The sequence below is a fragment of the Streptomyces sp. NPDC048481 genome (genome assembly GCF_043200075.1).
Classification (GTDB): domain Bacteria; phylum Actinomycetota; class Actinomycetes; order Streptomycetales; family Streptomycetaceae; genus Streptomyces.
In genome coordinates this window covers 1,030,063-1,086,633 of record NZ_JBICXC010000001.1, presented here as the reverse complement: position 1 = coordinate 1,086,633, position 56,571 = coordinate 1,030,063, and the positions used below count along the sequence as shown (strand labels likewise).

Here is a 56,571-nt window from a genome sequence, read left to right as displayed (position 1 = left end):
GGACCAGCGCGAGCTTGCCGAACTCGCTGGGCTGGATCTGGAAGGAGCCGCCGAGCGAGATCCAGTTCTGGTTGCCGTTGACCGACATCCCTATCCCCGGCACCTGCACCAGCGCCATGAGGAAGACGGCGCCCGCGAGGATCGGGTAGGCGAGCCCGCGGTGCAGCTTGACCGGCATCCGCGACGCGACGAGCAGCAGCACGGCGCCGATGGAGGCGGCCAGGAACTGCTTGCGGAAGAAGAACGAGCCGGGCAGCGACATCTGCAACGCGGTGATCTGGGAGGCCGAGTAGACCATCACGAGGCCCAGCACGGTGATCAGCAGGCTGCCGCCGAAGATCAGGTAGTAGGCCGTCAGCGGCCGGTCCCAGGCCTTCCTGAGGCGCGTGTGGAGCCGTCGCAGGGGGTTGTCGCGGCCGGACCGGGAGGGGGCGGCGGGTCGGCGGACGGTCCGCTGGACGGGCGGACGCCCGGTTCGGCTACCGGGCATCTTCCGCTCCGTACCCGCCGAGCCGTCCGCTGTACGTCGGCCGTGACGTTCCCACGCGTCCCTCCCAAGGTCGCCCGGCAGGCGGCCGGGTCAGGCGCCGAGTTCGCGGACGGCCTGTGCGAACGCGTCACCGCGCTGGTTGTAGTTGACGAACATGTCCATCGAGGCGCAGGCCGGGGCGAGGAGCACCGTGTCGCCTGCGACGGCGAGGCGGCGGGCCTCCCGGACAGCCGCGAGCATCGCCCCAGTGTCGGTCCGGTCGAGGTCGACGACGGGTACTTCCGGGGCGTGTCGCGCCAGGGCTTCGCGGATCAGGGCGCGGTCGGCGCCCATGAGGACGACGGCGCGCAGGCGCGGGGCGGACTCGGCGACGAGTTCGTCGAAGGTCGCGCCCTTGGCGAGTCCGCCGGCGATCCAGACGATCGACGGGTAGGACGCCAACGAGGCCTGCGCGGCGTGGGTGTTGGTGGCCTTGGAGTCGTCGACGTAGGCGACGCCGTCCACGTCGGCCACGTGGGCGATGCGGTGGGCGTCCGGGGTGAAGGCCCGCAGGCCGTCCCGGACGGCCTTGGCGGGCACCCCGAAGGCGCGCGCGAGGGCCGCCGCGGCGAGGGCGTTGGCGATGTTGTGCGGGGCGGGCGGGTCGACGTCCTTGACCTCGGCGAGTTCCTGGGCGTTCTTCTGCCGGTTCTCGACGAAGGCGCGGTCGACCAGGATGCCGTCCACCACGCCGAGTTGGGACGGGGCGGGCGCGCCCAGGGTGAAGCCGACGGCCCGGCAGCCCTCCTCGACATCCGCCTCGCGCACCAGGTCCTCGGTGGCCCGGTCGGCGACGTTGTAGACGCAGGCGACCTGATTGCCCTCGTAGACGCGCCCCTTGTCCTTGGCGTACGCCTCCATCGAGCCGTGCCAGTCGAGGTGGTCGGGGGCGAGGTTGAGGACGGCGGCGGAGTGGGCGCGCAGCGAGGGCGCCCAGTGCAGCTGGTAGCTGGAGAGTTCGACGGCGAGGACGTCGTACTGCTCGTCGCCGGTCACCGCGTCCAGCAGGGAGACGCCGATGTTGCCGACGGCGGCCGTGCGCAGTCCGGCGGCCTCCAGGATGCAGGCCAGCATCCGGGTGGTGGTGGTCTTGCCGTTGGTGCCGGTGACGCAGAGCCAGGGGGCGGCCGGCCTGCCGTCCAGCCCCCTGATCCGCCAGGCGAGTTCGACGTCGCCCCAGACCGGAACGCCGGCCTCGCGCGCCGCCGTGAACAGCGGCTTGTCCGGCTTCCAGCCGGGTGCGGTGACGACGAGTTCGGCGCCGTCGGGCAGGGTGTCCCCGTCACCGAGGCGCACGGTCACGCCCAGCGCCCGGAGTTCGGCGGCCTGCTCCCGCGCGCGGGCGTCGTCGCCGTCGTTGACGACGGTGACGTGTGCGCCGAGCCCGTGCAGCACCTTGGCCGCCGGTACGCCGGAGACGCCGAGTCCCGCGACGGTGACGTTCTTCCCCTGCCAGTCGGTCACTTGTCCGCTGCCCATCCCGCGTAGAAGAGGCCCAGTCCGACGATCACACAGATGCCCTGGATGATCCAGAAACGGACCACGACCAGGACCTCGGACCAGCCCTTGAGTTCGAAGTGGTGCTGAAGTGGCGCCATGCGGAAGACCCGCTTGCCGGTGAGCTTGAAGGAGCCGACCTGGATGACCACCGACATGGTGATCAGCACGAACAGGCCGCCCAGGAGGGCGATCAGCAGCTCGGTGCGGGAGCAGATCGCCAGACCGGCGAGCACGCCGCCGAGCGCCAGCGAACCGGTGTCGCCCATGAAGATCTTGGCCGGCGAGGTGTTCCACCACAGGAAGCCCAGGCAGGCGCCCATCAGCGCCGAGGCGATGACCGCGAGGTCCAGCGGATCGCGCACCTCGTAGCAGGCGCTGGGGTTGGTCAGCGTCTCGCCGTTGGCGCAGGACTCCTGGAACTGCCAGACGCCGATGAAGGTGTAGGCGCCGAAGACCAGGACGGAGGCGCCGGTGGCGAGGCCGTCCAGGCCGTCCGTCAGGTTCACGCCGTTGGACATCGCGAGGATCATGAACAGCGCCCAGACCACGAACAGCACGGGGCCGATCGTCCAGCCGAAGTCCGTGATGAACGACAGCTTGGTGGAGGCGGGCGTGTTGCCCCGGTTGTCGGAGAACTGCAGCGACAGCACCGCGAAGGCGATGCCGACGATCAGCTGGCCGGCCATCTTCGCCTTGGCCCGCAGACCCAGCGAACGACGCTTGACGATCTTGATGTAGTCGTCGAGGAAGCCGACCAGGCCCATGCCGCACATCAGGCCCAGCACCAGCAGACCGGAGTAGGTCGGCGGCTTGCCGGTGATCACCTTGGACAGGAAGTACGCGGCGACCGTCGCGAGGATGAAGGCGATGCCGCCCATGGTCGGCGTACCGCGCTTGCTGGCGTGCTCGCGCGGGCCGTCGTCGCGGATGTACTGGCCGTAGCCCTTGCGCGCCAGCAGCTTGATCAGCAGCGGCGTTCCGACCAGCGTCAGGAAGAGGCCGATCACACCCGCGAACAGGATCTGATTCATCATCGGGCGGCGACCTCACCCTCGGTGCCGGTCGCGAGCAGCGCCTGCGCGACGCTCTCGAGGCCGACCGAACGGGACGCCTTCACGAGCACGACGTCCCCCGGGCGCAACTCGCTGCGCAACAGGTCGACAGCCGCCTGTGCGTCGGACACGTGCACCGACTCCTCACCCCACGAACCCTCGTTGTATGCGCCCAGTTGCAGCCAGGCGGCTTCCCTGCCCCCGACCGCGACGAGCTTGCCGACATTGAGCCGGACGGCGAGCCGTCCGACCGCGTCGTGCTCGGCGAGCGCCTCGTCCCCGAGCTCGGCCATCTTGCCGAGCACCGCCCAGGTCCGGCCCCCCGTCGCCTGTGAGGCTTTGCCCATTGCCGCGAGCGCGCGCAGGGCGGCTCGCATGGACTCGGGGTTCGCGTTGTAGGCGTCGTTGACGATCGTCACGCCGTCCGGGCGCTCGGTGACCTCCATACGCCAACGGGAGAGGGAGCCCGCCTCGGAGAGCGCGGTGGCGATCTCTTGCGCGGACATGCCCAGCTCATGGGCGACGGCGGCCGCGGCGAGCGCGTTCGACACGTGATGCTCACCGTACAGGCGCATGGTCACATCGCTGCACCCGGAGGGTGTGCGAAGACTGAAGGCGGGCTGTCCGCTGTCCGTGAGTCGCACGTTCTCGGCCCGAACGTCCGCTTCGCCGGACTCTCCGAAAAGGACCACCTTCGCCTGTGTACGGGAGGCCATGGCGCGGACCGCGGGGTCGTCGGCGTTGAGGACCGCGACGCCGCCCTCGCTCGCCGGCGGAAGGGACTCGACCAGTTCGCCCTTTGCCTGTGCGATCTGTTCGCGGCCGCCGAACTCGCCGATGTGGGCGGTGCCGACGTTGAGCACGAGGCCGATCCGCGGGGGCGTCAGTCCGGTGAGGTAGCGGATGTGCCCGATGCCGCGGGCCCCCATCTCCAGCACGAGGAAGCGGGTCTCCTCGGTGGCCGACAGCGCCGTAAGCGGCAGTCCGATCTCGTTGTTGAGCGAGCCGGGCGTGAACACGGTCGGCGCCTTGCGCCGGAGCACCTGGGCGATGAGGTCCTTGGTGCTGGTCTTGCCGGCCGAGCCGGTGAGACCGACGAGGGTCGCGCCGAGCGTGTGCACGACGTGCCGGGCGAGGGCGCCGAGCGCGGCCTGGACGTCGTCCACGACGATCGCGGGGACGCCGACGGGCCGCGAGGCCAGCACGGCCGCCGCGCCCGCCTCGACGACCTGGGCCGCGTAGTCGTGGCCGTCCACGCGTTCGCCGACGAAGGCGACGAAGAGGCTGCCGGGCTCCACTTCACGGGAGTCCCGGACGACCGGTCCGGTGATCCGCACGGACGGATCCGGTATGTCGTGCGTCTGCCCGCCGACGACTGCTGCGATCTCGGCGAGGGAGAGGGCGATCACAAGTTCATCCCTGGGTCTGCTGGATAGCTTCGCGAAGCACCTGGCGGTCGTCGAACGGTCGGACGACGCCGGCGATGTCCTGGCCCTGCTCATGGCCCTTGCCCGCGACCAGCACGGTGTCCCCGGCGTGCGCGCGGGCCACGACCGCGGCGATGGCGGCGGCCCGGTCCTCGAACAGCAGGACCTCGCCGCGTTCGTGGGCGGGCACGGACGCCGCGCCTTCGAGCATGGTCGCGAGGATCGCGAGCGGATCCTCGGAGCGGGGGTTGTCGGAGGTCAGCACGGCGGTGTCGGCGAGCCGGGCGGCGGCGGCGCCCATCGGGCCCCGCTTGGTGCGGTCCCGGTCCCCGCCGCAGCCGAGGACGACGTGCAGGCGCCCCTTGGTGACCTTGCGCAGCGCCCGCAGCACCGACTCCACCGCGTCCGTCTTGTGGGCGTAGTCGACGACCGCCAGGTAGGGCTGTCCGGCGTCCACCCGCTCCAGCCGGCCCGGCACGCCCGGCACAGCGGCGACGCCGTCGGCGGCGGTCTGCGGGTCGATGCCCGCGGCGGCGAGGGAGACGATCGCGGCGAGGGTGTTCGCCACATTGAAGGAGCCGGGCAGCGGCGACCTGGCGGACGCCCGCGCCCCGCCCGGGCCCACCACGGCGAACGTCGAGTCCATCGGGCCGATCTCGACGTCGACCGCGCGCCAGTCGGCGTCCGGGTGGCCCTCGGCGGAGAAGGTGACGACCGGGACCTCCGCCTCCTCGATCAGCCGGCGGCCGTACGCGTCGTCGAAGTTGACCACGCCGAGTTTGCTGCGTTTCCGGGTGAACAGCTGCGCCTTGGCCCGGAAGTAGTCCTCCATGCCGGAGTGGAACTCCATGTGCTCCGGGCTGAGGTTGTTGAAGACGGCGATGTCGAAGACGCAGCCGTCGACCCGGCCGAGCACCAGGGCGTGGCTGGACACCTCCATGGCGACGGCCTCCACGCCGCGCTCGCGCATGACGGCGAACAGGGCCTGAAGGTCGGTGGCCTCGGGGGTGGTGCGCTCGGACTTGATGCGCTCGTCGCCGATGCGCATCTCCACGGTGCCGATGAGCCCGGTGGACCTGACCGATTTCAGGCCGCCCTCGACGAGGTACGCGGTGGTCGTCTTGCCCGAGGTGCCGGTGATGCCGATCTGGAGCAGGCCGCGGCCGGGACGCCCGTAGATCGTGGCCGCCAGCTCGCCCATCGACCCGCGCGGGTCGTCGACGACCAGGGCGGGCAGCCCGGTGGCGACGACGCGTTCGGCGCCGGCCGGATCGGTCAGCACGGCGGCCGCGCCCAGGCTCGCGGCCTGGGTGGCGAAGTCGGCGCCGTGCAGGCGGGCCCCCGGGAGGGCGGCGTACAGGTCGCCGGGACGGACCGCGCGCGAGTCATGGGTGATGCCCGTGATCTCGACGGCGGCGTTCTCCGGCTGCGCGGCGCCCAGCTGATCGGCGAGGTCCGCTAGGGGTGTGGCGGAGACCTGGGCCGGTCGCGGCGGTCCCGGATATGTCACGGAAGCGGCCTTCTGGGTGGTTTGGGACTGATCAGCGTGTGGCACGGCGGTGAGCGTACCGGGCGCACCCGCCCGGGGGCGAAGCGAGGGCGCGGCGGGGGACTCGGGCGGTGCGGGTTTCCCGGGGTCGGGAGTGATCATGGTCACGGGCTCGGTTCCTGGCTTGTTCGGCGCTGAACAGTGGCGGGCGGTGGTCGTGGGCGGGCGGGGGGCGGGGCGGGGGGCGCGTCCCGGGCGGCCCGCGGCGGGCGGCCCGGGACCGGCGCGGTCCGGTCAGGGAGTGAAGGAGACCGGGAGGTTCGCGGCCTTCGCCCCGGTCGGCGGGACCTGGAGGGTCTTCAGGGCGAACTCCATGACCTGCTTGAAGACGGGACCGCAGATCTGGCCGCCGAAGTAGCTGCCCTCGGTGGCGTTCTGGATCGCGCAGTACACGGTGATCCGGGGGTTGTCGGCGGGCGCGAACCCGGCGAACGACGAGGTGTACCCCTTGTAGGTGCCGGTGGCCGGATCCACGCGGTTGGCGGTGCCCGTCTTGCCCGCGACGCGGTAGCCGGGGATGCGCGCCTTGGCACCCGTTCCCTGCTCGTCGTCCACGACCGACTCCAGCATCTGGGCGAGGGTCTTCGCCGTCTTCTGGCTGACGACCCGGGACTTGGCGGGCGTCCGGGCGGGAGTGAAGCGACCGTCCGGCCCCCTCGCGCCGCGCACCAGGGTGGGCTCGACGCGGACCCCGCCGTTGGCGATCGTCGAGTACACCGAGGCCGCCTGGAGCGCGCTGAGCGACATGCCCTGGCCGAACGGGATCGTGTACTGCTGCGACGTCGACCACTTGCCGGGCGCGGCGAGGATGCCCCTGGTCTCGCCGGGGAAGCCGAGCCCGGTGGGGCCGCCGATCCCGAACTTGCGCAGGTAGGAGTACAGGACCCGGTTGGCCTGGGCCTGGGTCTTGCCGAGCTGGCCGGTGGCCAGGATGGTGCCGATGTTGCTGGACTTGGCGAGCACGCCGTTGAGCGTGAGGTACCAGGTGGCGTGGTCGACGTCGTCCTGGAACAGGCGGTCGCCGCGGTGCAGCCGGTTGGGCACGGTGACGTGGGTCAGCGGGGTGGCGGCGTTCTCCTCCAGCACCGCGGCCATCGACATCACCTTGGCGGTGGAGCCGGGCTCGAAGGCGTCCTGGACGGACGGGTTGCCGAGGTCGGCGGCGCGGGCCTTGGAGAGGTCGTTGGGGTCGAAGCCGGGCGAGTTGGCCATCGCGAGGATCTCGCCGGTGCGCGTGTCCTGCACTATCACGTAGCCGCGGTCCGCCTTCGACTGCTCGACCTGGTCGGCGATGGCGTTCTGCGCGGCCCACTGGATGTCGCGGTCGATCGTCAGCTCGACGTCGGAGCCCGGCACCGCCGGGGTCTCGGTGGAGCCCGCGGTGGGCACCTGGCGGCCGCCGGACTGGGCGTAGCGGATCTTGCCGTCCTTGCCGGCCAGGGTGGCGTTCAGCTGCTGCTCGATGCCGCCGCCGCCCCTGCCGTCGGCGTTGACCCAGCCCAGTATCCCGGCGGCCAGGTCGCCGTTGGGGTACACCCGCTTGCTGCTGGGCACGGAGAACACCCCGCCCAGGACGTTGACCGTGCCAGGGTCCGTCGCCGACTTGGCGGAGAGCGCGGACCTCAGGTCCCTGATCTGCTTCCAGACCTGCGGGGTCTGCCGGCCGGCGAGCTTGACGTAGCGCAGGTCGGGGTTCTTGGGCCGCAGTTTCCTGACCAGCGCGGCCTGGTCCTGGCCGAGGATGGGCGAGAGGAGGGCGGCGGCCTGCTCGGGGCCGTCGTCGACCTTGAGCTTCTCGCGGGCGAACATCGTGGGGTCGGCCGTGATGTCGTAGGCGTCCTCACTGGTCGCGAAGGCCACACCGGCGCGGTCGGTGATCTCGCCGCGCTCGGCGGCCAGCACCTGGCCGACGTACCGGTTCTGCTCGGCCTTGGCGGTGTAGCTGCTCGCGTCGACGGCCTGCACCTGCAGAAGGCGGAAGACGAAGGCGAGGAGCACCAGCGTCAGCGCGAGGCCGACCATGCGCAGCCGGGGCCGGGGGCTGCCGAGCCGGATGACGCGCGGGGCCGCGGGGCGGGCGGCGGCCGGGCGGCGGACCGGACGGCCGCCGGGACCCGGGCGCCGCTGGGCGGACGCGGGGCGGGAGGGCCGGGCGGGGCCGGGCACCCGCCGGCGCGGCGGTTCCCTGTCGGACACTTCCGTCACCTGCCGGGGGTCTCGGGGGTGGTTGCGGTCGGCTCGGGGGCCGCGCCCCGCGCCGGCGCAGCGAGCGGGGCGCCGCTCGGGGCCGGCGAGGGCGGCGACCCGATCGTCTGGGACGACAGCAGGGCCTCGGGGGGCCGGACGGCGGGGGCCTCCTGCGCGGACTGCCGGTCCGCGGGCGAGGGGACGCCCTTCACGGTGCCGTCGGGGTTGAGGAAGGCCGGGTCGCCGCCCGGGACCATGCCCAGTTCGCGTGCCCGGCGCTGGAGGGCGTCCGGGGCGGAGTAGGAGTCGATGTCGCGCTGGAGCGCTTGCTCCTCGTCGGTGAGGCTCTTGGTGTCCTTGCGCAGGTCGTCCATCTTGAACGAGCCCTCGCTGAGCGCGGAGTTCAGCACGAGCAGTCCGATGAGGCCGCCGCCGAGGAGCAGCACGACGAGGAGGACGAACGGGGTGCGGGCCGCCTGGCGCGGGCCTGCCGGGAGGAGCCGGGCCAACCGGGCGGCCTTCCCCTTCAGTTCGGGTCTCCCGCTCACTCGCCCTCCCCCGGGTGGAACGCGCCACCCTCGGCTCACGCCCGTCATTCGATGGACTCCCTGATCCGCTCCGCCCCGCGCAGCCGCGCCGGTGCGGCGCGCCGGTTCTCGGCGATCTCTTCCTCGGTGGGAAGTTCGGCACCACGGGTGAGCAGCTTGAGCCTCGGCTGGTAGCGCTCGGGCACGACGGGCAGTCCCGGCGGGGCGGTGTTGGCGGCTCCGGCCGCGAACACCTGCTTGACCAGCCGGTCTTCGAGGGAGTGGTACGACAGGACGGCGATCCTTCCGCCCACGGCGAGCGTCTCGACGGCCGCCGGGATCGCGCGTTCCAGGACGGAGAGTTCGCCGTTGACCTCGATGCGCAGCGCCTGGAAGGTGCGCTTGGCGGGGTTGCCGCCGGTGCGCTTGGCGGCCTGCGGAAGGGCGCCCCGGATCAGCTCGACGAGCCGGGCGCTGTTGGTGAACGGCTCCTTGTCGCGCTCGCGCACGACGGCGGAGACGATCCGCTTGGCCTGCTTCTCCTCGCCGTACGCCCGCAGGATCCGCACGAGTTCGCCGGGAGGGTAGGTGTTGAGGACCTCGGCGGCGCTGACGCCGGTCGTCTGGTCCATGCGCATGTCGAGCGGGGCGTCCTGGGCGTAGGCGAAGCCGCGGTCGGCCTCGTCGAGTTGCATGGAGGAGACGCCGAGGTCGAACAGGACGCCCTGCACGCGCGTGTGCCCGAGCCGGTCCAGCACCTCGGGCAGCTCGTCGTATACGGCGTGCACGAGGGTGGCGCGGTCGCCGAAGGGGGCGAGGCGTTCGCCGGACAGGCGCAGTGCCTCCTTGTCGCGGTCCAGGGCGACGAGCCGGGCCTCGGGGAACCGCGTCAGCAGGGCCTCGCTGTGGCCGCCGAGGCCGAGCGTGCAGTCGACGACCACCGCTCCGGGCTCCCCCAGGGCGGGGGCCAACAGGTCCAGGCACCGCTGGAGCATCACCGGGACATGTCGACTGTGGCTCAAGGGGCCCTCTCAGATGCGGCGGGTGGTACGCACCGCCGGGTCCCCGCCCCCTGGTGAAGGGAAGGCCCTCCGGCGCCGCGGGGAGATCTCCGGCGGCCGGGCCGGGGTCTCTCGGGGTTCAGTCCAGCAGGGAGATCGTCGCCTCCCGCTTCGCGTCACTTTAGTCCACGGTGTCTCGCGGTCAATCAACCGGCCTGCGCGGCGCGGCCCAGGGCCGCGCACCACGTCCGGGCGGCTGTGGCGTACCTCACAAAAGGGGCGTGATGACGCTCTTTTTCCGTACCCACAGCGAGACCGGAAGAGCCGTGACCAGTACCGTCATGAGTATGACGACTTCCGCATCCGTACCCGTCGAATCCGAAGGCGCCATACACGGCGGCGCTGTGACCGACCGCCTCGTGGCGGCGAACGAGAGGTACGCCGCGGCCTTCACCGACCCCGGCATGGACGCCCGCCCCGTTCTGGAGGTCGCGGTCGTGGCCTGCATGGACGCCCGCCTCGACCTGCACGCGGCGCTCGGCCTGGAGCTCGGCGACTGCCACACGATCCGCAACGCCGGCGGCGTGGTCACCGACGACGTGATCCGTTCGCTCACCATCAGCCAGCGCAAGCTGGGCACGCGCAGCATCGTCCTGATCCACCACACGGGCTGTGGCCTGGAGGCGATCACCGAGGACTTCCGCACCGAGCTGGAGATGGAGGTCGGGCAGCGTCCGGCCTGGGCGGTGGAGGCCTTCCGCGACGTCGACCAGGACGTCCGCCAGTCGATGCAGCGGGTGCGCACCTCCCCGTTCCTGCTGCACACCGACGACGTGCGCGGCTTCGTGTTCGACGTGCGGACGGGCTCGCTGCGCGAGATCGCCCCCGCCTGACCTCCTGCGCCCGGCCTCCTCCGCCGCTCGCCGATGCCCGTGCGACCTGTCACGGGCTCGGCCGTTCACTGTCGTTTCGCTGTTGATCCGCGCCTCCAGGGCACCCGGATCCCCATAAAACCGACATATCGCGGACAGTTGTCCACAGGCGAGTGACACGAATCGGTAACGGCAGCAAGAATGCGAGGGTGACGCCGCGCTGAGCACTTTCGCGGCGGCGTCCGTGATTCGGGGTGGGCCGGTTTGCCGCACAGTGCGTCGGCCCGGAGAAAGTTTGGGCCGAGGAGGGCCGGGTGACGACCTATGACGAGCGAGCGAGCCTCACAGATCTGACCGCCACTGTGGAGCGTGTCCGCAGTTCGGTGGAGGGAGTGATCGAGGGCAAGCCCGAGGTCGTACGGCTTTCGCTGACCGTGCTCCTCGCCGAGGGGCATCTGCTGATCGAGGACGTACCGGGCGTCGGCAAGACGATGCTGGCGAAGGCGCTGGCGAAGTCCATCGACTGCTCGGTACGCCGGATCCAGTTCACCCCCGACCTGCTGCCCTCGGACATCACGGGCGTCTCCATCTGGGACCAGCAGCGCCGCGACTTCGAGTTCAAGCCGGGCGCGATCTTCTCGCAGATCGTGATCGGCGACGAGATCAACCGCGCCTCGCCCAAGACCCAGTCGGCGCTGCTGGAATCGCTGGAGGAACGCCAGGTCACCATCGACGGGCAGACCTACGAGCTGCCCAGTCCGTTCATGGTGGTCGCCACGCAGAACCCGGTCGAGATGGAGGGCACCTACCCGCTGCCCGAGGCCCAGCGCGACCGCTTCATGGCCCGCGTCTCGATCGGTTACCCGAGCCCCGAGGCCGAGCTTCAGATGCTCGACGTGCACGGCGGCGTCAACCCGCTGGACGACCTCCAGCCGGTCGCCCACGCCCACGAGATCGTGAAGCTCATCGACGCCGTACGCGGTGTCCACGTCGCCGACGCGGTGCGGCGCTACGCGGTCGACCTGGTCACCGCCACGCGCAGCCACCCGGACCTCAGACTCGGCGCGTCGCCGCGCGCGACGCTGCACCTGGTGCGCGCGGCCAGGGCGACCGCGGCCCTCAGCGGCCGGGACTACGCGCTGCCGGACGACGTGCAGAGCCTCGCCGTGGCCGTCCTGGCCCACCGCCTGCTGCCGACCGCGCAGGCCCAGCTCAACCGCCGCACGGCGGAGCAGGTCGTCGAGGAGATCATCCAGCGCACCCCCGTGCCCGCCACCCCGCAGCAGCACGGATACGGGCTCGGGCGGGACCCGCAGGCGTACGGCCAGCAGTCACGGAGGCTGTGATGGCCGCCGGGGGCTCCGAACAGCCGCCGACCGGCCGAGCGAAAGGCGACAAGGGCGGCGTGCGCACGGCGCTGGCCGGGCTGACCACCCGGGGCCGGTCCTTCCTGGCCGCCGGCATCGCGGCCGCCGTGTGCGCCTACGTGCTGGGCCAGCCCGATCTGCTGCGCGTCGGGCTGCTGCTCGCCGCACTCCCGCTGATCTGCGCGGCCGTCGTCCACCGCACCCGCTACCGGGTGGCCGGCAGCCGCAGGCTCTCCCCCGCGCGCGTCCCGGCCGGCAGCGAGGCCCGCGTCCACCTGCGGATGGACAACGTCTCACGGCTGCCCACCGGCCTGCTCATGCTCCAGGACCGGGTGCCGTACGTGCTCGGCCCGCGCCCTCGCTTCGTCCTGGACCGCGTCGAGGCGGGCGGCCGCCGCGAGGTCTCCTACCGGGTCCGCTCCGACCTGCGCGGCCGCTACCCCCTCGGTCCGCTCCAGCTGCGGCTGAACGACCCGTTCGGGATGTGCGAGCTCACCCGCTCCTTCTCCGCCCACGACACGCTCACGGTCATACCGCGCGTCGAGCCGCTGCCCCCGGTCCGCCTCAGCGGCGAGGCCAAGGGGTACGGCGAGGGACGCCAGCGCTCCCTGGCGCTGGCCGGCGAGGACGACGTGATCCCGCGCGGCTACCGCTACGGCGACGACCTGCGCCGCGTGCACTGGCGCCTCACCGCCCGCTACGGCGAGCTGATGGTGCGCCGCGAGGAGCAGCCCCAGCGCTCGCGCTGCACGGTGCTGCTCGACACCCGGGGTCCGGCCTACCAGGGCGCGGGCCCCGACTCGGCCTTCGAATGGGCGGTCTCCGGCGCCGCGTCCGTGCTGGTGCACATGCTGGAGCGGGGCTTCTCCGTGCGGCTGCTGACCGACACCGGGAACTCGGTGCCGGGCGAGGGGGCCGACGGGTTCGCCGGGGCCAACCAGGAGTCGGCCGACGCGGCCGGACTGATGATGGACACCCTCGCCGTGGTGGACCACTCCGACGGCGCGGGCCTGTCCCGTGCCTACGACGTGCTGCGCGGCGGCAACGAGGGCCTGCTGGTGGCGTTCTTCGGCGATCTCGACGACGAAGAGGCGGCGGTGGCCGCGAAGATGCGCCAGCGCAGCGGGGGTGCGGTCGCCTTCCTGCTGGACGGCGACCACTGGGCGCGTGAACCGAACGGCGTCCCCGATCCGATGAACAGGCAGGAGGAGCGGCTGCGGATGCTGCGCGAGGCGGGCTGGACGGCTCTGAGCGTGCCGCGGGGCGCTTCGCTGAACGAGCTGTGGCGCCAGGCGGACCGCGACCGGGCGGGCGTGACGACGGCGGGCGCGGCGAACGGCGGGGAGGGATGGTCATGAGCGGGCGTGCCCGGCTGACGCTGTGCTCGGCGGCGGCCACCCTGATGGCGTCGTGCGCCCTGCTGCCGCTGCTCGACCCGGCGACCTGGCTGGTGCAGGCGGCCTTCATGCTGGCGGTCCAGTCGGGAGCGGGCGCCGCCGCCCGCCGCGTCCCGCTGGCCCGGCCGCTGACCGTGGCGGCGCAGGCACTGGTCACGCTCGTGATGCTGACCCTGGTCTTCGCCCGCGAGCAGGCGCTCGCCGGTCTGGTCCCCGGCCCGGAGGCGTTCCGCCACTTCGGCGACCTGCTCCGGTCGGGCGCCGACGACGTGGGGCGGTACGCGATCCCGGCCCCGCTGTCCGACGGCATCCGGCTGATGGTGATCGGCGCGGTGCTGGTGATCGGCCTGGTGGTGGACACCCTCGCGGTCACCTTCCGCAACGCGGCTCCGGCCGGTCTGCCGCTGCTGGCGCTGTACTCGGTCGCCGCGGGCCTGTCCGACGGGGCGGCCGACTGGCTGTGGTTCCTGGTGGCCGCCGCCGGGTATCTCCTGCTGCTGCTCGCCGAGGGCCGCGAGCGGCTCTCGCAGTGGGGGCGGGTCTTCGGCGGGTCCGGACGCGGGCCGGGCGGGCAGCCCGGTACGGTCGCGCCGGTACGCACCGGTCGGCGCATCGGGATGGCCGCGCTGGGCGTCGCCCTCGTGGTGCCGCTGCTGCCGCTGCCGGCGATACAGGGCGGTCTGCTCGGCGCGACGGGCGCCGGCGTGGGCGCGGGCAGCGGTGGCGGGGGCACGATCTCCGCGGTGAACCCGCTGGTGTCGCTGCGCGACAGCCTCAACGTGGACGAGGACCGGACGGTCCTGACGCTGCGCACCAACACCAGCGATCTCTCCGACATGTATCTGCGGATCGTGTCGCTGGACGACTTCGACGGCACGACGTGGCGGCCGGCCAAGCGCCACATCGTCGCCGTGCCCGACGACTTCCCCGCGCCCACCGGGCTGGGCCCCGACGTCAAGCGCACGGAGATCACCACCCGGATCGCGGCCGTCGACGACTACGCCCAGGACTGGCTGCCGATGCCGTACCCGCCGAGCGGTGTGCAGATCAAGGGCAACTGGCGCTACGAGCCGGTCGGCATGACGCTCGTCGGCGACCACGGCCAGAACACCAGCGGCAAGTCCTACCAGGTCAAGAGCCTGGACGTGGAGCCGACGGCGCAGCAGCTGGCCGCGGCGCCGCAGGCGCCCGACTCCGTCCGGCGCGACTACACCAAGGTGCCGGACTCCCTGCCGGCGGTGGTGGCGAAGCAGGCCCGCCAGATCACCAGGGGCGCCGACAACGACTACGAGAGGGCGGTCGCGCTCCAGGACTACTTCGCGGTGACGGGCGGCTTCGAGTACGACACCCAGGTCGAGGTCGGCAACGGTCCGAACGCGATCGCCCGCTTCCTGCGGGACAAGCAGGGCTTCTGCGTGCACTTCTCGTTCGCCATGGCGTCGATGGCCCGCACCCTGGGCATACCGGCGCGGGTCGCGGTGGGCTTCGCGCCGGGCTCCCCGCAGGCGGACGGTTCGGTGGCGGTGGGCTTGAAGGACGCGCACGCCTGGCCGGAGCTGTACTTCGAGGGCGTGGGCTGGACCCGCTTCGAGCCGACCCCGACCCGCGGCACCACGCCCACCTACACCGTTCCCGACGCGCCGGGCGCGGCGCTTCCCGAGCTGCCGCAGGCCTCGCGCTCGGCGGACGCGGCGCCGTCGACCGCGCCCTCGGCCCGGTCCGGCTGCTCGGCCCGGGAGAAGAAGCTGGAGGACTGCGCCAACGCGCTGCCGGTGGACCAGCCGGGGCAGGGCGGCGGCGGCACCCCGTGGTACCGGATAGCCACCTGGACGCTGCTGGGGGGCGCGGCGCTCGTGCTGCCGCTGCTGCCGATGCTGTGGCGGCTGAGAAGACGTTCGGCGCGGCTGGCGTCCGCCCAGCACTCCGCGGCGGCCTCCGGGGCTCCGCCGGGCCGGCGGGACAGGGCGGGCGCGGGCGGCGAGGCCGCGAACGGCTCCGGGCCGGCGGTCCTGCTGGACGAGCCGGGGGACGAGGCCGCGGCCGCCGCCGTCGGCCATGTCCTGGCGGTGTGGCGCGAGCTCACCGACACGGCGTGGGACTTCGGCATCGAACCGGACGACGCGCTGACCCCCCGCCGGGCGGCGGCGCGGATCGTGCGGACCGGAGGGCTGGACGAGGCGGCCGGCCGCTCGGTGCACCGGGTCGCGGGGGCGGTGGAGCAGGTGCTGTACGCCCCGGAGCCGAGGGCCGAGGCCGGACTCGCCGACGAGGTGCGGTCGGTGCGGGCGGCACTGCAGGAGAAGGCCGACTGGACGACGCGGGTGCGGGCGGTCGTGGCGCCGCGTTCGGCCGTGCGCGCGCTCTGGGACGTGGCGGACCGCTGGACGGCCCTCAGGTCGTCCTGGACGGCCCGGCTGACGGCCCTGGTGCACCGGCCGTCCGGCCAGCAAAGCGGCTGACCGGCCCGCCCTCGGAGGGGGACCGGCCAGTTGTGTCCTCCAGCGGGCGGCCGCACCTTCCAGCGGGGGGCCGCCCGTCCGGCCGCTCGCCGTACCGGCCCGGCCCGCTCCTTACGTGCGGCCGGCCGGTACGGCGAGCTGACGGACCAGCCGCTGCGGGCGGCCGGTCGGCCGAGCAGGTCGGCTGACCGGCGAATCGGCTGACCGGCCCGCCCCCAGGGGCGGCCGGCCGGTCAGGGCCGTCCGGGTGGCCGGGGCGGTCGTGGAGTGGCCCGGCCCGGTGGAAGAGGCAGCGCGGACATGGTTGAGGGGCGACCACCCGACTAGGTGGTCGCCCCTCAACCATGTCTCTTCGCGAACCAGGAGCAGATTCGGTTCTGCGGCGTTCCGGTTCTGCGGCGGTGTCAGTGACCGCCCTGCTCGTCTCGGCGGCGCTGCCAGCGCTGCTCGATCCGGTCCATCATCGAGCGCTTCTGCCTGACCTGACCGCGGGCGTGCGGGGCGCCTGCGGCTCCGGCCGCGGGCTGTTCACCCGGCTTGGGGGCCTTGCGCCAGCCGGTGACGGCGAGCACCGCGCAGCCGAGCATCACGAGGAAGCCGACCACGCTCAGCCACACCTGCTTGGCGACCATTCCTGCCATGAGGAGCGCGATTCCCACGAGGAAGCCAGCGACCGCCTGGTAGACCCGCCGCCGGGTGTACGTACGCAGCCCGCTTCCCTCGAGCGCTGACGCGAACTTGGGATCTTCGGCGTACAGCGCTCGCTCCATCTGCTCGAGCATGCGCTGCTCGTGCTCCGAGAGCGGCACGGAGTCCTCCTCATCGTGCAGTCGCCGGGGCGACCCGGGGGGTCCCTTCAGGATAGGCGGGGAATCGCCCCCGTGAAACCCGCCCCTCTACGCCAATTGGCCAACCGACGCCCGTCATGGACGTCCGGCTCGCTGAGGTTTCCTTTCCCCGGCGGCCGGCCCGTCATGCCGGGCGGTCTCCCTCGATCATACGGCGCACCGCGGCCGAACGGGGGGCCTGTGGCGTACTCCATGTGCAGCCAAGTCCCTGATCAGCGGTGCGTCCCGGGGAACGCTCAGCTCCCGTCGGCCGCCCGCGCCTCACCCAGCACGTGCAACTGGGTGGCGACGGAGTGGAAGGCGGGGCGTTCGGCCGCCGCCTCCTCCAGCTTCAGCAGGGCCTCCAGCGCTCCGGGCTCGGTGTCCACGAGGACGCCGGGCACCAGGTCGGCGAAGACCCGCACCCCGTGCACGGCCCCCACCCTCAGGCCCGCGCCCTCGACGAGTCCGGTGAGCTGCTCGGCGGTGAAGCGGCGCGGCACGGGGTCGCCCTCGCCCCAGCGGCCGTCGGGCGCGGTGAGCGCCTGCCGGGCCTCCTTGAAGTGGCCCGCGAGGGCGCGCGCGAGGACGGCCCCGCCGAGGCCCGCGGCGAGGAGACTGAGGAAGCCCTCGGCGCGCAGCGCGGCGACCGCGTTGCGGACGCCCTCGGCCGGGTCGTCGACGTACTCCAGGACCCCGTGGCACAGGACGGCGTCGTAGCCGCCGCGCCCGACCACGTCGAACAGCCCGTGGACGTCGCCCTGGACGCCCTGCACGCGGTCGGCCACGCCGGCCTCGGCGGTGCGCCGCTCCAGGGCGAACAGGGCGTTGGGGCTGGGGTCGACGACGGTGACCCGGTGCCCGAGGAGAGCCACGGGCACCGCGAAGTTGCCGCTGCCGCCCCCGGTGTCGAGGACGTCCAGCGACTCGCGGCCGGTCGCCTTGACCCGGTCCTCGAGGGCGTCGCGCAGGACCTCCCAGACCACGGCGGTGCGCAGCGAGGCACGGGACCGGGAAGGGCCGGAGCGTGCCGGCGTCGGCTGGGGACCGGGGTGGGAGACGGGCGGGCGCATCGGGTCCGACACGGCAGTTGACTCCTCGGCGCGGCACCGCCTCTTGCGCGGCGGAGCGAACGGGCTGCCCTCTCCGGCCGGTCCGGACCGGCGCGCGGACGGACGGACGCGGGGAAGGCTTCAGGCGCCTTCCACCCTATTGCCTCCGGCGTCCCGTCCGGTGACGGCCACCGCCTCCGCGTCCCGTCCGAACGAGCGATGCCCGACGTCACGCTCGCCGCCTCAGCGTCCCGTCCGCTCAGGCGGCCGGGCCGGACCGCGCCACCCCCGCCCGGCCGTCCGCCCCGGCCCGGTCGCCCCGGCCCGGTCGCCCGAGGTGAGCCCTGACGTGTGCGCGGCGCATGCACGCCGGCAGTGAGCGGCGGACCCGGGTTGCGGGCGGCGACGTCCGCGCCGACGTGCGCGCGGCGCGGGGCGCGACGCCGTGCCGCCCGCACCGCGACGCCTTGCCGGCCCCGGCCCCGACCCGTGACGCCGTGTCAGCCCGCGTCCGGGAGACCGTGGTCCGTCGCCGGGTCGCCGGCGTCCTCCTCCTGGCGTGGCTGCGGCAGGACCGGCTGGAGCACCAGCATGCGCTCGACGAGACGGAGGAACATCGCCACGTCGCGTATCAGGTCGTCGGCGTCCCGGCGGGTGGCCGCGCCCTGGATGCCGGCCTCGGCCCGGGCGCGGCGCCGGGCCCCGGAGGCGAACAGCGCGCTCCACTCGGCGAGTTCGGGCGCTATCTCGGGGAGGACTTCCCAGGCGCTGCGGATGCGGGCCCGGCGGCGGGGCGAGGGCTCCGGGCGGCCCCGGGCGGCGAGCACGGCGGCCGCGGTGCGCAGGGCCGCCAGATGGGCGATGGCGTAACGCTCGTTGGGGGTTTCCAGGACGGCCGCCTCGTCCAGCCCGGCGCGGGCCTGGGCGAGCAGGTCGAGGGCGGCGGGCGGGGCCGTGGTGCGGCGCAGCACGGGGTGAACGTCGCTCGCGGGACCGGTCAGTGAGGGTGCAGGGCCGGTGGCGCGGCGCCGGTGTGCGGCGGCTGCGTGGTAGGTGGCCATGACGAACCTCCTGTCGTCTGTGTGACGGCACGTCCGATACGGGCTGCCGTATGACCCCATCGTGCGGTATGCCACTGACAATCCGTTCTGACCTGGCCTTTTGCTTCGATCGAGAGTTCGGGCTAGTTTTTGCACTGACCAGTCAGTTCAAAAACACGGATTCCAGGGGGGACCTGTGGACGCAGTCGCCGTCACAGCCGACGGCCTCGGGCTCCGAGGCCCGCGCGGCTGGGCGTTCCGGGACGTCGCCGTCGAGGCGGATCCCGGCTCGCTGATCGCGGTCGAAGGGCCCTCGGGCTCCGGCCGCACCAGCCTGCTGCTCGCCCTCACGGGGCGCATGAAGACCACCGAGGGGACGGCGACCGTGGGCGGTGCGCGCCTGCCCAAGCAGCTGGCGGCCGTGCGTCGCGTCGCCGCCCTCGCCCACGTACCCGGCGTGACGGATCTCGAACCGGCGCTGACCGTCGGCGAGCACGTGCGCGAACGGGCGCTGCTGCAACGGCGGTTCGGCGGCTCCCTGCGCGACCTGCTGCGTTCGCGCGCGGACCGGGCGGCCGAGGCGGAGCTGCGGATCGATGCCGCGCTCGACGCCGCCGGACTCGACCGCGAGGCGCTCCCCAAGGGCTCGCGGACCGCCGTGCGGGACCTGGAGCGCGTCGAGGCGCTGCGGCTGTCGGTGGCGCTGGCGCTCGTCGGCCGGCCCCGGCTGCTCGGCGTCGACGACGTCGACCTGAAGCTGTCGACGGCCGAGCGGGCGGAGGTCTGGGCGCTGCTGCGGTCCATCGCCGAAGCGGGGACGACCGTGCTGGCGGTGTGCGCCGAGGCGCCCGAGAACGCGGTCGTGGTCCGCTCCGGCGCGGACGCCGGCCGTCGTCCCACCCCGCGGGAGGCCGGTCCACCCGGGCCGCGGGACGAACCGGGGACCGCGACGCCGCAGGACCCGCCGGAGACCGCGGCACCGCAGGACGAGCCGGACACCGGCCCGCGGGACGTACCGGGAGCCGGACCGCAGGACGGGCACCGGGCCGGCCCGAAGGACCGGTCCCAGGACGATCACGAAGCCGCGCCGCGGGCAGAGGCGGAGGCTGCGCCGAAGGGAGAGGCGGCCGAGGCCGAGGCGGAGGCGGCCGACGTGTCGCAGGCCGGCCCGAAGGAACAGGATGAGGAGGAGTCCGATGCGCTCGCCCAGACTCGCCGCGCTTGAGCTGAGGCGCTTCGGCCGGGGCAGGCTCCCGCGGGCCGCCCTCGTCGCGCTCCTGCTGCTGCCCCTGCTGTACGGCGCGCTGTACCTGTGGTCCTTCTGGGACCCCTACGGCCGGCTCGACCGCATTCCGGTCGCGCTGGTCAACGACGACCGGGGGGCCACCGCCGGGGGCGAGAAGATCACCGCCGGGGCCGACATCACCGCGAAGCTGCGCGACAGCAAGGTCTTCGACTGGCACGAGGTGAGCGCCGCCGAGGCACGCGCGGGCGTGGAGGACGGCAGGTACTACCTGTCGCTGACCATGCCGGCCGACTTCAGCCGTCGGATCGCGTCCAGCTCGGGCGACTCTCCCGAGACGAGCGCCCTCCAGGTGCGCACGAACGACGCGAACAACTACATCGTCGGCCAGATCTCTCGGACCGTCTTCAGCGAGGTGCGCAGGGCCGCGTCCACGAAGGCCTCGCGGTCCTTCCTCGACAAGATCTTCGTCTCCTTCTCCGACATCCACGGCGCGACCGCGAAGGCCGCCGACGGCGCCGACGACCTCAACGGCGGCATCGGGAAGGCCGAGCGGGGCTCCAAGGACCTCGCGGACGGTCTCGGCGACGCCAAGGACGGCAGCGGCAAGCTGACGAAGGGGCTGAAGAAGCTCGACACGGGCGCCGACACCCTCCAGGAGGGGTCCCAGAAGGTCGCGGACGGCACCCAGAAGCTCGCCGACAAGGTCAACGGGATCGCCGGCGCCCTGGGGCCGTTCGTCAAGTCGAACGAGAAGACCATCGGCGACACCGCCCGACTCGTCGCGGACTCCTCGAAGGTGGTCCACGACAACCTGGAGACCCTGGTGAAGGCCGCCCCGGTGGCCGCCACCGGCGCGCACACGGCCTCGGACACACTCGCCGAGGTGTACAAGGCGCGCTGCGAGACGCCGGTGCTGCCCGATCCCGCGTGCGCGGACCTGAAGAAGGCCAAGGACACGGCCGCCGACGTGGCGACGGTCGCCGACGACGTCAACACGCTGGTCGCCGATCAGGACGGCGACCTGAAGACGCTCCGCACGAACCTCACCGCTCTGCGCAAGCAGGCCCAGTCCCTCGCGGACGACGCCCCGCACCTCTCCGAGGACCTGGACAACGCCGTGTCCCAGGTCAACGCGTTGAACACCGGGGCGGCGAAGGTGGCCAAGGGCGCCAAGAAGATCAACACCGGGATCGGCAGGGCCACGACCGGATCCGTGAACCTGGACGCGGGCGTCGGCAGGCTGAAGACGGGCGCACAGGACCTCAACGGCGGCATGTTCAAGCTCTCCGACGGCTCCGGCAAGCTCGCCGACGGCCTGCACGAGGGCGTCGGACGGATCCCCGACTACGACGCCCGGCAGCGCGACGCACGCACCGCCGTCATGGCCGACCCGGTCCAGCTCGCCTCCCACGACCGGCACAAGGCGCCCAACTACGGCACCGGTTTCGCCCCGTACTTCATCCCGTTGTCGCTCTGGGTGGGCGCGATGGTGGCGTACATGCTGATCGCGCCGATGAACCGGCGCGCGCTGGCGGCGGGCGCCCCCGCGTGGCGGATCGCGCTGGCCGGCTGGCTGCCGGTGGTCGCGGTCGGCGTGCTCCAGACGACGGCGCTGATGGCCGTGCTGCACTGGGCGATCGGCCTGGAGATGGTCCGCGCGGCCGGCACCGTGGGCTTCCTGTTCCTGGTGGCGGCGTGCTTCGCGGCCCTCGTGCAGTGGCTGAACGCGCGCTTCGGGGCGGCGGGCCGGATCCTCGTCCTGGCGCTGCTGATGCTTCAGCTGACGTCCGCGGGCGGCACCTATCCGGTGCAGACCAGCCCCGGCTTCTTCAACGCCGTCCACCCGTACCTGCCGATGAGTTACGTCGTCGACGCGCTCAGAAGGCTCATCAGCGGCGGCGGCCTCGGACCGGTGTGGCAGGCCTGCGCGGTGCTCGTCGCGTTCACCGCGGGCGCCCTGGCGCTGACCGCCCTGTCGGCGCGCCGCCGCCAGGTGTGGACCCTGGACCGGCTGCACCCGGAGCTGAGCCTGTGACGATCGGGCGCCCGGGAGGCCGCGTTCCTGTGACAATCAGGACCATGGACAGCAGCACCACCCCGGGCGGCCGCACCCGCCGCGAGGCCACCCGGCAGAAGCTCTACGAGGCGGCCGTCACCCTCATCGCCGAACAGGGCTTCTCCGCCACCACCGTGGACGAGATCGCCGAACGCGCAGGCGTGGCCAAGGGCACGGTCTACTACAACTTCGCCAGCAAGTCGGTCCTCTTCGAGGAGTTGCTGCGGCACGGCGTGGGCCTGCTCACCGCCTCGCTGCGCGAGGCCGCCGAGGACACCGCGCGCACCGGCGGGAGCAGGGTCGACGCCCTGGACGCGATGGTCCGCGCCGGCCTGGTCTTCATCGACCGCTACCCGTCCTTCACGCAGTTGTACGTGGCCGAGCTGTGGCGCACCAACCGGGCCTGGCAGTCCACGCTCATGGTCGTGCGCCAGGAGGCGGTGGCCGTCGTCGAGGGGGTGCTGCGCGAGGGCGTGGACAACGGCGAGTTCAGCGACGAGATCGACGTGCAGCTGACGGCGGCCGCGCTGGTCGGCATGGTGCTGGTGGCCGCCCTGGACTGGCAGGCCTTCCAGCCCGAGCGCTCCCTGGACGACGTGCACGCGGCGCTGTCCCGGCTGCTCCAGGGGCGGGTGAGCGGGGGCCGCTAGGTCTCGTCGGAGCTCCTCCACGGTACGACCGCACGTGGGGAGGGGAGCGCCCTCTCCGCGCGCGTGCACGCACAGGCGCCGGTCCGTTGCGGCCACGTCCCCCGTGGGCCGCCGCGAACCGGCGCCTGCGCGTGCTCCCCCGTTCCCCCGTTCCTCCCCCGTCGTACCCCCGTACGGTCGTTCCCCGGGGCTCCCCCCGTGTCTCGCTCCCGCCGAGCCGGTCGGCCGGCGGAAGGAGCGGGTCGAGGGCCGCTCCGTTCCGGCGCCCCGTGTCGCCGGTGCCGGAGCCGCGCCCCTTCTCCGTGCCTCCACTCTGTCGTCCGGGCAGGTCGCAGCCCATCCGCGCGCGTACTCAACTCCACCCCTAGGTACGGGTACTCAGCTTCGCGCGCTCATCCCCAGGACGCCGGGCGGCCCACTGGCTACGATCGCGTCCGTGTCCGTACTCCCCCTTGTGTTCACCAGCGGCTGGGCCAGCGGCGTCAACGCGTACGCGGTGGTGCTCCTGCTCGGCGTCTTCGGCGCCACCGGTGTGAGCGACGACGTCCCGCAGACGTTGCAGCGACCCGAGGTGCTGGCCGTCGCGGCCGTCCTCTTCCTGTGCGAGGCGGTCGCCGACAAGATCCCGTACGTGGACTCGGCGTGGGACATGGCCCACACCGTGATCCGGCCGGTGGCCGGGGCCTGGGTCGGCGCGCTGCTCGCCGGGCAGAGCGGTTCGCTCTCCGACGCGGCGGCCGCGGCGCTCGGCGGTTCGACCGCGCTGGCCAGCCACGCCGTGAAGGCGGGCGCCCGGATGGCGGTCAACAGCTCCCCCGAACCGTTCAGCAACATCGCGGTGAGCCTGGCGGAGGATCTCGGGGTCGCCGGGATCGTCACCTTCGCGATCTTCCACCCGGTGGCGGCCTCCGTCGTCGCGGGGGCCCTGCTGCTGACCGGGCTGCTGGTCCTGTACTTCCTCGTCTCACGGATCCGCCGGTTCCTGCGGCGCCGGGCGCAACGGCGCGAGGAACGCCGGCTCGGCGCGCCCCCGTGGCCGCCGTCCCCGGGCTGATCACGTCACTGTCGGTGGCGGCCGATACAGTCACGGGCATGGCAGGGATTGCGGTGATCGGCGCCGGGATGGGCGCGCTGACGGCGGCCGCCCGGCTGGCCGTGGCGGGCCACCGGGTGACGGTGTACGAGCGGACGGGGACGTACGGCGGAGCGGTGCGCCGCTTCGAGCGGGATGGGTTCGCGTTCGACACCGGCCCCACGCTGCTCCCCCTGCCCGCCGTCTACCGCGACCTGTTCGTCAAGACCGGCAAGGAGCCGCTGGAGTCCTGCGTCGAGCTGGTCCAGGTCGACCCGTCCGCGCGGCACGTGTTCGCGGACGGCGCCGAGGTGTCCCTGCCGAACGCCTCGCGCGCGGGCGTCGTCTCCGCGCTGGACGAGGCGCTCGGCGGGCGGGCCGGGCAGCGCTGGGGGGACTTCCTGGTGCGCGCGCGTGAGGCCTGGGACCGCACCCGGCGCCCGCTCCTGGAGGAGCCGCTGTGGCCGAACTGGTCGGTCCTCGCCGACCGCGAGCCCTATCCGGCGGTCCCCCACAAACGTCTGCTGCGCACCAGGAAGGCGGCCACCCTGGCCGAGATCGGCGCCTGGGAGCTGCGCGATCCCCGGCTCGCCGCGCTGCTGGAGGGCCACGCGCTCGCGTACGGCCTGGATCCCCGGTCCACCCCGGCGAGCGCGGCGGTCCTGCCGTACATGGAGCACGCCTTCGGCACGTGGTACGTGCGCGGAGGCATGCGGGAGCTGGCCCGCGCGGTGTACGAGCGCTGTGTGGCGCGCCGGGTCGCGTTCGTCTTCGACGCCGAGGTCGCGCGGATCGTGGACGAGGACGGCAGGGCGGCGGGCGTAGAACTCGCCGACGGCACGGTGGCGGAGGCGGACTTCGTCCTGGCGCCGGGCGGCTTCCGCGGCCTTCCCGCCCGGGGCGGGGACGAGGTCGCGCCCCAGCGGGCGCTGCCGAGCCGGCTGACCGTGCTGCTGGCGCTGCGCGGCCCCCGGCCGCAGGGCGCAGCGCACCGGACGGTGGTCCACGCCCCGGACCGGGACGCGGAGTTGGAGAGCCTGTTCGGCGCGGCGCCGTCGGTGCCCGCGGGGCCGACGGTCACGGTGCTGCGGCCCGACGACGCCCGGCTGGCGCCGGACGGCGACCACGAGCCGGTCACGATCGGCGCCGTGGTGCCCGCCGGCGCGCAGGTGTCCGACGCGCACGTGGACGCGCTGCTCGGCATGGCCGAGCGGGCCGTTCCCGGGCTGCGCGAGCGCGTCCTGTGGCGTGAGGTGCGCACCCCGGCCGACGTCGCGCGCGAGACCGGCGCGGAAGGCGGGGCCGTCCCCGCGCCCGCGCTGGCCGCGGCCGGGGGCCGGCTGCTGCATCCCGCCAACTCCACCGGGCTGCGAGGGCTGTTCACGGTCGGCGGCTGGTCGCATCCGGGCGGCGGCCTGCCTCACGCGGGCATGTCGGGCACGCTGGTGTCCGGACTGATCGTGGAGGGGCCGGAGTTCCGCGGCTCGCGGTGAGGCCGTGACGGCCCGCCGCGCACGGGGGCGAAGGGGCGGGCGGGGTGGCGGACGCGGCCGTCAGAACCGGTACTGCTCGTCGTAGCCGTTGCCCTGGCCCGGCTGCTGCCCGTCGCCCTGGTACGGGTACTGCTGCTGGTCGGGCGGGAGTTCGCCGCCCAGCGGGTCGTCGGTGTTGCGCTGCTGCGGGACCCAGACCCCGCCGGCCGGGGTCTCCCCGCCGTGGCCGCCGGCGCCGTACTGCTCCTGGCCGTAGCCCTGCTGCGCGTACTGCTGCTGGCCGTAGCCGGCGTCGTAGGAGCCCCCGCCGTAGGTCTGGGTGCCGATGTACGGGTCGGAGTAGGCGGCGTACTGCTGCTCGCCCGTGGCGTCGTAGCCGTACTGCTGCTGGGGGTACCCGGCGTAGCCGTAGCCGTAGTTCTGGTCCGTGCCCTGGCCGGCCGTGGCGTACTGGTCCTGGCCCTGGCCCTGGGACTGTCCCTGGCCGGTCGCGCCCGCGTAGGCGGCGTCGCTGTAGACGCCGTAGGAGCCGGTGTCGTCGGGCAGCGGCTGCGGCTCGTAGACGGAGGCGGCCGCCGGGTCGAAGGAGCGGGGCGCGGGGGTGAAGACGTCGTCGCGGTCGTCGCCGTCGAAGTCGTCGTCGCCGTAGGCGCTCCCGGCGCCGAAGGCGTGCTCGTCCCGGCCGCCGAACGCCGTGCCGTCACCGTGGGGCGCGCCGGAGTCCGGGCCGGCCCCGTCCGGCTCCGGGCCGGAGACCTCCAGGGTCGGGTCCTGGCGCTCGGCCTTGCCGCGGCGGCGCTTGGTGAGGACGGTGCCGTCGCTCTCCGTGTCCGAGCGGCGGAAGGCCCAGCCCTCGGCGAAGCCCCGGCGGAACGACAGGGTGACGTAGGTCTGGCCGACCGCGAACGCGGCCGCGCCCAGGGCGATGACGACGACCGACGGGATCAGGACGCCGAGGACGACGCCCAGGAAGCCGACGAAGGCCAGCAGCCGCCAGCGCAGCCGGGCCTTGTACTGCAGCAGAACCTCGCCGAGCAGCCACAGCGCGACAATGCCGAACGCGATGTAGAGGACCGTCCAGCCCATGTACGCCCCTCTCCCAGTGGCCGCTACGCAGTGTGTCGTATGTGGGTGCGACCGGTCTAGGCCTGCGGCGGATGGTGCAGGCCCAGGTTCTCGTAGATTTCCAGCGTCGCCGTGGAGTTGTTGAGCGTGATGAAGTGCAGTCCGGGCACTCCCTCGGCCAGCAGCCGTGCGCAGAACTCCGTGGCGAAGTCGATGCCAATGGAGCGTACAGCGGCCGGATCGTCTTTGGCTGTGAGGATCCGCTCTTTCAGGGCGGCCGGGAAGCGGGCGTTGCTGAGCTGCGGCAGGCGTTCCAGCATCCGCACACTGGTCACCGGAAGGACCTCGGGGATGACGGGAGTCACACATCCGGCCGCCGCGACCCGGTCGCGCAGCCGCAGGTACGAGTCGGGCTCGAAGAACATCTGGGTGATCGCGTAGTCGGCGCCGGCCCGGCACTTGTCCACGAAGTGCGACACGTCCAGGTCCCACTCGTCGGAGCGCGGGTGCATCTCGGGGAAGGCGGCGACGCCCACGCAGAAGTCCCCGGACTCCTTGATGAGACGGACCAGTTCGGCGGCGTACGTGAGGCCCTGCGGATGCGGCACCCAGGGGCCCATAGGGTCGCCGGGCGGGTCGCCGCGCACGGCCAGCATGTTGCGGATGCCGGCGTCGGCGTACTGCCCGATGATGTTGCGCAGCTCGGCGACGGAGTGGTCCACGGCGGTGAGGTGCGCGACCGGCGTGAGGGTGGTGTCGACGACGATCTGCTGGGTCTCCTTGACCGTGGTGGCCCGGGTGGATCCGCCGGCGCCGTAGGTCACCGAGACGAAGTCGGGGGCGACCGCCTCGACCCTGCGCAGGGCGTCCCACAGGCTCCGCTCACCCTTCGGCGTCTTCGGCGCGTAGAACTCGAACGAGTACGTCGTCTTGCCGGTCGCCAGGATGTCGCGCACGGTGCGCGCGCGGTCCGTCCTGGTGGATGCGGTTCCCAGTGCCATACCGGCAGGTTAGCCAGGGGTGGACGGTCACCCAACCGGATGCGGGAAATTTGCCCGGATTGTCGAGTTGTTGTCCACCCCTTGGACAATCGTACGAGGGCGGCGCCGCCGGACGGCCGGGCCGGGGGCCGCGGGCCGGGACACGGGCGCTACCCCTCGCTCAGCCGCTCGGCGAACTCGGCCGCCGCGGCGCCCGGGTCGTCCGCCTGGGTGATCGCCCGCACCACCACGACCCGGCGGGCGCCCGCCGCGAGCACCTCGTCGAGGTTGCCGAGGTCGATGCCGCCGATGGCGAACCAGGGGCGGTCCGTGCCGAGGGACGCGGTGTGCCGCACCAGGTCCAGGCCCGGCGCGTGGCGGCCGGGCTTGGTGGGGGTGGGCCAGCACGGACCGGTGCAGAAGTAGTCCACGCCCTCCTGGACGGCGGCGGCCTCGGCCTCCGCCGCCGCATGCGTGGAGCGGCCGACGAGCACGCCCTCGCCGAGGATGGCGCGGGCGGCGGGGACGGGCAGGTCGCCCTGTCCGAGGTGGAGCACGGCGGCGCCGGCCGCGTGCGCGACGTCGGCGCGGTCGTTGACCGCGAGCAGCTTGCCGTGCCGGGCGCAGGCGTCGGCGAACACCTTCAGGTGCTCCAGCTCCTCGGCTGCCTCCATGCCCTTGTCCCGCAGCTGGACGATGTCGACGCCGCCCGCGAGCACGGCGTCGAGGAACTCCGGGAGGTCGCCCTGCCGGGTACGGGCGTCCGTGCACAGGTACAGCCGTGCCTCGGACAGGGACGGGCGGGCGGTGTCGGGCATACGAGGTCCCCCCAGGGTGGCGGCGTACGGGGGCCGGGTGCGCTCCCGTACGCCGGGTGTCGGTGCGAGATCCGCGGGTCAGACGGCGAGCGCCTGGGCGCGGCGCTTCACCTCCGTGCCGCGGTTCTCACTCAGGGCCTGGGCCGGCGTGCCGGGCAGGCTCGAATCCGGGGTGAAGAGCCACTCCAGCATCTCCTCGTCCGTGAAGCCGTCGTCCCGCAGCAGGGTCAGGGTTCCGACCAGGCCCTTCACCACCTTGTCCCCGTCGATGAAGGCGGCCGGGACGTGCAGCGCGCGGTTCTCACCCCGGCGCACGGCGATGAGCTGGCCGTCCTTGATCAGCTGCCGGACGCGGATCACGTCCACGTCGAGCATCTCCGCGATGTCCGGCACGGTGAGCCAGGCGGGGACGAGGGCATCGGTCTTTGCGTCAATCTCGGTCACGGGAACAAGCCTGCCATCTGCCACCGACAGTCGGAAGCCGGGCCGGTCCGACCGGGCCCGCCCGGGCTCAGGCCGTCGCGCCCTTCAGCGGCCGCGCCGGGTCCGCGAGGAGCCGCGGGTTCAGGGGCGTGCCCGCCTCGATCAGCCGTTTGCCCTGGGCGAGGTCGCGGGGCCGCCCCACGGCCAGCAGCGCGACCAGGCGGTCCTCGCGCAGCCAGCAGACCGTCCACGCGGGCCCGCCGGGGTCGCCGCGCCACACGACGGCGTCGGCGTGCGCGTGGTGGCCGGCGTACTGGACGAAGCGGCCGAACTGCTCGGACCAGAAGTACGGGACGGGGTCGTAGACGGCCGCGGGTTCGTCGGTGGCCTCGCCGACGATGTTCGCAGCGACCGTGCGCGGACCCTGGAGCGCGTTGTCCCAGTGGTGGACGAGCAGCCGCTCGCCGTACCTGCCGGAGGGGAAGGAGGCGCAGTCGCCGACCGCGTACACGTCCGGCAGGCGGGTGCGCAGGCCGGCGTCGGCCACGATCTCGCGGTGCGCGCCGAGTTCGACGCCCGAGCCGGCCAGCCAGGCGGTGGCGGGGCGGGCGCCGATGCCGACGACGACGGCCTCGGCGGGCAGTCGCGAGCCGTCGTCGAGGACCACCGCGCCCGGCTCGACGCGCTCCACGCGCGCGCGAGTGCGCAGCGCGACGCCGCTGTCGGCGTACCAGGCGGCCATCGGCGCGGCGGCCTCGGCGGGCAGGGCCCCGGCCAGCGGCCGGTCGGCGGCCTCGACGACGGTGACCTCGCAGCCCGCCTCGCGCGCGGCCGTGGCGAACTCCGCGCCGATCCAGCCCGCGCCGACGACCACGACGTCGTGCCGGCCGGCGAGCACGGGCCGCAGACGTCCGGCGTCGTCCAGGGTGCGCAGCAGGTGCACGCCGGGCACGCCCTGCGCGCCGGGCAGCGGGATCGGCTCGGCGCCGGTGGCGAGGACGAGGACGTCGTACGCGACGGGTCCGCGCGCGGTGTCCAGCTCGTGGTCGCCCGCGCGCAGGCCGAGGACCTCGCGGCCGAGTTCCAGCTCGATGCCGAGGCCGTCGAAGTCGACGTCCAGGGCGGATCCCTCGGCCTTGCCGAGCAGCACGGCCTTGGACAGCGGCGGCCGGTCGTAGGGCTGATGGGGTTCGGCGCCCAGCAGCGTCACCCGGCCGCCGAAGCCCTGTTCACGCAGGGCCACCGCGGTCTGCACGCCGGCCATGCCCGCGCCCACGATCACCACGCGGCGCCTGTCCGGCCCGCCTTCTTCCCGCCTCTGCTCACTCACCCGATCACCTTAGACACCTGACGATCAGTCAGTCAGCGGCCGTGCTCCGTGACCTGCTCCACACCGTCGCCGCCGGGGCCGTCCGCACCGCCGGGGATCTCCTCCACGACGCTCGTCCCGCTGCCCGGCTGCGACTCCCACTCCCAGCGCTCGTCGAGACGCACCCGGCCGTCGGGCAGCTCGGCCACCGTGGACACGCAGTGCCCGGAGGACGTCGTCCCGTCGCGCTTGAGCTGGACGTACCGGAAGTCGAGCCGGTCCCCCTCCCGGGTACCCAGCAGATGGCCGCGTACGACGTCGCCGCCCGCGTAGTCGGCCCACACCGCCCCGTCCCGCTCGTGGTACGCGAAGCGGGTGCGGACGCCGACCTGGCCGGGCGCCTGGTCGGCCACCGGGGCGAGGACGAGGCCGTCCAGTGACTTGGCCATGCGCGGAGGCTCCCTTACTGCGGTGTGCGGCGGCGGGCTAGGGTGGCCACCGTAGAGCACTCGCGGGAGCCCGGACGCACCGGGCTGAGAGGGAGGCTGGCGGCCTCCGACCGTACGAACCTGATCCGGGTCATGCCGGCGAAGGGAGGGGCTGGACGCCCATGTCGTCTCCGCGTACGTCAGACGTCCTCGTGATCGGGGGCGGGATCATCGGGCTGGTCACGGCCTGGCGGGCCGCACAGCGCGGGCTCGCCACGGCGGTGGTCGACCCGGAGCCGGGCGGCGGGGCCGCCCAGGTGGCCGCCGGGATGCTGGCCGCCGTCACCGAACTGCACCACGGCGAGCAGACGCTGCTCGGCCTCAACCTGGCGTCGGCACGGCGCTATCCGGGCTTCGCCGCCGAACTCACGGAGCTGACCGGACAGGACCTCGGTTACCGGCGGTGCGGCACGCTGGCCGTCGCGCTGGACGCCGACGACCGGGCGCACCTGCGCGAACTGCACGCGTTGCAGCGGCAGTCGGGGCTGGATTCGGAGTGGCTGTCCGGGCGGGAGTGCCGGCGCCTGGAGCCGATGCTCGCGCCGGGGGTGCGCGGCGGGCTGCGGGTGGACGGCGACCACCAGGTCGACCCGCGGCGGCTCGCGCGGGCCCTGGTGAGCGCGTGCGAACGGGCGGGCGTGGTCTTCCACCGGGTCTGGGCCGAGCGGCTGACCGTGGCGGGCGAGCGGGCCGCGGGGGCCGTCGTGCGGGACGGCACGGCGCTCTCGGCGGGGCAGACGGTGCTCGCCGGGGGCAGTCTGAGCGGGCGGCTCGCGGGGGTCCCGCGGGACGTGCTGCCGCCCGTGCGGCCCGTGAAGGGGCAGGTGCTGCGGCTGACCGTGCCGCAGCGATGCGCGCCGTTCCTCAGCCGGACCGTGCGGGCCGTGGTGCGCGGCAGCCAGGTCTATCTGGTGCCGCGCGACAACGGCGAGCTGGTGGTGGGGGCGACCAGCGAGGAGCTGGGCTGGGACACGACGGTGACGGCCGGAGGCGTGTACGAACTGCTGCGCGACGCCCACGAGCTGATCCCGGGGATCACCGAACTGCCGCTCACCGAGACGCGCGCGGGTCTGCGCCCCGCGTCCCCGGACAACGCGCCGCTGCTCGGGCCGACCGGGCTCGCGGGGCTGTCGCTGGCGACCGGGCACTACCGCAACGGCGTGCTGCTGACGCCGGTGACCGGTGACGCGATGGCGCAGGTCCTGGCCACCGGGGAACTCCCGGACGAGGCCCGTCCCTTCACTCCCCGGCGCTTCGGCGTCGCCGCACTCACGGAGCAGCCCGCATGAGCACCCCGCCCACCCCGACCGCACCGGCCACCCCGACCGCGCCCGCCACCCCGACCGCGCCCGCCGCCCGGCTCACCGTCTCGGTCAACGGCGAGCGGCGGCAGTTCGCGGCCGGCACCGTCCTCGACAGCGTCGTGCGCTCCCTGACGCCGGCCCCCTCCGGGGTGGCCGCCGCGCTCAACGAGACCGTCGTCCCGCGCGCGCAGTGGCCGTCCACGGCGCTCCACGAAGGCGACCGCGTGGAGGTCCTCACCGCGGTCCAGGGGGGCTGAGCCATGGCCGACGACTCCTTCGTCCTCGGAGGGCTCACGTTCTCCTCGCGGCTGATCATGGGCACCGGCGGCGCGCCCAGCCTGGACGTGCTGGAACGCGCGCTGGTGGCGTCCGGCACCGAGCTGACCACGGTCGCGATGCGCCGGGTGGACCCCACGGTGCACGGCTCGGTGCTGTCGGTGCTGGAGCGGCTGGGCATCCGGGTGCTGCCGAACACGGCGGGATGCTTCACGGCCGGCGAGGCCGTGCTGACCGCGCGGCTGGCCAGGGAGGCGCTCGGCACGGATCTGGTCAAGCTGGAGGTCATCGCCGACGAGCGGACGCTGCTGCCGGACCCGGTCGAGCTGCTGGACGCGGCCGAGACGCTGGTGGACGACGGCTTCACCGTGCTGCCCTACACCAACGACGATCCGGTGCTGGCACGCAGGCTGGAGGACGTCGGCTGCGCCGCGGTCATGCCGCTGGGCTCCCCGATCGGCTCCGGCCTGGGCATCCGCAACCCGCACAACTTCCAGCTGATCGTCGAGCACGCGCGGGTGCCGGTGATCCTGGACGCGGGCGCCGGCACGGCGTCCGACGTGGCGCTGGCGATGGAGCTGGGGTGCGCGGGGGTGATGCTGGCGTCGGCGGTGACCCGCGCGCGGGATCCGGAACGGATGGCGTGCGCCATGCGGGCCGGCGTCGAGGCGGGGCGACTGGCCCGGCTGGCGGGCCGTATCCCGCGCCGCTGGTTCGCGCAGGCCTCGTCCCCGGCCGAGGGCATGGCCGCGCTGGATCCGGAGCGTCCCGCCTTCTGACCCGCGGTGACGGCGTCGAGCGGGTGACGGCGGTGACGTCCGGACACCGCGACACGCGTCACAGGTCGGCTGCAGTCGGGCCGCGATCCCGGCGGGACCGGCGAGGTGTCGGCGGCGGCTCGTACACTCACCTGCGTGGACACGACCCTTCAGGACCCTCTGGTCGGGCAGGTGCTCGACGGCCGCTATCGCGTCGAGGCGCGGATCGCGGTCGGCGGGATGGCCACGGTCTACCGGGCCGTGGACACCCGCCTCGACCGCGTGCTCGCGCTCAAGGTGATGCACCCGGCGCTCGCCGCCGACGGCGCGTTCGTCGAGCGGTTCATCCGGGAGGCTAAGTCCGTCGCCCGGCTCGCCCATCCCAACGTCGTGCAGGTCTTCGACCAGGGCGCGGACGGGTCGTACGTCTACCTCGCCATGGAGTACATCGCCGGCTGCACGCTGCGTGACGTGCTGCGCGAGCGCGGTGCGCTGCAACCGAGGGCCGCGCTCGACATCCTGGAGCCCGTGCTCGCGGCGCTGGGCGGCGCGCACCGGGCCGGGTTCGTGCACCGGGACATGAAGCCCGAGAACGTGCTGATAGGGGACGACGGGCGGGTCAAGGTCGCCGACTTCGGGCTCGTGAGGTCCGTGGACACCGTCACCAGCACCACCGGCGCGGTGCTCGGCACCGTCGCCTACCTCGCCCCCGAGCAGATCGAGCAGCCCGGCGCGGCCGACCCCCGGGTCGACGTCTACGCGTGCGGGGTCGTGCTGTACGAGATGCTCACCGGCGAGAAGCCGCACGACGGGGACTCCCCGGCGATCGTGCTCTACAAGCATCTGCACGAGGACGTCCCGCCGCCGTCGGCCGTGGTCCCGGGCCTGCCGCCCGCCCTGGACGACCTGGTCGCCGCCGCCACCGCCCGCACCACCGACGTCCGGCCGCCGGACGCGGTCGCGCTGCTCGCGAAGGCGCGGGAGGCGCGCGGCGCGCTCAGCGAGGAGGAGCTGGACGCCCTGCCTCCGCAGGCGGTCTCCGCCGCGCACGACAACGCCGAGGACCGCACCAGCGTGATCCCGCGTTCGCTCACGGTGCCCCGGCCGCTGCCGGTGGACGGAGACGACGAGGCCGAGGTGCACCGCACCTCACGCTTCCACAGCCCGCCGCCCCTGCCGCCGAGGCGCCGTTTCGGGCGGCCCCGGCGCGGGGTGCTCGCGCTCGTCACCGCCGTGCTGCTGGTGCTGGGCGTGGGCGCGGGCGTCTGGTACATCAACTCGGGCCAGTTCACGAAGGTCCCGGCGGTGCTGACGCAGAAGGAGACCGAGGCCAGGCAGCGGCTGGAGGCGGCCGGGCTGAAGGTGGGCAAGGTCGAGCACCGGCACAGCGACACCGTCGCGCGCGGCACGGTCCTGGGCACCGACCCCGGGCCGGGCGCCCGCATCCGCAAGCACGACGCGGTGACGCTGACCGTGTCCGACGGCCCCGAGATGGTCAAGGTGCCGGATGTACAGGGCGCGCGGCTGAAGAAGGCCGAGGCGTCGCTCAGGGAGGGCGGCCTGGAACCGGGCCTGGTCACCCAGGAGTTCAGCGACGACGTCGACCAGGGCGCGGTGATCCGCACCGACCCCGAGGCGGGCGTGCAGCGCCGCGCGGGCACCGCGGTGTCGATCGTCGTGAGCAAGGGCAGCCCGGTCGACGTCCCCGACGTCACCGGCGAGGACCTCAACGACGCCCGGGCCGAGCTTCAGGAGGCCGGTCTGAAGGTGAAGATCGCCCCGCAGCAGGTCAACTCCGAGTTCGACAAGGGGAAGGTCGCGGCGCAGACGCCCAAGGAGGGCGGACGGCTCGCCGTCGGCGCCACGGTGACGCTCACGCTGTCGAAGGGGCCGGAGATGATCGAGGTCCCGGACGTCGTGGGCTCGAGCGTCGACGACGCCAAGTCGCTCCTGGAGCAGTCCGGGTTCGAGGCCAAGGAGGACCGGGGACTGCTCGGCCTGTTCGGCGACACGGTGAAGAAGCAGTCGGTGAAGGCGGGCGACAAGGCCCCCAAGGGGTCGACGATCACCATCACCATCCGGTGACCGGCGGGGGCGGCGGGCATGACACCCTGAACGGGTGAGTCCCGCAGCCCCCTCCCGCCTTCCGGCCCCCGCCTCTCCCTCCCCCGCGTCCCCGCTTTCCGCCTCCTCGCTCCCCGCCCCCCGCTCTTCCTCGTCGCCGTTCCCGTCCCGCAACCCCGTCGGCAGCCATGTCCCCGTGGCCGGCGGTCTGCACGACGTGGGCATGTCGTACGCGCGCGATCTGCGGGCCGAGGCGGTCCAGGTGTTCGTCGCCAACCCGCGCGGCTGGGCCACGCCCCCCGGGAACCCGCGTCAGGACGAGGCCTTCCGGGAGCGGTGCGCGGCGGAGGCGATCCCGGCCTACGTGCACGCGCCCTACCTCATCAACTTCGGCTCGCACACCGAGGCGACCGTGGAGCGGTCGGTGGAGTCGATGCGGCACTCGCTGCGCCGCGGCCGGGCGATCGGCGCCCTGGGCGTGGTCGTGCACACCGGCAGCGCGACCGGCGGGCGCGACCGGTCGGTGGCGCTGAAGCAGGTGCGCGAGCACCTGCTGCCGCTGCTGGACGAGCTGACCCATGACGACGACCCGTTCCTGCTGCTGGAGTCCACCGCCGGGCAGGGCTCCTCGCTCTGCTCCCGGACCTGGGACTTCGGGCCGTACTTCGAGGCACTGGACGCCCACCCCAAACTGGGCGTCTGCCTCGACACCTGCCACGTCTTCGCAGCCGGGCACGACCTGACGGGCCCCGTCGGCATGCACCAGACGCTCGACCTGCTTCTCGACACGGTGGGCGAGGGCCGGCTGAGGCTGATCCACGCCAACGACTCCAAGGACGTGGCCGGCGCCCACAAGGACCGGCACGAGAGCATCGGCTCGGGTCACATAGGCGAGGACCCGTTCCGGGCGCTGATGACGCACCCGGCGACCGCGGGCGTTCCGCTGGTCATCGAGACGCCCGGCGGCAAGGAGGGCCATGCGGCGGACGTGGAGCGGCTGAAGAAGCTCCGGGACGGCTGAGCCGCCGTCCTCCTCACAGCTCGGGGCCGTCCCCCGGCTCCTCCTGGTAGGAGTAGCGCTGTTCCCGCCAGGGGTCGCCGACGTTGTGGTAGCCGCGCTCCTCCCAGAAGCCGCGCCGGTCCGCCGTCATGTACTCGACGCCCCGGACCCATTTGGGGCCCTTCCAGGCGTAGAGGTGCGGGACGACGAGCCGGAGGGGGAAGCCGTGTTCCGCCGTGAGCAGCTCGCCGTCCTTGTGGGTGGCGAAGATCGTGCGCTCGGCGGCGAAGTCGGCCAGGCGCAGGTTCGAGCTGAAGCCGTACTCGGCCCACACCATCACATGGGTGACGTCGGGGGCGGGCGGCGCGATGTCGAGGACCGTGCGGGCCGGGATCCCGCCCCATTCGGCGCCGAGCATGCTGAACTTCGTCACGCAGTGCAGGTCGGCGACGACGGAGGCGTACGGGAGGGCGGCGAACTCCTCGTGGTTCCAGGAGTGCTTCTCACCGTCGGCCGTGGCGCCGAAGACCCGGAAGTCCCAGCGTTCGGGCCGGAACTTGGGAACGGGGCCGTAGTGGGTGACGGGCCAGCCGCGCTGGAGTCGCTGCCCCGGCGGGAGCTCGGACACCGCTTCTTCTCCAGACTCGCGCTCCACCGGATGACCCATGACTCCATCCTGACAGACCCGGGACGGTGCGCAGGACCAGCCATGACCGGGCCCTTCCCGAATCGGGCAACTGCCGCCAAGCACGGACCAACCTACTAAGTACGCACTTACTGGACGATCTTCGGCGCCGGTGAAATCATGCGGCCGCAACCTCCCCGCAGTCCCGACGTGGAAGGAGCCTCTGCGATGCAGGGCGACCCCGAGGTCATCGAGTTCCTCAACGAGCAGCTCACCGGCGAGCTCACCGCCATCAACCAGTACTTCCTCCACGCCAAGATGCAGGAGAACTTCGGCTGGACGAAGCTCGCGAAGTACACGCGCCACGAGTCGTTCGACGAGATGAAGCACGCGGAGGTGCTCACCGACCGGATCCTGTTCCTGGACGGCCTGCCGAACTACCAGCGGTTGTTCCACGTGCGGGTCGGACAGACGGTGAAGGAGATGTTCGAGGCCGACCGGCAGGTCGAGGTCGAGGCGATCGACCGCCTCCGGCGCGGCATCCGGGTGATGCGCGAGAAGGGCGACATCACCTCCGCGAACATCTTCGAGTCGATCCTCGCGGACGAGGAGCACCACATCGACTACCTCGACACCCAGCTGGAGCTGGTGGAGAAGCTCGGTGAGGCCCTGTACCTCGCGCAGCTGATCGAACAGCCGGAGAGCTGACCCGGCGGGATCGGATCCCCGGTCAGGCCGCGGCCGCGCCCTCGAACCCGGCGACGGCCGAGGTGTCGCGCTCGGCGACGGCCGGTGCGACGCGGTCGGCGAGGTCGCCGCGCGAGCAGGCGCCCCGGCCGAGCATGGCCTGGATCCGGCGGACGCAGGAGCCGCAGTCGGTGCCGGCCTTGCAGGCGGAGGCGATCTGGCGGGGGGTGCACGCCCCGTCGTCCACGTGTCGCTTGACCTGCGCCTCGGTCACGCCGAAGCAGCTGCACACGTACACGCGGTTCACCTCCTGCCGAGATCGATAAGGCTAACCTAACCTTACCCGGCGTTCCGTGAGCGCAAAAGGGCGGTGGGGCGCGGATCGGGGTTGATCCGCGCCCCACCGCCCTCGCGGCCTCTTCCTACTGGTCGCGGTACATCTCCGCCACCAGGAACGCCAGGTCCAGGGACTGGCTGCGGTTCAGCCGCGGGTCGCAGGCCGTCTCGTAGCGCTGGTGCAGGTCGTCGACGAAGATCTCGTCGCCGCCGCCCACGCACTCGGTGACGTCGTCGCCGGTCAGCTCGACGTGGATGCCGCCCGGGTGCGTGCCGAGGCCCTTGTGGACCTCGAAGAAGCCCTTGACCTCGTCGAGCACGTCGTCGAAGCGGCGGGTCTTGTGACCCGAGGCCGCCTCGTAGGTGTTGCCGTGCATCGGGTCGGTGATCCAGACCACGGTCGCGCCCGAGGCGGTGACCTTCTCGACCAGCTCGGGCAGCTTGTCGCGGACCTTGTCGGCGCCCATGCGGACGATGAAGGTCAGCCGGCCGGGCTCACGGTCGGGGTCGAGGCGCTCGATGTACTGCAACGCCTCCTCGGCCGTCGTCGTCGGGCCGAGCTTGACGCCGATCGGGTTGCGGATCTTCGAGGCGAACTCGATGTGCGCGTGGTCCAGCTGCCGGGTGCGCTCGCCGACCCACACCATGTGCGCCGACACGTCGTACAGCAGCCCGGTGCGGGAGTCGACGCGGGTGAGCGCGGACTCGTAGTCGAGCAGCAGCGCCTCGTGCGAGGCGTAGAACTCGACGGTCTTGAACTCCTCCGGGTCGGCCCCGCAGGCGTGCATGAAGTTCAGGGCCTGGTCGATCTCACGGGCGAGCTGCTCGTAGCGCTGACCGGACGGCGACGACTTCACGAAGTCCTGGTTCCAGGCGTGCACCTGCCGCAGGTCGGCGTAGCCGCCGGTGGTGAACGCGCGCACCAGGTTGAGCGTCGACGCGGACGCGTTGTACATCCGCTTGAGCCGCTCGGGGTCCGGGACGCGCGACTTCTCGTCGAAGTCGAAGCCGTTGACCGAGTCGCCCCGGTACGTCGGCAGGGTCACGCCGTCGCGCGTCTCCGTGCTCTTGGAGCGCGGCTTGGAGTACTGGCCCGCGATGCGGCCGACCTTGACGACCGGCACCGAGGCCGCGTACGTCAGCACCGCGCCCATCTGGAGCAGGGTCTTGAGCTTGTTGCGGATGTGGTCGGCCGACACCGCGTCGAAGGCCTCGGCGCAGTCGCCGCCCTGGAGGAGGAACGCCTCTCCCTTGGCGACGGCCGCCAACCGGGCGCGCAGCTGGTCGCACTCGCCCGCGAAGACGAGCGGCGGATACGACTCGAGGTCCGCGATCACTGCGCGCAGAGCCTCGGTGTCGGGGTACTCGGGCTGCTGCGCCGCGGGCAGGTCTCGCCAGGTGTTGCCAGCGCTGGCGCTGGTCTTAGCGTTCACGGTCACGCCCTCCACATTACGGGGTCGTGTCGAGTCGTTTTCGCACGGCTCGACAGGTGAGACACCCGGCCGCTCACCTGTGGACCCGGGGCGCATGGGGTAAGGTGCGGCGCATGTTCGCGCTTTCGACCCAGAACTGGTGGTGGACCGCTCCTCCGGCGGCCCGCTGACTGCGCGTACCCACGACATCGCGAAGGCCGCCCCGAGGGGCGGCCTTCGGCGTTTTCGGGCCCGGCCGCCCCTCTCCTGACAGCTCCTGCCAGCCACCAGCGAGAGGACACGCCCCATGCATCTGCTCGACCTGCTCACCGACCCCCGCCCGTTCGCCCTGCTGCGCCGCCGTACGCCGGGCCGCGACGAGAACGTCGTGGAACTGCTCCTCGGCCCGGTCGCCGTCCACGAGAAGCTGGCCGACCTGCCCGACGAGGGGCTGGCGCTCGTCCCGTTCCGGCAGATCCGCGAACGCGGCTTCGAGGTGCGCGACGACGGCACCCCGCTGAGCGTGCTGGTCCCGGAGGAACGGCACGAGATCCCGCTGCCGACGGCCCTCGACCAGCTGCCCGCGCACCGGGTGGGCGTCGAGGACGGCGGCTTCGACGTGGACGACGAGGAGTACGCGCAGATCGTCGCGCGGGTGCTGCGGGACGAGATCGGCCGGGGCGAGGGCGCCAATTTCGTGATCCGGCGCACGTACCGGGGCGAGATCCCGGGATTCTCCCGGGCCGACGCCCTGGCCCTGTTCCGGCGGCTCCTGGCGGGCGAGCGCGGCGCGTACTGGACCTTCGTGGTGCACACCGGGGACCGGACGCTGGTGGGGGCGAGCCCCGAGGTGCATGTGCGGATGTCAGGCGGCACGGTCGTCATGAACCCGATCAGCGGGACGTACCGGTATCCCGCCGGGGGGCCGACGCCGGAACTGCTGCTGGACTTCCTCGCCGACGGCAAGGAGATCGAGGAGCTGTCGATGGTCGTCGACGAGGAGCTCAAGATGATGTGCACCGTCGGCGACATGGGCGGGGTGGTGGTCGGGCCGCGGCTGAAGGAGATGGCGCACCTCGCGCACACCGAGTACGAGCTGCGCGGGAAGTCCTCGCTGGACGCGCGGGAGGTGCTCAGGGAGACCCTGTTCGCGGCGACCGTGACCGGCTCGCCGGTGCAGAACGCCTGCCGGGTCATCGAGCGGCACGAGGCCGGCGGGCGCGGGTACTACGCGGGCGCCCTGGCCCTGCTGGGCCGGGACGCCGGCGGGGCGCAGACCCTCGACTCCCCCATCCTCATCCGCACCGCCGACATCGACGCGGCCGGCGGGCTGCGGGTGCCGGTCGGGGCCACGCTGGTGCGCGGGTCGGACCCGGCGGGCGAGGTCGCCGAGACGCACGCCAAGGCCGCGGGGGTGCTGGCGGCGCTGGGGGTGCGTCCCCGGCGGCCGGGCGGGGAGGACGCGCGGCCGCGGCTCGCCGACGACCCCCGGGTGCGGGCCGCGCTCGACGGGCGGCGGGCCTCGCTCGCGCCGTTCTGGCTGCGGATGCAGGAGCGCACCGGCGAGCTGACCGGCCACGCGCTCGTCGTCGACGCCGAGGACACCTTCACGGCGATGCTCGGACACGTGCTGCGCTCCGCCGGACTCGACGTGAGCGTGCTGCGCCACGACGACGCCGGCCTGCCGGAGGCGGTGCGCGCGCACGCGGGGCCGGTGGTGCTGGGCCCCGGCCCCGGCGACCCGTGCGACCCGCGGGACCCGAAGATGCGTCTCCTGCGGGGGCTGACCGCCCGGCTGCTGCGCGAGCACCGCCACGGGGTGCTCGGCGTCTGCCTCGGGCACGAGCTGATCGCGGCCGAGCTGGAGCTGGACATCGTCCGCAAGGAGGTGCCTCACCAGGGTGCGCAGACGGTGATCGACCTGTTCGGACGGCCCGAGACCGTCGGCTTCTACAACAGCTTCGCGGCGCGTTGCGACGACGCGGAGGCGCGGGGGCTCGCGGCGCGCGCGGTGGAGGTGAGCCGGGCGCCGAACGGGGAGGTGCACGCCCTGCGAGGGCCCGGGTTCGCCGGGGTGCAGTTCCATCCGGAGTCGGTGCTGACGCTGAACGGCGCGGCCCTGGTGCGGGAGGCGGTCGCCCGCCTCCTGGCGACCCGGCTGGACGCGTAGCGGCTCAGCCGAAGAACACCCCCGCCTCCGCGTACAGCGCGGGGTCGACGGTCTTGAGCCGGGCCGTCGCCTCCGCGATCGGCACGCGGACGATGTCCGTGCCGCGCAGGGCGACCATCTTGCCGAAGTCGCCCTCGTGGACGGCGTCGACGGCGTGCAGGCCGAAGCGGGTGGCGAGCCACCGGTCGAACGCGCTCGGGGTGCCCCCGCGCTGGACGTGACCGAGGACCGTCGTGCGGGCCTCGTTGCCGGTGCGTCGCTCGATCTCCTTGGCGAGCCACTCGCCGACGCCCGACAGCCGCACGTGCCCGAAGGAGTCCAGCGAGCCGTCCTTCAGCACCGCGTCGCCGTCCCGGGGCATCGCGCCCTCGGCGACCACGACGATCGGGGCGTAGGAGGACCGGAAGCGGGAGGCCACCCAGGCGCACACCTGCTCGACGTCGAAGCGCTGCTCGGGGATGAGGATGACGTTGGCGCCGCCTGCCAGGCCGGAGTGCAGGGCGATCCAGCCCGCGTGACGGCCCATCACCTCGACGACGAGGACCCGCATGTGGGACTCGGCGGTGGTGTGCAGCCTGTCGATGGCCTCGGTGGCGATGCCGACGGCGGTGTCGAAGCCGAAGGTGTAGTCGGTGGCGGACAGGTCGTTGTCGATGGTCTTCGGGACGCCGACGCAGGGCACCCCGAACTCGTCGGACAGCCGGGCGGCGACGCCCAGGGTGTCCTCGCCGCCGATCGTGACGAGCGAGTCCACCCTCTGCCGCGCGAGGGTGTCCTTGATGCGGCGGACGCCGTCCTCCTCCTTGAGGGGATTGGTCCGCGAGGACCCGAGGACGGTGCCGCCTCGCGGGAGGATGCCGCGCACGGCGGGGATGCCGAGCGGGACCGACCTTCCTTCCAGGGGACCGCGCCAGCCGTCCCGGAAGCCGATGAACTCATGGCCGTACTCCTGGACGCCCTTGCGGACGACCGCCCTGATGACGGCGTTGAGGCCGGGGCAGTCCCCGCCTCCGGTCAGTACTCCGACGCGCATGGACGAGTCCCTTCGCCGTTACTGCCTGACGAGGGGTCAGTGTGGCCCGTCCCTCACTCGTCGTCGAGACCCCGTTCAATGGCGTAACGCACCAGTTCGACCCTGTTGTGCAGCTGGAGCTTGCCGAGGGTGTTCTGGACGTGGTTCTGCACGGTGCGGTGGGAGATGACGAGGCGTTCGGCGATCTGCTTGTAGCTCAGGCCCTTGGCGACCAGGCGCAGCACCTCGGTCTCCCGGTCCGTCAGCCGGGGGGCGTCCGGCTCGTCGCCGCCGGCGGCCGGTCCCGGGTCGGAGGCGAGCCGCCGGTACTCGCCCAGGACCAGTCCGGCGAGGCCGGGCGTGAACACCGGATCGCCGGCGGCCGTCCTGCGCACCGCGTCCAGCAGTTCCTCCGTGGACGCCGACTTCAGCAGGTAGCCGGTCGCGCCGGACTTCACCGCCTCCAGGACGTCGGCGTGCTCGCCGCTCGCCGACAGCACGAGCACCCGCAGCGCGGGGTCGGCGGCGACGACCTCCTTGCACACCTGGACGCCCGGCTTCACGGGCAGGTTCAGGTCCAGCACGAGCACGTCGGGCGTGGTGGCCCGGGCGCGGCGCACGGCCTGCTCGCCGTCGCCGGCGGTGGCGACCACGTCCAGGCCCGACTCCGCCAGATCCCGGGCGACCGCGTCGCGCCACATCGGGTGATCGTCGACCACCATCACCCTGATCGGATCCTGACTCCCGCTCATCGCGATCCCGCCTTCCCCCGCTGCACGTCGTTCTCCTTCGGCACCGTCAGTTCGACCTCCGTGCCCTGCCCCGGCGTCGAGATCAGCTCGGCGCCGCCGCCGAGGTCGCGCAGCCGGCCGCGGATCGACTGGGCCACGCCGAGCCGGCCCTCGCCCTCGGCCTGTGCGAGCCGCCCCTCCGGGATGCCCGGCCCGTCGTCGCGCACGGTGACGATCACGGCGTCGGGCTCGTCCTCCACCAGGATCCAGGCGCGGGCGTCGTCGCCGGCGTGTCTGCGCACATTGTCCAGGGCCGCCCCGACCGCCGCCGCCAGCTCCCGCGCGGCGCGCCCCGGCAGCACCACCGGAGCGCCGGGCTCGGCGAGGTTCACCCGGGCCGCGGCGAAGGGCGCGAGCAGGGCGCGCAGATCGAGCGGGCCGTCCGTGTCGGCCTCCTTTGGCGCGGGATCGTCGACGGCGTAGACGACGGCGCCGTCCGCCGCGTCCCGCGAGACCCGGGAGACGGGCACGAGGCCGCCGGAGACCAGCGTGCGCAGCGCGACCTCCTGCTCCCCGGCCATCCGGCCCAGCTCGGCCGCCTCACCGCCGATGACCGCGCCGCGCCGCTGCACCATGGCCAGCACCTGGAGCACGCTGTCGTGGATGTCCCGGGCGAGGCGCTCGCGCTCCCGGGTCGCCGCCTCGATCTCCAGGGCGCGGGCGAGGGTGCGCTCGGAGGCACGGGCCACCTCGACGACGTAGCCGATGGCGATGGAGGCGACCCACACGAGGACGACGTTGTGCACGGTGTCACGGGCCGGGGTGCCGCGTTCGACGAGGTTGGTCACCGCGACGGCCGTGGACGCGAAGGCCGCCCAGCGCCAGCCGCCCTTGATGGCGAAGGCCAGGACCGAGCCGGCGGTCCATATCGACGGCAGCGTCGGCCCGCCCGACTGGATGCGCTCGTGGCTGTCCGCGACGGTGGTGAGCATGATGCCGGTCAGGGCGACGGCCAGGTCGGCCGCGAGGAAGCGCCTGGTGCAGCTCGCCGCGTTCGCGACCCTGGGCAGCGTCGCCAGCGTCCACACGAACAGGACGCAGTAGTAGACGACGGCGACCCAGGGGCGCGCGAACCCGTCGTAGGCGGTGGCGAAGAAGCCCACCGCGTAGAGCATGGTGAGCACCCGGTAGCCGGCGAGCGCACGCCACAGCGGCAACTCGACCGACATCCTCAGCACTGCCTCGCGCCTGGCCATTCGCCCGCCCCCCGGACCGCCGACTACCGTTCTTCGTCCCCCGGCCGCACCACGTCCTACGGCCGCTCTTCGTCCTTGTGCTGCTCCGCGCCCTCGTTCCGCTCCGCGTCCTCGTTCCGCGCCGCGTCCTCGTCGTTCTGCTCCGCGTCCTTCTTGGCCTGTTCCTTCTCGGCCTGCGCGAGAGCCGCCTTGGCTGCCTTCTCCGCTTCCTTCTCGGCCTTCGCCGCCTCCGCGATCTGCCGCTTGGCGGCGGTCGCGTACATGTCGACGTACTCCTGGCCGGAGAGCTTCATGATCTCGTACATGACCTCGTCGGTCACGGCGCGCAGCACGAAGCGGTCGTGGTCCATGCCCTGGTAGCGGCTGAAGTCCAGCGGCCGGCCGATGCGGATGCCCGGCCGCATGATCTTCGGGAGGACCTTCCCGGGCGGCTGGATCTTCTCCGTGTCGATCATCGCGACCGGGATCACCGGCGCGCCGGTGGCGAGCGCCACGCGCGCGAGGCCGCCGGGCTTGCCCCGGTAGAGCCGCCCGTCCGGCGAACGCGTGCCCTCCGGGTAGATGCCGAACAGCTCACCGCGCTCCAGCACGTCCATGCCGCTGCGGATCGCGGCCTCGCCGGCGCCGCGCCCGCCGGAGCGGTCCACCGGGAGCTGCCCGACGCCCTTGAAGAAGGCCGCCGTCAGCCGGCCCTTCACCCCGGGCGTCGTGAAGTACTCCGCCTTCGCGATGAAGGTGACCTTGCGGTCCAGGACCGCGGGCAGGAAGAACGAGTCCGAGAAGGACAGGTGGTTGCTCGCCAGGATCGCGGGGCCCTCGTCGGGGATGTTCTCGAGGCCTTCCACCCAGGGCCTGAAGGCGACCTTCAACGGTCCCCCGATAGCGACCTTCATCGCGCCGTACAACAAGCGACTGCCTCCTGTTTGTGTCGCACAGACCTTAACCCGCCGGTGGCGGCAAAGGCTCCGGCGACCCTGGTCGGTGTCCGTGGGGTCGCGTACGGTGAAACACACGTCCCTCCCATGCAGAACAGACGAAGACAGGAGACCGATGGTGCCGGTCCTTCCTGGAGCCGAGCCGTACCGCCACGAGGGCGGGGAGGTCGCAGTGCTCCTCTGCCACGGCTTCACCGGTTCCCCGCAGTCGCTGCGCCCCTGGGCGAAGCATCTGGCCGGGCAGGGCCTGACCGTCTCGCTGCCGCTGCTGCCCGGGCACGGCACGCGCTGGGAGGACATGGCCCTCACCGGCTGGCAGGACTGGTACGCCGAGGTGGACCGCGAGCTGCGCGCGCTGCGCCGCCGCTGCGCGCGGGTGTTCGTGGCCGGTCTGTCCATGGGCGGCGCGCTGGCCCTGCGGCTGGCCGCCCGGCACGGGGAGGCGGTGGACGGGGTCGTCGTCGTCAACCCGGCGAACAAGGTCCACGGTCTGGCCGCCCGCGCCCTCCCGGTGGCCCGCCACGTCGTGCGCACGACGAAGGGGATCACCAGCGACATCGCCAAGGGGGGCGTCCTGGAGAGCGGCTACGACCGGGTGCCGCTGCACTCGGCGCACTCCCTGCGGACCTTCCTGCGGCTGGTGGACGGCGAGTTGCCGCAGGTCACCCAGCCGTTGCTGCTTCTGCACAGCGTCCACGACCACGTGGTGCCGCCCGCCGACTCGGCCCGGGTGCTCAGCCGGGTGTCGTCGACGGACGTGACCGAGATCCTGCTGGAACAGAGCTACCACGTGGCAACGTTGGACCACGATGCGGACCGGATCTTCGAGGAGAGCTACGCGTTCATCGCCCGGATCGCGCCCAGTGTCGGCAAGGAAGGGACGGCCGTAGGTGGCTGAGCACGACTCCGACCGCGAGGACCGGGAGAACCGGGACGAGCGGGACGGCCTGGACGCCCGGCGGGGCCACGAGCCGGAGGAGCAGAGCGTGCCCTTCGACGAGGCCGCGGCGTGGGCGGCGATCGTCGCCGGGTACGGCGAGGAGCCGCCGGACCCGCCGGGCGCCAAGCCGTTCAAGTCGGTCGAGGACCTGGCGCTCCTGGAGGTCGAGGCGAACGACGAGGAGCCGGGGACGAAAGCGGGCGAAGAGTCCGTCGAGGAGCCCGGCGAGGAGAAGAAACCGGCCAAGCCGCTGGGCAGCTCGGTCGCCTTCGCGCCCGGCGTCGGCCCGCGCGACCACACGCTCGCCGAGCCCATCGAAGGATCCTCCGGCAGGGGCGACGAGGACGACGACGAGGGTCACTTCGTCCCGCCGGAGCCGCCGCCGCTGCCCGCCGCCGACACCACGGCCAAGTTCGCCTGGCTCGGGGTGATCGGCGGACCGGTGCTGCTCCTGCTCTCGGTGCTGCTCGGCTGGGAGATGACATGGTGGCTGACGACCGTCTGCGTCGGCGGCTTCCTCGGCGGTTTCGCCACCCTGGTGGTACGGATGCGGCCGGACGACGAGGACGAGGGCGACCCCGGGCGCGGAGCGGTCGTCTAGGATCCGGCGCCCGCGCCGGCCTGCCGCGACGACCCGGCGGCGGGGACCCGGAGGGCGGCCAGGACCGGCAGGTGGTCGGTGGCCGCGCGCAGGTCGGCGTCGGCGACCCCGGGCAGCCCGTGCGGCACCCCGCACCCCAGGACCCGCACGCCCTTCGTGACGAAGATCGCGTCGATGCGGCGGTCCGGCCCGCCGGCGGGGAACGTGTGCTCGCTCCCCCAGGGCGCGGCCGTGCGGCAGTCCTGGAGGGTCGCGGCCAGTCGTAGGAAGGTGCGTCCGTCGGGCCGTTCGTTGATGTCGCCGCCCGCGATCGCGTGCTCCACCCCCAGCCCGGTCAGCCGGTCGAGGAGCATGCCGCCCTGCTCGTGGCGTTCGGCCGCCGTCAGCCCGAGATGACAGCTGACGACGCCCACCCGCGCGCCCCCGAAGCGGACCACCGCGGTGGCCAGTCCGCGCCGGAACTGACCCGGCGTGAGCGGCAGCAGCACGTCCTCGGTGCGCTCGACGGTGGCGCGCAGCGAGCACAGGACGGCCGGCCCCGCGGCCGTGCCGCCGCCGGTGAGGACGACCTGGCCGGTGGCCGCGGCGAGCCGGGCCAGCTTCTTGCGCCAGCGGAAGAAGATCGGCGACTCCTGGAGGAGGACCAGGTCGGGCGCGCAGGCGGTGATGACCCTGGCGAGCGCGTCGGTGTCGTCCCGCAGGGAGCGGACGTTGTAGCTGAGGACCCGGATGACGGCCGAACCGTCGGGCTCGGTGCGGGAGTTGGGAAGCGGCGAGGTCGTCGGCATAGCGATCAAGATACGCCGCCGCGTCCCGAACGTCCGGAAAAGCGAACGGGGGCTGCGAGCAGCCCCCGTGTTACCGCCGTCCCACCGCACGCCGGACCGGTGTGCCGGATCGCCGGTACGGCCGGTGCGACCCGACCGCCGCGCCCGTGCCGCCGTGCGTCCGCCGCCACCGGCGCGGCTACATGATCGGGTCGGGCTCCCTTGCCAGGTCCGCCGCGCCGACCAGGCCCGCCTTGTTGCCGAGCTGGGCCGCGATGACGTCGGCCACCGGACGCCAGTTGCCGCCGACCAGCCACCGCTTGTAGGACTTGCGGATCGGGTCGAGGACCAGTTCGCCCTCGTCGGAGAGGCCGCCGCCGACGATGAAGGCCGACGGGTCGAACAGGGACGCGAGGTCGGCCAGGCCGGCGCCGGCCCAGCGGGCCAGCTCGCGGTAGGAGTCGACGGCGACCGGGTCGCCCTGGCGGGCGGCCATGGAGATGTGCTTGCCCTCGATGCCGTCCGGGCTGCCGTCGCCGAGGCCGAGCAGGACCTCGGCGTTCTCCGGGGTGGCGTTGGCGCGCTGCTTGGCGTACCGCACGAGGGCGCGGCCGGAGGCGTACTGCTCCCAGCAGCCCTGCGAGCCGCAGCCGCACAGCAGGCCGTCCGGCACCATGCGGATGTGGCCGAACTCGGCGGCCACGCCGAAGTGGCCGCGGCGCAGCTTGTTGCCGATGATGATGCCGCCGCCGAGGCCGGTGCCGAGGGTGATGCAGATGACGTTGCGGTGCCCCTTGCCGGCGCCGAACTTGTACTCGCCCCAGGCCGCGGCGTTGGCGTCGTTCTCCACGACGACCGGGAGACCGACGCGGGCCTCGACCTCCGCCTTCAGCGGCTCCTGGCGCCAGTCGATGTTGGGCGCGAAGTAGACCGTCGAGCGCTGCCGGTTGACGTAACCGGCGGCGCCGATGCCCACCCCGACGATGTCGTGTCCCACGCGCGCGCCGTCGACTGCGGCGGCGATGGCGTCCACGATGGCCTCGGGCGTGCCCGGGGTCGGCACCTGGTGGGTCGACAGGATGCTGCCTTCCTCATCGACCACGCCGGCCGCGATCTTCGTGCCGCCGATGTCGACGCCGATGGTGAGTCCCATGAATCCCTCAGTTTCGGTCGAGCCCCGCTACGGCCAACCGTACCCGAGGCCCTGCCCCGGGAGGGCTTCAGTCCAAGTCGATGCGCTGGCCGGGGCCCGTGCCCTCGCCGCCGTCGGGGCCCGTGTCGCGCGGGTCTTCCGCTCCGGCGGTCCAGCGCCGCTCCTGGGTCTGGACCGCGGAGCGGTAGGCGGCGAGGAGTTCGCCGCCGGCCGCCGCGAGGTGGTCGAAGACGTCCGGGTTGCGCTCGATCACGGGCTCCACCGCCGCTCTGGCCTGCTGGACGACCTGGCGGACGGCCTGCTGGGCCGCGGGGCCGGCGACCGCTCCGAGCAGCGGGGACTGGATCGACGACAGCTTGTCGGTGACGGCGTCGACGAGCTTGCGCAGTTCCTCGGCGGCCGAGCCCGGCTGCGGGCCGTGCTCGGCGCGGCGGCGGGCCTTCTCCGCCGCGAGGTCCTCGGCGGCGGCGGTGGCCCAGGCGTCGGCGTCGCTCACGCGTGGTTGCTCGTCGGCCGTCCCGGCGCCGGCGGGCTCCCCGGCTGCGTCGGGCGTGGGGCGCTCTTCGCTCATGGCGGACTCCTGAGGACTGCGGGTTGACGAGGCCTGGCCGCGGCTCGCCCTTACGACGTTACCCGAACGGCGGTGTCCGGTTCAGCGGGTCCGCGGCCACAGGGCGGGATCGGGTGCGAAGCGCACGCACAGCTCGCCGTCGCGCAGGGCCGCTCCGTCGACGGTGCAGCGGCGCAGCACGGAGGGCAGGGCGACGATGCGGCGGAACGGCCCGGCCGTGACCACGAGTTCGTCGCCGCGCCGGACCAGGTCGAGTTCGTCGCGCACGGCGCCGGGCAGCGGGATGCGCCACACGAGCACGCCGTCCTGGGCGAGCCGGTCGGCGACGGGCCACCCGACCGGGGCGGCCGCGGGGCCGACGGCGGGGACGGCGAGCGCGGCGAGGTCGTCGGCGCCGCGGGGGTCGTGGCCGAGGTGGGCGACGGGGCGGGCCGGGGCGCCCCACTCCTCCAGCGTCTTGCGCTGCTGGGTGACGAGCCGGCCGAGCCGGCCGAGCCGGCCGTCGTCGGCGGCGTCCTCGGGCAGGACCCGGTTGGCGACGAGGGACTCGACGGGCAGGGCGCGCAGCGCCAGGCCGAGGCGGGCGTCGCGGACGGCGTCGGCGCCGGCCGGTCCGGGCTCGGCGACGAGCCGTACGGCGGTCCCCCGGTCGGCGAGGACGGCTTCGACGGCGGCCAGCTCGGTGTCCCAGCGGGCCGTCGTCTCGTAGAGCCACTCGGCGGGCATCGGCACGCCGGCGAGGCGGCCGAGCATGGGGCGCAGGGCGCGGGCCGCCTGGCGTTCGGGCGGGAGCAGCCGGCGCAGATAGCGGCGCAGTTCCTCGGGGAGGGCCAGCAGGGCGAGGGCCTGCGGGGCGGGCGGGAGGTCGACCACGAGGAGGTCGTGCGCCTCGGCGAGCGCGGCGTCGCGCAGGGCGCGCAGCAGGGTCAGCTCCTCGGCGCCGGGCAGGGGGGTGACCTCCTCCGGGTCGAGCCGGGAGGCGCCGAGCAGGTCGAGGACGGTGGCGGCCCGGTCCTGGAAGGCGGCGAGGTCGTCGCTGAAGCCGGCGGCGGCGTCGGGGCGCCAGGCGGTCAGGCGCGGGGCGACGCTCACGGGGACCGGCCCGGTGCGCACTCCGAGGGCCGCGCCGAGGGTGTCGGCGCGGTCGGCGCCGAGGACGAGGGTGCGGGCGCCCTCCGCCGCCGCGCGCTGTGCCGTGGCGGCCGCGACGGTCGTGCGGCCGCTGCCGCCGGGGCCGGTGATCAGGAGGGTGCGCATGAGGGGGAACGCTACCGGTCGGGCGGCCGCGCGGGTCGCGTCGCGGTCCCGGCCCCTACTTCCCGCCCGACTCCACGCGCTTCTTCAGCCCGGCGAGCGCCCGGTCGATGATGACCTTCTCCGCCTTGCGCTTGATCATGCCCAGCATGGGGATCTTGACGTCCACGGTCAGCCGGTAGGTGACCCGGGTGGCGCCCGTGCCGGCCGGTTCGAGGAGGTAGGAGCCGTCGAGCTGGCGCAGCATCTGGGACTTCACGAGCGTCCAGGAGACCTCCTGACCGCCGCTCCAGGTGTAGCCGAGGACCTGGTCGTCCTTGATGGCGCCGGCGTCCATGACCAGGCGCACCTGTTCGGCGCGGCCCTGCTCGTCCTCCTTGAGGACCTCGGCCTGCTTCACCTCTCCGGTCCAGTCCGGGTAGCGGGCGAAGTCGGCGATCACCGCCATGACGTCGGCCGGTGCCGCCTCGATCGTGATGCTCGAGCTGGTGTGTTCCGCCATCGCCGTGGCTCCTCCGGATGCGGGCCCGCAAGGGTACGTGTGTGCAGCGTGAAGGCTACCGCGCGGCCGGTGGGGCGATTTCACCACTCCAGGGCATAAGGCCTGCCGCTGCCCGCGAAGTGGCCGACGTTGACGCATTCGGTCGCCCCGATCCGCATCCGGCGCGCGAGCGGCTGGTGGACGTGGCCGAACAGGGAGTAGCGGGGGCGGGTGCGGCGGATGGCGTCCAGGAGGGCGCGGCTGCCGCGTTCGAAGCGGCGGGCCACGGTGTCGTAGACGAGTTCCGGCACCTCCGGGGGGATGTGGGTGCACAGCACGTCGACCTCGCCGACGGCCTCGATCTTCGCCGCGTACTCCTCGTCACTGATTTCGTACGGGGTGCGCATCGGGGTGCGCAGGCCGCCGCCGACGAAGCCGAAGACGCGGCCGCCGATCTCGACCCGTTCGCCGTCGAGGACGGTCGTGCCGGGTCCGGCGAACTCGGGCCACAGCTGGGGCATGTCGACGTTGCCGTAGGTGGCGTAGGTCGGTGTGGGGAAGGCGGGGAACATCTCGCCGTACTGCTTGCGGACCGCCTGCTCGATGAGGGCCGCCCGGTCGCCGCCGACGCCGCCCCACAGCCGGGCGCCCAGCTCGCGGGCCTCCTCGAAGCGGCGGGCGGTGCGCAGCTCGACGATCCGGTCGGCGTTCTCCACGCCGAACAGGTCGGGGAAGATCCCGCGGGAGTGGTCGGCGTAGTCCAGGAAGAGGACGAGGTCGCCCAGGCAGATCAGCGCGTCCGCGCCGTCGCCGGCCCGGGCCAGGTCGCGTGCGTTGCCGTGCACGTCGCTGACCACGTGGATGCGTGTCCTGGGGTGCGCGGGCGGTGTGGATGCCATGTCGATCAAGGGTAGGCCTGTGGGGCACAGGTGAACAGTGGCGGCCGGGATAGCGGTTACTGGCCAGTCAGTAAAGCGGTGGACTACTGTCGGCCGGAAGACATCAATCTGTGTGACGCAGCGAACATCTCGCCGGACCCCCCTGTCGAAGAGGCCATACCGGCGGGTAACGTCCGGGCAGTCCAGTCGTGCTCAGGATTTCAACCACCGAGATTCACCGGATCCACGGGGTCCGCCGAGATCCCTGAGCGCAGCCCGAGCCTTGGACCGCACCGTCGCATCGCACAACGTCGTGGCGCCGGCGCCCTATGAGGAGCAGCAGTCTTGCGCGAGTTCAGCCTTCCGGCTTTGTACGAGGTCCCTGCGGACGGCAATCTGACCGACATCGTCCGCAGAAACGCCGCGCAGCATCCCGACGTCGCCGTCATCGCCCGCAAGGTGGACGGCGCCTGGCAGGACGTGACCGCCACGGCGTTCCTCGCCGAGGTGCACGCGGCTGCCAAGGGCCTCATCGCCTCAGGCGTCCAGCCCGGCGACCGGGTGGGCCTGATGTCGCGCACCCGCTACGAGTGGACGCTGCTGGACTTCGCGATCTGGTGCGCGGGCGCGGTCACCGTGCCCGTCTACGAGACCAGCTCTCCCGAGCAGGTGCAGTGGATCCTCTCGGACTCCGGCGCGACGGCCGTCGTCGTCGAGCTGGACGCCCACGCGGCGACCGTGGAGTCGGTGCGCGAGTCGCTGCCCTCGCTCAAGCACGTCTGGCAGATCGAGGCGGGGGGCGTCGAGGAGCTCGGGCGGCTCGGCCGCGACGTCTCCGACACGGTCGTCGAGGAGCGCAGCTCGCAGGCCGGGGCGGACGACCCGGCGACGATCGTGTACACCTCGGGCACGACCGGCCGGCCCAAGGGCTGTGTGCTCACCCACCGCAGCTTCTTCGCCGAGTGCGGCAACGTCGTGGAGCGGCTGCGGCCGCTGTTCCGCACCGGCGAGTGCAGCGTCCTGCTGTTCCTGCCGCTCGCGCACGTCTTCGGCCGGCTGGTGCAGATCGCCCCGATGATGGCGCCGATCAAGCTCGGCACGGTCCCGGACATCAAGAACCTCACGGACGAGCTGGCGTCCTTCCGCCCGACGCTGATCCTGGGCGTGCCGCGGGTCTTCGAGAAGGTGTACAACTCTGCGCGCGCCAAGGCGCAGGCGGACGGCAAGGGCGCGATCTTCGACAAGGCGGCGGACACCGCGATCGCGTACAGCAAGGCGCTGGAGCTGCCGGGCGGCCCGCCGCTGAAGCTGAAGATCAAGCACAAGGTGTTCGACAAGCTGGTCTACAGCAAGCTGCGCGCGGTGCTCGGCGGCAGGGGCGAGTACGCGATCTCCGGCGGCGCCCCGCTGGGCGAGCGCCTCGGTCACTTCTTCCGCGGCATCGGCTTCACCGTCCTGGAGGGCTACGGCCTGACGGAGTCCTGCGCGGCGACCGCCTTCAACCCGTGGGACCGGCAGAAGATCGGCACGGTCGGTCAGCCGCTGCCCGGCTCGGTGGTGCGCATCGCGGACGACGGCGAGGTGCTGCTGCACGGCGAGCATCTGTTCAAGGAGTACTGGAACAACCCGGGCGCGACTGCGGAGGCGCTGGCCGACGGCTGGTTCCACACGGGGGACATCGGCACCCTGGACGAGGACGGCTATCTCGCGATCACCGGCCGCAAGAAGGAGATCATCGTCACCGCGGGCGGCAAGAACGTCGCCCCGGCCGTGATCGAGGACCGCATCCGCGCGCACGCGCTGGTCGCGGAGTGCATGGTGGTGGGCGACGGGCGGCCGTTCGTGGGCGCGCTGGTCACCATCGACGAGGAGTTCCTGGGCCGCTGGGCTTCCGACCACGGCAAGCCGGCGGGTTCGACCGCGGCGTCGCTGCGCGAGGACGCCGACCTGCACGCGGCCGTCCAGGCGGCGATCGACGACGGCAACGCCGCGGTCTCGAAGGCGGAATCGGTGCGGAAGTTCCGCATTCTCTCCTCCCAGTTCACGGAGGACTCGGGCCACCTCACGCCGTCCCTGAAGCTCAAGCGCAATGTGGTGGCGAAGGACTACGCGGGCGAGATCGAGGCGATCTACGCCAAGTAGATGCCTCTGAAGGCCTGCTGACGGCACGTCATGGCGCGATGTCCTCCGCGAGGACCCGCGCCATCGTGCGTTCGGCGAGCGCGGTGATGGTGACGAACGGGTTCACCCCGATGTTGCCGGGCACCAGCGAGCCGTCGGTGACGTACAGCCGCGAATACCCCTTCACCCGGCCGTGGTCGTCGGTGGCTCTGCCCAGCACGCACCCGCCGAGCGGGTGGTAGGTGAAGTCGTCGGCGAAGACCTTGCCGCCGGATCCGAACAGGTCGTAGCGGTAGATGGTGGCGTTCGCCGCGTTGATGCGGTCGAACAGCCTCTTCGCCATACCGGCCGAGACGGCGCTCTGCGCGGCGCTCCAGCCGAGCTTCACCCCGCCCGAGGCGGCGTCATAGGTGAACGCGGCCCGCTGGGGGTTCTTGGTGATCGCCAGGTAGAGGCTGACCCAGTGCTCCAGCCCCATGGGCAGCGGCGCGATCTCCGCGAACACGGGGTTGGCGGTGTTGGCCCAGTCGTCGATCCCCATGATCGGCATGGTCGACTGGTTGGCGCCGACGGTGTCCCACAGATGGTTGGCGCGCCCCAGCATCACGTTGCCGTTGGGCCCCCAGCCCGCCCCCACGTCGGCGTTCAGCTCGGGCAGCGTGCCGGTGTCCCGGGCCCGGACCAGGAGTTCGCTGGTGCCGAGGCTGCCGCCGCCGAGGAACAGATAGGTGCAGCCGTACTGCTTGGTCTCGACGACCGCGCCCGTGTCGTCGATGCGGTCGGCGGTCAGGACGTACGTCCCGTCGGCGGCCCGGGTGACGCCGCGCACCTTCTCCATGGTGTGGATGGTGACGTTGCCGGTGCCGAGCGCGGCCGCCAGATACGTCTTGTCGAGGCTCCTCTTGCCGTGGTTGTTGCCGTAGATGACCTCCTGCCCGAGGGCGGACCTGACGGCGGTCCCGGCCGCCTCGCGCCGCATGTGGTCGAAGTCGTAGACGCTCGGCACGAACGTGGTCTTCAGGCCGGTGTTCTGCGCGTGCTTGCGGGAGACGCGGGTGAAGCGGTACCACTCGGTCGACTCGAACCAGGCGGGGTCGACGTCGTTGACGCCGAGCATGGCGCGGGCGCGCGGGTAGTACGTCGCGTACATCTCCGCCGCGTCGACGGTGGGGAACTGCTCCGCGAAGTACGACGGGAGCGGGGTGACCGCCATGGAGCCGTTGACCAGGGATCCGCCGCCGACCCCGCGGCCCACGAAGACGGACATGGCGTCGAAGTGCACCCGGTCCAGCACGCCCGGGTAGCGGCCGATGTCCTTGTTGACGAGGTCCAGCCACAGAAAGGTGGCGAGCGGCGCCTCGGTGCGGGTGCGGAACCACATGGAGCGCTGGTCGGGGGAGGCGGTGTTGCAGAAGACCTTGCCGTCGGGGCCCGCGGTGTTCCACAGCCGGCCCATCTCCAGGACGAGGGTGCGGACGCCCGCCTGGCCGAGGCGCAGGGCGGCGACGGCGGCGCCGTAACCGGAGCCGACCACGACGGCGGGGGCGGACTCGACCGCGGCGGGCTCGGCCGCCCGGGCCGACTGGAGGCCCACGCGGGTGAAGCCGAGGGAGGCCGCCGTCTGGAGGGCGGCCATACCAAGAATGTGACGTCTCGTCAGCTGACGCTGCATCAGTTTGGCTGTCATGTGCGCAGCATCAGCGGATTTTCCCCCTCCGCCTAGAGCAGATGGGGAAAAACTAGAGCAAGGTTTTCAGCCGCTCCGCGAGCAGGTCCCAGCGCCACTTCTCCTCGACCCAGAGCCGGCCGCGCTCCCCCATCCGGCGGCGCAGTTCGGCGTCCCCGAGCAGGGCGACGATCCGCTCGGCGGCCTCCGCCGGGGAACCGCCCCGCACGACCCACCCCGTCTCGCCGTCCAGCACGGCGTCGGGCGCGCCCCCGGAGTCCCCGGCGACCACCGGCAGCCCGGTCGCCGACGCCTCCAGATAGACGATCCCGAGCCCTTCGACGTCGAGTCCGCCCCGCCGCGTCCGGCACGGCATCGCGAAGACGTCCCCGGCGCCGTAGTGGGCGGGCAGCTCCGACCAGGGCACCGGGCCGGTGAAGCGCACGGAGGCGGCCACCCCGCTCTCCTGCGCCAGCCTGCGCAGATCCTTCTCGTACGGGCCGCCTCCGACGATCAGCAGCACGGCGTCCGGCTCGGCCGCCAGGATCCGCGGCATGGCCGCGATCAGCGTGTCCTGCCCCTTGCGCGGGACCAGCCGCGAGACGCACACGACCACCGGCCGGTCGGTCAGCCCGAGCCGCGCCCGCACCTCGTCGCCGCCCGAGCCCGGATGGAAGGTCTTCTCGTCGACGCCCGGCGGCAGCTGCACCATCCGGCCCGCCGCCCCGGCGCTCAGCGCGGCCGCGATCCGCGAGCGGGTGTACTCGCCGAGGTAGGTGATCGTGTCCGTGCTCTCGCCGATCCGGCGCAGCAGCCGCCGGGCGGCGGGCAGCTGCGCCCACCCGGCCTCGTGCCCGTGGGTGGTGGCCACCAGCCGCTCCGCGCCCGCCCGGCGCAGCGCCGGGGCCATCAGCCCGAGCGGCGCCGCCGCCCCGAACCACACCGACGTGCAGCCGTGCTCGCGCACCAGAGCGGCCGCCCGGCGGGTCGCCGCAGGCGTCGGCAGCAGCATCGTCGTGGCGGCCCGGACGACGGGGAAGGGCTGCTCCGCGTCGAAGGCGGCGGTCGCCTCGACTCCCTCGCGGGAGCGCTTCCAGGTGGAGGCGTGGACGACGATCCGGTCCGGGTCGAGCCGGAGCGCCATGTTGTGCAGGAACGCCTGGATCCCGCCCGGGCGGGGCGGGAAG

52 protein-coding genes and 1 riboswitch (2 of these 53 cut by a window edge) are annotated in these 56,571 nt (G+C 73.1%); of the genes, 20 read left to right on the top strand and 32 right to left on the bottom strand.

Going from position 1 to position 56,571, the window contains the following annotated elements:
* The 8 genes from ftsW to rsmH all read right to left on the bottom strand — a co-directional run.
* Positions 1–490, bottom strand: the beginning of a protein-coding gene (ftsW, locus tag ACGFSH_RS04610) for a putative lipid II flippase FtsW (RefSeq protein ID WP_329408949.1). The gene continues 875 nt to the left of window position 1, outside the view; the window shows 490 of its 1,365 coding nt (coding positions 1–490); it begins with the start codon at positions 488–490; its stop codon lies off the left edge, out of view.
* A gap of 90 nt (positions 491–580) precedes the next feature.
* On the bottom strand, positions 581–2,008 hold the full coding sequence (gene murD / locus ACGFSH_RS04605) for a UDP-N-acetylmuramoyl-L-alanine--D-glutamate ligase (protein WP_393344910.1): 1,428 nt from the start codon (positions 2,006–2,008) through the stop codon (positions 581–583).
* Entirely contained in the window at positions 1,990–3,063 is a 1,074-nt protein-coding gene (gene mraY, locus ACGFSH_RS04600) for a phospho-N-acetylmuramoyl-pentapeptide-transferase (protein WP_079662913.1), read from the bottom strand. The genes murD and mraY overlap by 19 nt, the downstream gene beginning before the upstream one ends.
* A complete protein-coding gene (gene murF, locus ACGFSH_RS04595; RefSeq protein ID WP_393344907.1) occupies positions 3,060–4,490 on the bottom strand; it encodes a UDP-N-acetylmuramoyl-tripeptide--D-alanyl-D-alanine ligase in 1,431 nt (476 codons plus the stop codon). Before murF ends, mraY begins: the two co-directional genes overlap by 4 nt.
* 4 nt (positions 4,491–4,494) lie before the next feature.
* Positions 4,495–6,165, bottom strand: coding sequence for a UDP-N-acetylmuramoyl-L-alanyl-D-glutamate--2,6-diaminopimelate ligase (locus ACGFSH_RS04590; protein ID WP_393344905.1), 1,671 nt, complete (start codon positions 6,163–6,165; stop codon positions 4,495–4,497).
* A gap of 126 nt (positions 6,166–6,291) precedes the next feature.
* The gene (locus ACGFSH_RS04585) at positions 6,292–8,253 is read right to left on the bottom strand and encodes a peptidoglycan D,D-transpeptidase FtsI family protein (RefSeq protein ID WP_393344903.1); all 1,962 of its coding nucleotides are present in this window, start codon (positions 8,251–8,253) and stop codon (positions 6,292–6,294) included.
* 5 nt (positions 8,254–8,258) lie between these two features.
* A complete protein-coding gene (locus ACGFSH_RS04580) occupies positions 8,259–8,792 on the bottom strand; it encodes a septum formation initiator family protein (RefSeq protein ID WP_393344902.1) in 534 nt (177 codons plus the stop codon).
* Positions 8,793–8,836: 44 nt separating this feature from the next.
* The gene (gene rsmH, locus ACGFSH_RS04575) at positions 8,837–9,793 is read right to left on the bottom strand and encodes a 16S rRNA (cytosine(1402)-N(4))-methyltransferase RsmH (RefSeq protein WP_393344900.1); all 957 of its coding nucleotides are present in this window, start codon (positions 9,791–9,793) and stop codon (positions 8,837–8,839) included.
* 326 nt (positions 9,794–10,119) lie between these two features.
* On the opposite strand from rsmH, the gene ACGFSH_RS04570 reads away from it, so the two are divergent.
* The 4 genes from ACGFSH_RS04570 to ACGFSH_RS04555 all read left to right on the top strand — a co-directional run bounded on the left by ACGFSH_RS04570 (position 10,120) and on the right by ACGFSH_RS04555 (position 15,867).
* Positions 10,120–10,665: a beta-class carbonic anhydrase gene (locus ACGFSH_RS04570; RefSeq protein ID WP_393344898.1), complete on the top strand. Its 546-nt coding sequence runs from the start codon at positions 10,120–10,122 to the stop codon at positions 10,663–10,665.
* Positions 10,666–10,958: 293 nt separating this feature from the next.
* Complete coding sequence (locus ACGFSH_RS04565; protein WP_393344896.1) at positions 10,959–11,990, top strand: AAA family ATPase; 1,032 nt, start codon at positions 10,959–10,961, stop codon at positions 11,988–11,990.
* Complete coding sequence (locus ACGFSH_RS04560) at positions 11,990–13,369, top strand: DUF58 domain-containing protein (RefSeq protein WP_393344895.1); 1,380 nt, start codon at positions 11,990–11,992, stop codon at positions 13,367–13,369. Before ACGFSH_RS04565 ends, ACGFSH_RS04560 begins: the two co-directional genes overlap by 1 nt.
* Entirely contained in the window at positions 13,366–15,867 is a 2,502-nt protein-coding gene (locus tag ACGFSH_RS04555; protein ID WP_393344893.1) for a DUF3488 and DUF4129 domain-containing transglutaminase family protein, read from the top strand. Before ACGFSH_RS04560 ends, ACGFSH_RS04555 begins: the two co-directional genes overlap by 4 nt.
* 404 nt (positions 15,868–16,271) lie before the next feature.
* Here the strand turns inward: ACGFSH_RS04555 and ACGFSH_RS04550 are convergent, their stop codons facing one another.
* From ACGFSH_RS04550 to ACGFSH_RS04540, 3 genes are all read right to left on the bottom strand, one after another.
* Positions 16,272–16,676 carry a DUF3040 domain-containing protein gene (locus ACGFSH_RS04550; RefSeq protein ID WP_393344892.1) on the bottom strand — a complete coding sequence of 135 codons (405 nt, stop codon included), beginning with the start codon at positions 16,674–16,676 and terminating at the stop codon, positions 16,272–16,274.
* Between the two features lie 275 nt (positions 16,677–16,951).
* Entirely contained in the window at positions 16,952–17,779 is an 828-nt protein-coding gene (locus ACGFSH_RS04545) for a methyltransferase (RefSeq protein ID WP_393344890.1), read from the bottom strand.
* 467 nt (positions 17,780–18,246) lie between these two features.
* On the bottom strand, positions 18,247–18,807 hold the full coding sequence (locus tag ACGFSH_RS04540) for an SAV_6107 family HEPN domain-containing protein (protein WP_393344888.1): 561 nt from the start codon (positions 18,805–18,807) through the stop codon (positions 18,247–18,249).
* 175 nt (positions 18,808–18,982) lie between these two features.
* On the opposite strand from ACGFSH_RS04540, the gene ACGFSH_RS04535 reads away from it, so the two are divergent.
* The 5 genes from ACGFSH_RS04535 (at position 18,983) to ACGFSH_RS04515 (ending at position 25,303) form a co-directional block, all read left to right on the top strand.
* Positions 18,983–20,011, top strand: a complete 1,029-nt coding sequence (locus ACGFSH_RS04535) for an ATP-binding cassette domain-containing protein (protein WP_393344887.1) — start codon at positions 18,983–18,985, stop codon at positions 20,009–20,011.
* Positions 19,983–22,067, top strand: coding sequence for a YhgE/Pip family protein (locus ACGFSH_RS04530; protein ID WP_393344885.1), 2,085 nt, complete (start codon positions 19,983–19,985; stop codon positions 22,065–22,067). The genes ACGFSH_RS04535 and ACGFSH_RS04530 overlap by 29 nt, the downstream gene beginning before the upstream one ends.
* A 44-nt stretch (positions 22,068–22,111) precedes the next feature.
* Positions 22,112–22,738 (top strand): TetR/AcrR family transcriptional regulator, encoded by a 627-nt coding sequence (locus ACGFSH_RS04525; protein ID WP_393344883.1) that lies wholly within the window; start codon positions 22,112–22,114, stop codon positions 22,736–22,738.
* 436 nt (positions 22,739–23,174) lie between these two features.
* On the top strand, positions 23,175–23,792 hold the full coding sequence (locus tag ACGFSH_RS04520; RefSeq protein ID WP_393344882.1) for a DUF4126 domain-containing protein: 618 nt from the start codon (positions 23,175–23,177) through the stop codon (positions 23,790–23,792).
* Between the two features lie 38 nt (positions 23,793–23,830).
* The gene (locus ACGFSH_RS04515) at positions 23,831–25,303 is read left to right on the top strand and encodes a phytoene desaturase family protein (RefSeq protein ID WP_393344880.1); all 1,473 of its coding nucleotides are present in this window, start codon (positions 23,831–23,833) and stop codon (positions 25,301–25,303) included.
* A gap of 60 nt (positions 25,304–25,363) precedes the next feature.
* On the opposite strand, the gene ACGFSH_RS04510 is transcribed toward ACGFSH_RS04515, so the two are convergent.
* From ACGFSH_RS04510 to ACGFSH_RS04485, 6 genes are all read right to left on the bottom strand, one after another.
* On the bottom strand, positions 25,364–26,389 hold the full coding sequence (locus ACGFSH_RS04510) for a hypothetical protein (RefSeq protein ID WP_393344878.1): 1,026 nt from the start codon (positions 26,387–26,389) through the stop codon (positions 25,364–25,366).
* A gap of 56 nt (positions 26,390–26,445) precedes the next feature.
* The gene (gene metF / locus ACGFSH_RS04505) at positions 26,446–27,369 is read right to left on the bottom strand and encodes a methylenetetrahydrofolate reductase [NAD(P)H] (RefSeq protein ID WP_393344876.1); all 924 of its coding nucleotides are present in this window, start codon (positions 27,367–27,369) and stop codon (positions 26,446–26,448) included.
* A 149-nt stretch (positions 27,370–27,518) separates the two neighbouring features.
* Positions 27,519–28,166: a thiamine phosphate synthase gene (thiE, locus tag ACGFSH_RS04500; protein WP_393344874.1), complete on the bottom strand. Its 648-nt coding sequence runs from the start codon at positions 28,164–28,166 to the stop codon at positions 27,519–27,521.
* 78 nt (positions 28,167–28,244) lie between these two features.
* Entirely contained in the window at positions 28,245–28,610 is a 366-nt protein-coding gene (locus tag ACGFSH_RS04495; protein ID WP_393344872.1) for an Rv2175c family DNA-binding protein, read from the bottom strand.
* 67 nt (positions 28,611–28,677) lie between these two features.
* The gene (locus ACGFSH_RS04490; protein ID WP_393344871.1) at positions 28,678–29,919 is read right to left on the bottom strand and encodes an NAD(P)/FAD-dependent oxidoreductase; all 1,242 of its coding nucleotides are present in this window, start codon (positions 29,917–29,919) and stop codon (positions 28,678–28,680) included.
* A gap of 32 nt (positions 29,920–29,951) precedes the next feature.
* The gene (locus ACGFSH_RS04485; RefSeq protein ID WP_393344870.1) at positions 29,952–30,347 is read right to left on the bottom strand and encodes a hypothetical protein; all 396 of its coding nucleotides are present in this window, start codon (positions 30,345–30,347) and stop codon (positions 29,952–29,954) included.
* Positions 30,348–30,399: 52 nt separating this feature from the next.
* Positions 30,400–30,511, top strand: a riboswitch (TPP riboswitch).
* Between ACGFSH_RS04485 and thiO the strand changes: the two genes are divergently transcribed.
* The 5 genes from thiO to ACGFSH_RS04460 all read left to right on the top strand — a co-directional run bounded on the left by thiO (position 30,509) and on the right by ACGFSH_RS04460 (position 35,809).
* A complete protein-coding gene (thiO, locus tag ACGFSH_RS04480) occupies positions 30,509–31,675 on the top strand; it encodes a glycine oxidase ThiO (RefSeq protein WP_393344868.1) in 1,167 nt (388 codons plus the stop codon). (Overlaps the previous riboswitch by 3 nt.)
* Positions 31,672–31,947, top strand: a complete 276-nt coding sequence (thiS, locus tag ACGFSH_RS04475; RefSeq protein WP_393344866.1) for a sulfur carrier protein ThiS — start codon at positions 31,672–31,674, stop codon at positions 31,945–31,947. The genes thiO and thiS overlap by 4 nt, the downstream gene beginning before the upstream one ends.
* 3 nt (positions 31,948–31,950) lie before the next feature.
* Complete coding sequence (locus ACGFSH_RS04470) at positions 31,951–32,745, top strand: thiazole synthase (protein ID WP_393344864.1); 795 nt, start codon at positions 31,951–31,953, stop codon at positions 32,743–32,745.
* A 135-nt stretch (positions 32,746–32,880) separates the two neighbouring features.
* A complete protein-coding gene (gene pknB / locus ACGFSH_RS04465) occupies positions 32,881–34,809 on the top strand; it encodes a Stk1 family PASTA domain-containing Ser/Thr kinase (protein ID WP_393344862.1) in 1,929 nt (642 codons plus the stop codon).
* A 34-nt stretch (positions 34,810–34,843) separates the two neighbouring features.
* Positions 34,844–35,809 carry a deoxyribonuclease IV gene (locus ACGFSH_RS04460; RefSeq protein ID WP_393344860.1) on the top strand — a complete coding sequence of 322 codons (966 nt, stop codon included), beginning with the start codon at positions 34,844–34,846 and terminating at the stop codon, positions 35,807–35,809.
* Positions 35,810–35,822: 13 nt separating this feature from the next.
* Here ACGFSH_RS04460 and ACGFSH_RS04455 read toward each other — a convergent pair whose 3' ends face one another.
* Positions 35,823–36,455 (bottom strand): sulfite oxidase-like oxidoreductase, encoded by a 633-nt coding sequence (locus ACGFSH_RS04455; protein ID WP_393344858.1) that lies wholly within the window; start codon positions 36,453–36,455, stop codon positions 35,823–35,825.
* 186 nt (positions 36,456–36,641) lie between these two features.
* On the opposite strand from ACGFSH_RS04455, the gene bfr reads away from it, so the two are divergent.
* Positions 36,642–37,121 carry a bacterioferritin gene (bfr, locus tag ACGFSH_RS04450; protein ID WP_329409007.1) on the top strand — a complete coding sequence of 160 codons (480 nt, stop codon included), beginning with the start codon at positions 36,642–36,644 and terminating at the stop codon, positions 37,119–37,121.
* A 22-nt stretch (positions 37,122–37,143) separates the two neighbouring features.
* Here bfr and ACGFSH_RS04445 read toward each other — a convergent pair whose 3' ends face one another.
* Together ACGFSH_RS04445 and ACGFSH_RS04440 are read right to left on the bottom strand one after the other, a co-directional pair.
* On the bottom strand, positions 37,144–37,407 hold the full coding sequence (locus ACGFSH_RS04445; protein WP_393344856.1) for a bacterioferritin-associated ferredoxin: 264 nt from the start codon (positions 37,405–37,407) through the stop codon (positions 37,144–37,146).
* Between the two features lie 115 nt (positions 37,408–37,522).
* Complete coding sequence (locus tag ACGFSH_RS04440) at positions 37,523–38,875, bottom strand: class II 3-deoxy-7-phosphoheptulonate synthase (RefSeq protein WP_329409011.1); 1,353 nt, start codon at positions 38,873–38,875, stop codon at positions 37,523–37,525.
* Positions 38,876–38,982: 107 nt separating this feature from the next.
* Between ACGFSH_RS04440 and ACGFSH_RS04435 the strand changes: the two genes are divergently transcribed.
* Both ACGFSH_RS04435 and ACGFSH_RS04430 read left to right on the top strand, forming a co-directional pair.
* Positions 38,983–39,039, top strand: coding sequence for a trp operon leader peptide (locus ACGFSH_RS04435; RefSeq protein WP_393345483.1), 57 nt, complete (start codon positions 38,983–38,985; stop codon positions 39,037–39,039).
* 116 nt (positions 39,040–39,155) lie between these two features.
* Entirely contained in the window at positions 39,156–41,018 is a 1,863-nt protein-coding gene (locus ACGFSH_RS04430; protein ID WP_393344854.1) for an anthranilate synthase family protein, read from the top strand.
* Between the two features lie 4 nt (positions 41,019–41,022).
* On the opposite strand, the gene ACGFSH_RS04425 is transcribed toward ACGFSH_RS04430, so the two are convergent.
* The 4 genes from ACGFSH_RS04425 to ACGFSH_RS04410 are packed head-to-tail and all read right to left on the bottom strand — an operon-like array spanning position 41,023 to position 44,910.
* On the bottom strand, positions 41,023–42,051 hold the full coding sequence (locus tag ACGFSH_RS04425; protein ID WP_393344852.1) for a 6-phosphofructokinase: 1,029 nt from the start codon (positions 42,049–42,051) through the stop codon (positions 41,023–41,025).
* Positions 42,052–42,104: 53 nt separating this feature from the next.
* Positions 42,105–42,782, bottom strand: coding sequence for a response regulator (locus ACGFSH_RS04420; protein ID WP_393344850.1), 678 nt, complete (start codon positions 42,780–42,782; stop codon positions 42,105–42,107).
* Positions 42,779–44,017: a MacS family sensor histidine kinase gene (gene macS / locus ACGFSH_RS04415; protein ID WP_393344848.1), complete on the bottom strand. Its 1,239-nt coding sequence runs from the start codon at positions 44,015–44,017 to the stop codon at positions 42,779–42,781. Before macS ends, ACGFSH_RS04420 begins: the two co-directional genes overlap by 4 nt.
* 56 nt (positions 44,018–44,073) lie before the next feature.
* Positions 44,074–44,910, bottom strand: coding sequence for a lysophospholipid acyltransferase family protein (locus tag ACGFSH_RS04410; RefSeq protein WP_393344846.1), 837 nt, complete (start codon positions 44,908–44,910; stop codon positions 44,074–44,076).
* Positions 44,911–45,070: 160 nt separating this feature from the next.
* Here ACGFSH_RS04410 and ACGFSH_RS04405 point away from each other — a divergent pair, with 160 nt between their 5' ends.
* Complete coding sequence (locus ACGFSH_RS04405; protein WP_393344844.1) at positions 45,071–45,850, top strand: alpha/beta hydrolase; 780 nt, start codon at positions 45,071–45,073, stop codon at positions 45,848–45,850.
* On the top strand, positions 45,843–46,493 hold the full coding sequence (locus ACGFSH_RS04400) for a hypothetical protein (RefSeq protein ID WP_393344842.1): 651 nt from the start codon (positions 45,843–45,845) through the stop codon (positions 46,491–46,493). The genes ACGFSH_RS04405 and ACGFSH_RS04400 overlap by 8 nt, the downstream gene beginning before the upstream one ends.
* Here ACGFSH_RS04400 and ACGFSH_RS04395 read toward each other — a convergent pair.
* The 6 genes from ACGFSH_RS04395 to ACGFSH_RS04370 all read right to left on the bottom strand — a co-directional run bounded on the left by ACGFSH_RS04395 (position 46,490) and on the right by ACGFSH_RS04370 (position 51,576).
* Positions 46,490–47,281: an endonuclease/exonuclease/phosphatase family protein gene (locus ACGFSH_RS04395; protein WP_393344840.1), complete on the bottom strand. Its 792-nt coding sequence runs from the start codon at positions 47,279–47,281 to the stop codon at positions 46,490–46,492. The genes ACGFSH_RS04400 and ACGFSH_RS04395 overlap by 4 nt on opposite strands.
* Positions 47,282–47,459: 178 nt before the next feature.
* The gene (locus ACGFSH_RS04390) at positions 47,460–48,413 is read right to left on the bottom strand and encodes an ROK family glucokinase (RefSeq protein ID WP_329409026.1); all 954 of its coding nucleotides are present in this window, start codon (positions 48,411–48,413) and stop codon (positions 47,460–47,462) included.
* 67 nt (positions 48,414–48,480) lie between these two features.
* Positions 48,481–48,984 (bottom strand): DUF5304 family protein, encoded by a 504-nt coding sequence (locus ACGFSH_RS04385; RefSeq protein WP_393344838.1) that lies wholly within the window; start codon positions 48,982–48,984, stop codon positions 48,481–48,483.
* A gap of 81 nt (positions 48,985–49,065) precedes the next feature.
* Complete coding sequence (locus ACGFSH_RS04380) at positions 49,066–50,241, bottom strand: ArsA family ATPase (protein ID WP_393344836.1); 1,176 nt, start codon at positions 50,239–50,241, stop codon at positions 49,066–49,068.
* A 55-nt stretch (positions 50,242–50,296) separates the two neighbouring features.
* Positions 50,297–50,740, bottom strand: coding sequence for an SRPBCC family protein (locus tag ACGFSH_RS04375; RefSeq protein WP_393344835.1), 444 nt, complete (start codon positions 50,738–50,740; stop codon positions 50,297–50,299).
* A gap of 80 nt (positions 50,741–50,820) precedes the next feature.
* Positions 50,821–51,576 carry a metallophosphoesterase gene (locus tag ACGFSH_RS04370; protein ID WP_393345482.1) on the bottom strand — a complete coding sequence of 252 codons (756 nt, stop codon included), beginning with the start codon at positions 51,574–51,576 and terminating at the stop codon, positions 50,821–50,823.
* Positions 51,577–51,942: 366 nt separating this feature from the next.
* Between ACGFSH_RS04370 and ACGFSH_RS04365 the strand changes: the two genes are divergently transcribed.
* Complete coding sequence (locus tag ACGFSH_RS04365; RefSeq protein ID WP_393344833.1) at positions 51,943–53,739, top strand: AMP-dependent synthetase/ligase; 1,797 nt, start codon at positions 51,943–51,945, stop codon at positions 53,737–53,739.
* 28 nt (positions 53,740–53,767) lie between these two features.
* On the opposite strand, the gene ACGFSH_RS04360 is transcribed toward ACGFSH_RS04365, so the two are convergent.
* Together ACGFSH_RS04360 and ACGFSH_RS04355 are read right to left on the bottom strand one after the other, a co-directional pair.
* Positions 53,768–55,354, bottom strand: a complete 1,587-nt coding sequence (locus ACGFSH_RS04360; RefSeq protein WP_393345480.1) for a GMC oxidoreductase — start codon at positions 55,352–55,354, stop codon at positions 53,768–53,770.
* 103 nt (positions 55,355–55,457) lie between these two features.
* Positions 55,458–56,571, bottom strand: the 3' portion of a protein-coding gene (locus ACGFSH_RS04355; RefSeq protein ID WP_393344831.1) for a glycosyltransferase family 4 protein. 29 nt of this gene lie beyond the right edge of the window; the window shows 1,114 of its 1,143 coding nt (coding positions 30–1,143); its start codon lies beyond the right edge, outside the window; it ends in the stop codon at positions 55,458–55,460.

Bases quoted from the DNA above. Each gene is read 5' to 3' on its own strand.
- murD (WP_393344910.1), bottom strand. From the start codon at position 2,008: ATGGGCAGCGGACAAGTGACCGACTGGCAGGGGAAGAACGTCACCGTC.
- mraY (WP_079662913.1), bottom strand. From the start codon at position 3,063: ATGATGAATCAGATCCTGTTCGCGGGTGTGATCGGCCTCTTCCTGACG.
- ACGFSH_RS04570 (WP_393344898.1), top strand. From the start codon at position 10,120: ATGACGACTTCCGCATCCGTACCCGTCGAATCCGAAGGCGCCATACAC.
- ACGFSH_RS04560 (WP_393344895.1), top strand. From the start codon at position 11,990: ATGGCCGCCGGGGGCTCCGAACAGCCGCCGACCGGCCGAGCGAAAGGC.
- ACGFSH_RS04555 (WP_393344893.1), top strand. From the start codon at position 13,366: ATGAGCGGGCGTGCCCGGCTGACGCTGTGCTCGGCGGCGGCCACCCTG.
- ACGFSH_RS04540 (WP_393344888.1), bottom strand. From the start codon at position 18,807: ATGGCCACCTACCACGCAGCCGCCGCACACCGGCGCCGCGCCACCGGC.
- ACGFSH_RS04530 (WP_393344885.1), top strand. From the start codon at position 19,983: ATGCGCTCGCCCAGACTCGCCGCGCTTGAGCTGAGGCGCTTCGGCCGG.
- ACGFSH_RS04525 (WP_393344883.1), top strand. From the start codon at position 22,112: ATGGACAGCAGCACCACCCCGGGCGGCCGCACCCGCCGCGAGGCCACC.
- ACGFSH_RS04515 (WP_393344880.1), top strand. From the start codon at position 23,831: ATGGCAGGGATTGCGGTGATCGGCGCCGGGATGGGCGCGCTGACGGCG.
- ACGFSH_RS04510 (WP_393344878.1), bottom strand. From the start codon at position 26,389: ATGGGCTGGACGGTCCTCTACATCGCGTTCGGCATTGTCGCGCTGTGG.
- metF (WP_393344876.1), bottom strand. From the start codon at position 27,369: ATGGCACTGGGAACCGCATCCACCAGGACGGACCGCGCGCGCACCGTG.
- thiE (WP_393344874.1), bottom strand. From the start codon at position 28,166: ATGCCCGACACCGCCCGCCCGTCCCTGTCCGAGGCACGGCTGTACCTG.
- ACGFSH_RS04485 (WP_393344870.1), bottom strand. From the start codon at position 30,347: ATGGCCAAGTCACTGGACGGCCTCGTCCTCGCCCCGGTGGCCGACCAG.
- thiO (WP_393344868.1), top strand. From the start codon at position 30,509: ATGTCGTCTCCGCGTACGTCAGACGTCCTCGTGATCGGGGGCGGGATC.
- thiS (WP_393344866.1), top strand. From the start codon at position 31,672: ATGAGCACCCCGCCCACCCCGACCGCACCGGCCACCCCGACCGCGCCC.
- ACGFSH_RS04470 (WP_393344864.1), top strand. From the start codon at position 31,951: ATGGCCGACGACTCCTTCGTCCTCGGAGGGCTCACGTTCTCCTCGCGG.
- ACGFSH_RS04455 (WP_393344858.1), bottom strand. From the start codon at position 36,455: ATGGGTCATCCGGTGGAGCGCGAGTCTGGAGAAGAAGCGGTGTCCGAG.
- bfr (WP_329409007.1), top strand. From the start codon at position 36,642: ATGCAGGGCGACCCCGAGGTCATCGAGTTCCTCAACGAGCAGCTCACC.
- ACGFSH_RS04430 (WP_393344854.1), top strand. From the start codon at position 39,156: ATGCATCTGCTCGACCTGCTCACCGACCCCCGCCCGTTCGCCCTGCTG.
- ACGFSH_RS04425 (WP_393344852.1), bottom strand. From the start codon at position 42,051: ATGCGCGTCGGAGTACTGACCGGAGGCGGGGACTGCCCCGGCCTCAAC.
- ACGFSH_RS04420 (WP_393344850.1), bottom strand. From the start codon at position 42,782: ATGAGCGGGAGTCAGGATCCGATCAGGGTGATGGTGGTCGACGATCAC.
- macS (WP_393344848.1), bottom strand. From the start codon at position 44,017: ATGGCCAGGCGCGAGGCAGTGCTGAGGATGTCGGTCGAGTTGCCGCTG.
- ACGFSH_RS04410 (WP_393344846.1), bottom strand. From the start codon at position 44,910: ATGAAGGTCGCTATCGGGGGACCGTTGAAGGTCGCCTTCAGGCCCTGG.
- ACGFSH_RS04395 (WP_393344840.1), bottom strand. From the start codon at position 47,281: ATGCCGACGACCTCGCCGCTTCCCAACTCCCGCACCGAGCCCGACGGT.
- ACGFSH_RS04390 (WP_329409026.1), bottom strand. From the start codon at position 48,413: ATGGGACTCACCATCGGCGTCGACATCGGCGGCACGAAGATCGCGGCC.
- ACGFSH_RS04385 (WP_393344838.1), bottom strand. From the start codon at position 48,984: ATGAGCGAAGAGCGCCCCACGCCCGACGCAGCCGGGGAGCCCGCCGGC.
- ACGFSH_RS04380 (WP_393344836.1), bottom strand. From the start codon at position 50,241: ATGCGCACCCTCCTGATCACCGGCCCCGGCGGCAGCGGCCGCACGACC.
- ACGFSH_RS04375 (WP_393344835.1), bottom strand. From the start codon at position 50,740: ATGGCGGAACACACCAGCTCGAGCATCACGATCGAGGCGGCACCGGCC.
- ACGFSH_RS04360 (WP_393345480.1), bottom strand. From the start codon at position 55,354: ATGGCCGCCCTCCAGACGGCGGCCTCCCTCGGCTTCACCCGCGTGGGC.